Here is a 57,671-nt window from a genome sequence, read left to right on the forward strand (position 1 = left end):
GCATCGATTGCAGCTTTCACCGCCCCGGCCGGATGAAGCTGGCGGCCAAGCCGGCCCATTATGACAAGCTGGTCCGCGCGCATGACCTGCTGGCGGCGGAAGTGGACGAGAATGTCCGCCTGGTGCCGCCGGAGCGCATCAGCGAGGAAGTGGGATCGGACGCCTTTCACGGCGCCCTCATTCAAACCACCAGCGCGCAGGTGCATCCCGGCCGTTTCGGCGTAGGCCTGGCTCAAGCCGCAGCGCGGGCTGGCGCACAGATTTACGAAAATGCCGACGTCACCGATTTCCAGTGCGTGCCGCAGGGATGGCGCGTGACCTCTTCGCGCGGCACGGTGACGGCGAAGCAGTTGCTGGTCGCCACCGGCGGCGCGCCGGCGACCGGCCCCTTCGGCTTCTTTCGCCGCCGCATCGTGTCGGTGGGCAGCTTCATCATCGCGACCGAGCCGCTGGACGACCCGTTGATCGACCGGCTCCTGCCGGGACGGCGCAATTATGTCACCAGCAAGAATATCGGCAATTATTTCCGCCTGGCGCCCGACAATCGGCTGATCTTCGGCGGGCGCGCGCGCTTCGCCATCAGCGACCCGCGATCGGACCAGAAGAGCGGCCATATATTGGTACAGACCATGGGCGAGATGTTCCCGGCACTGAAGGGCGTGGGCATCGACCATGTGTGGGGCGGGATGGTGGACCTGACCGCAGACCGGCTGCCCCGCGCGGGCGAGCAGGACGGGCTCTATTATTCCATGGGCTATAGCGGCCATGGCGTACAGATGGCGACCCATATGGGACAACAGATGGCGCGGGTGATGAGCGGCGAGCCTGCCGCCAATCCTTGGGATGGGTTGGATTGGCCCAGCGTGCCCGGTCATTTCGGCAAGCCCTGGTTCCTGCCGCTCGTCGGGCTATGGTATAAATGGCAGGATGTGATCCATTGATGGACGATATGCCGCCCTTTTCCCGGCGTGATCTCATTGGCGCCGGGCTTGGCCTTGGCGCCGGGCTGATCCTGCCCGACGGCGCGCTGGCGGCGGCCAAGCCGCGCAAGGGCGGACGCATCCGCGTCGCCAGCCTGTCCAGCTCGACCGCCGACACGCTCGATCCAGCCAAGGGCGCGTTGTCGACCGACTATGTCCGCCATTATATGTTCTACAGCGGCCTCACGGAAATGGACCGCCATCTGATCCCCCGGCCGGCTCTGGCGGAACGGATCGAGAGCAGCGACCAGACGGTGTGGCATATCCGCCTGCGCAAGGGCGTGACCTTTCATGACGGCGCGGACCTGACCGCGCAGGACGTGGTCTGGTCGCTGCTGCGCCATAAAGACCCGGCGACCGGATCGAAAATGGCGCCGATCGCCGAGCAATTGGCGCAGGTGAAGGCGGTGGGTAGCCGCGATGTCGTCATCACCCTGATCGGTCCCAATGCCGATCTGCCCGCCATATTGGCGCAATCCCATTTCCTGATCCTGCGCGCCGGCACGAAGGATTTTCGCGTCGCCAACGGTACCGGCCCCTATATGTGCGCGCAGTTCAGCCCCGGCGTGCGCACGCTGGCGCGGCGCAACCCCAATTTCTGGAAAGCGGGGAAGCCCTATCTGGACGAGATCGAGCTGATCGGCATTCCCGATGAAGTCAGCCGCGTGAACGCCCTGCTGTCGGGCGACGTCCATCTGGTAATCGCAGTCAATCCGCGCTCCACCAAGCGGATCATGGCGTCGCGCGGCCATGCGCTGCTGGAAACCCAGTCGGGCCTCTACACCAACCTCATCATGCAGCAGCGGCAATTGCCGACCGGCAATCCGCATTTCGTCGCCGCGATGAAATATCTGATCGACCGTCCTCTCATCAAACGGGCGCTCTATCGCGGCTATGCGACCATCGCCAACGACCAGCCGATCCCGCCCTTCCATCCTTATTATCGCGCCGACCTGCCGCAGCGCAGCCTGGATCTGGACAAGGCGAAATGGCATTTGCAGCGTGCGGGCCTGACCGGTGTGCGCATGCCCGTCTATGCCGCGCCCGCCGCCGATGGGTCGGTCGACATGGCATCGATCCTGCAGGAATATGGATCGCGCGTGGGCCTGAAGCTGGCGGTCAACCGGGTGCCGGCGGACGGTTACTGGTCGACCCATTGGATGAAACACCCGCTGGGCTTCGGCAACACCAACCCCCGCCCGACCGCCGACCTGCTGTTCAGCCTCTTCTACAAATCCGACGCGGCATGGAACGAGAGCGGATGGAAGAATCCCCGTTTCGATAAGCTTCTATTGGAGGCACGGGGCGAGGCCGATCAGGCGCGGCGCAAACAGCTTTATGGCGAGATGCAGGGGCTGGTCCGCGATCATTGCGGCGTCGGCATTCCGGTCTTCATCAGCCTGATCGACGGCTATGATCGCCGGCTCAAGGGCCTCTATCCCGTGTCGCTGGGCGGCCTGATGGGCTATCAATTTTCCGAACATGTCTGGTGGGAAGGCTGATGGCGGGTGGCGCCTCCCAAAGCGGCATGAAGGCTGCGCTGACCCTGATCGGCAAACGCTTCGCGTCGTCGTTGCTGACCCTGTTGCTGGTGTCGGTGACGATCTTCATCATCGCGCAATTGTTGCCCGGCGACGCCGCGCAGGAAGCGCTAGGCCAGAGCGCCACCCCGCAGCAGGTCGCGGCGCTTCGCCATGAGATGGGCCTCGATCGCCCGGCCTATGTCCGGTACGCTAGCTGGCTGACCGGCATGGTCAGCGGCGATCCGGGCCAGTCGCTGGTCGCCAACATGCCGGTGTCCGACGTCATCAGCGAACGGTTGCCCAACAGCCTGTTGCTGGCGGCGCTGACGGCGCTGGTTGCGGTGCCGGTGGCGCTTGCGATCGGCATCGGGTCGGCGATGAACCGGGGCGGGCGGCTGGACCGCGCGCTCAATGTCGCGACCCTCTCCATGGTGGCGGTGCCCGAATTTCTGGTTGCGACCATTGCGGTGCTGATCTTCTCGGTCAAGCTGCGCTGGCTGCCCTCCATCGCTATGGCCTCGCAGGAAATGGGATGGGGCGATTATCTGCGCGGGGTCGCCATGCCGATCCTGACGCTGAGCGTGATCGTGATCGCCCAGATGGCGCGCATGACCCGCGCCGCGGTGATCGACCAGATGGATCGCCCCTATGTCGAAATGGCGGTGCTGAAGGGCGTCGCGCCGGTGCAGGTGGTGCTGAGGCATATCATGCCCAATGCCATCGCGCCGATCGTCAACGCCATGGCGCTTAGCCTCTCTTATCTGCTGGGCGGCGCGGTGATCGTGGAGACGATCTTCAACTATCCCGGCCTTGCCAGCCTGATGGTCAATGCCGTCACCAGCCGCGACATGCCGCTGCTTCAGGCCTGCGCGATGATCTTCTGCGCGGCCTATCTCCTCCTGATGCTGATCGCGGACGTGACCGCGATCCTCGCCAACCCCAGGCTGCGTGCGCAATGATCGCTCATATTCTTTCGCAGGCCAAGGCGCTTCCTTTGTCCGGCAAACTCGGGCTGGCGCTGGTTCTTTTCTGGCTGGCCGTAGCCCTCTTCGGCCCGATGCTCGCGCCTTATCCGGTCGGTGCTTTCGTCGCCTATGACGTGTTCGATGGCCAGTCCGCCGCGCACTGGCTGGGCAGCGACTATCTGGGTCGCGATGTGCTGAGCCGCCTGCTGTCGGGCGCGCGCTATACGGTGGGCCTCGCCGCCGCAGCCGCGATGCTGGCGAGCGCGACCGGCACGGCGCTGGCGCTGACGGCTGCGGTGGGTGGCGCGAAGGTCGACGAGCCGCTATCGCGCTTCATGGACATGCTGATTTCCATCCCGTCCAAGATCTTCTCGCTGGTGCTGGTCGCCGCCTTCGGCTCCTCGCTGCCGCTGTTGCTGCTGATTGCGGCGATCACCTATGTGCCGGGCAATTACCGCATCGCCCGCGCGCTGGCGGTGAACCTTGCCCAGATGGATTATGTGCAGGTCGCCCGTGCGCGCGGCGAGGGCCGTTTCCATATCGCCATCGCCGAAGTCCTGCCCAACATGATCCACCCGCTGCTTGCCGATTTCGGCCTGCGCTTCGTGTTCATCGTGCTGCTGCTGTCGGGCCTGTCCTTCCTGGGCCTTGGCGTGCAGCCGCCCGACGCGGATCTGGGGTCGCTGGTGCGCGAGAATATTTCGGGGCTTGGCGAAGGCGCATTGGCGATCATCGCGCCGGCCGTCGCCATCGCCACGCTGACCGTGGGCGTAAACCTGTTGATCGACGGATTGCCGGGCCGGGGGAAGCGCGCATGACCGATGCCATCCATGTCGCGGTGAAGGATCTGTGCGTCACCGCGCGCAATGCCAAGGGCGAGACGTTTCCGATCGTCAGCGGCATCGACTTCGCACTGAAGCGCGGTGAGGTGCTGGCGCTGATCGGCGAAAGCGGATCGGGCAAGACGACGATCGCGCTGACGCTGCTGGGCCATGCCCGGCCCGGCGCGACGATCGCGGGCGGCTCCATTCGCGTGGGTGATGCGGAGATCACGACGCTGGACCGGCCTGCGCTGGCGCAACTGCGCGGCAACCGCATCGCCTATATCGCGCAGAGCGCGGCGTCGGCCTTCAACCCGTCGCGCACGATCATGGATCAGGTGATCGAACCGGCGATGATCCATGGCCTGATGCCCCGCGCCACGGCAGAGGCGAAGGCGGTCGAGCTGTTCCGCGCGCTCGCCCTGCCCTTCCCCGACACGATCGGCGCGCGATACCCGCACCAGCTGTCGGGCGGGCAATTGCAGCGGCTGATGGCCGCGATGGCGCTCATCACCGATCCCGAACTGGTCATCTTGGACGAACCGACGACGGCGCTGGACGTCACCACCCAGATCGAAGTGCTGCGCGCGTTCAAGGCCGTGGTGCTGGAGCGCGGCGCGACTGCCATTTATGTCTCGCACGACCTGGCCGTGGTGGCGCAGATGGCCGACCAGATCGTCGTCCTCAATCAAGGTCGCATTCGCGAAGCCGGCGGAGCGGCGCAAATCCTGCATCGTCCGGCGGACGACTATACGAAAACGCTGATGGCCGCAGCCCGGCCCGCGATCCGCCCGACGCCGGTGAAGGCCGACATTCCCGCCGCGCCGCTGCTGGAAATCCGGGGCATGACGGCGGGCTATGGCAAGATCGGCAAGGATGGCCGGCCGCGCATACCGGTGCTGCGCGACATCAACCTGACGATCGAGCGTGGCGCGACGCTGGGCGTGATCGGCGAAAGCGGGTCGGGCAAGTCCACCATCGCGCGCGTCATCGCCGGCCTGCTGCCCCCGGCAAGCGGGCAGGTGCTGCTGGACGGCGAGCCGCTGCCGCCCGGATTGCAGGGGCGCAGCCGCGAACAGTTCCGCCGTATCCAGCTGGTGTTTCAGAATGCAGACACGGCGCTCAATCCCGCGCATAGCGTGGGGCAAATATTGCAGCGTCCGCTGGCCTTTTATCATGGTTTGAAGGGCAATGCCGTGCGGATGCGCGTGGCGGAATTGCTGGACCTCATCCGCTTACCGGTCGCGTTGATCGACCGGCCGATCGGTGGACTTTCCGGCGGGCAGAAGCAGCGCATCAACCTGGCGCGCGCGCTGGCGGCCGACCCGCAGCTCATATTGTGCGACGAGGTCACGTCGGCGCTGGACACGGTGGTCGGCGCGGCGATCCTGGACCTGATGGCGGATCTGCGCCGCGATCTGGGCATCGCGACCATGTTCATCAGCCATGATATTTCCACGGTGCGCGCCATTTGCGACGATATATTGGTGCTCTATGCCGGCACCATGGTCGAAACCGGGCCGCGCGCCGCCTTCCAGTCCAGCCCCTTCCACCCCTATACCGATCTGCTGATCGGATCGGTGCCGGAAATGCGCGCGGGTTGGCTGGAGGAAAGCCATGCCGGTGCCGCGCCCCCGCCGATCGGCCCGGCCGGCGACCATCCCGACCTCTGCCGCTTCCTGCCGCGCTGCGCCGCACGGGTGGAGGGTCTGTGCAACACCACCCCGCCGCCCCGCCATCCGCTGGCAAAGGGCAGCCGTATATTATGCCATCATGGAGATGAAAGATTGATCGCGTCATGAGCCGGTTCGTGCGCCTGGGCGAAACCGATCGCCCCTCCGTTGCCCTGCATGTCGACGGCGCGCCCATCGAGGCGCTGGAAGGCGACACGCTGATGGTCGCGCTGCTGAGCGCGGGCGACCGGCTGCGCCAGAGCGAGTTCGGGCCGGAAAAGCGCGCCGGCTTCTGCCTGATGGGCGCTTGTCAGGATTGCTGGGTGTGGACCGAAAGCGGCGATCGCCTGCGCGCCTGTTCCACGCTGGCAGCATCGGGCCAGCGCATATTGACCAGCCAGCCGGGGGCATCATGGCCAAACCACGTATAATTATCGTCGGCGCCGGGCCGTCGGGCACGCGCGCGGCGGAGGCCTGCGTAGCGGCCGGCATCCGCCCGATCGTCATCGACGAAGGCCGGCGCGACGGCGGACAGATTTATCGCCGCCAGCCGGACAATTTCACCCGCCCCTATGAGAAACTCTACGGCACCGAGGCCGGGCGAGCGAAGGCCCTGCACGAGACGTTCGACGGGCTGAAGGGCGCGATCGACTATCGGCCCGAAACGTTGGTGTGGAATATCGCCGCCGGACAGCTGTGGACCGCGAGCGGCACCGTGCAGGAGGCCATCCCGTTCGACGCGCTGTTGCTCTGCACCGGCGCGACCGATCGGCTGATGCCGGTCAAGGGCTGGAACCTTGCCGGCGCCTATAGTCTTGGTGGATCGCAGGTGGCCTTGAAAAGCCAGGCCGTGTCGATCGGGCACAAGGTCCTGTTCATGGGCTCCGGGCCTTTGCTCTATCTGGTCGCCAGCCAATATGTGGAGGCCGGGGCGGATGTCGCGGCGGTGCTGGATACGTCACCTTTCTCCGCGCGGCTGAAGGCGCTGCCGGACCTGCTGGCGATGCCGTCCGTGCTGTGGAACGGCGTGGCGCTGACCCGGACGCTCAAGCGCGCGGGCGTCACTGTGCAGCATGGCGTGACGCCGGTGGAGATCATGGGCGACGTGGAAAGCGGCGTCGACGGGGTGCGGTTCCGCACCGCCTCCGGTCGCGAAGAGACGATCGCCTGCGACGCGGTGGCGATGGGCTATCATCTGCGCCCCGAAACCCAGCTGGCCGATCTGGCGCGCTGCGCCTTCGCCTTCGATCCCGGCACGCGGCAATGGCTGCCCGAGCGCGATGGCGATGGGCGCGCGAGCGTCGCGGGCGTCTATCTGGCCGGCGACGGCGCAAAGATATTGGGGGCGCGATCGGCCGAGGCGAGCGGACGGCTGGCGGCCTTGGCGGCGCTGGTCGACCTTGGCCTTTCGGTGGACAAGGGCGAGATGGCGAGCCTGCGCGGCGACGTCGCCAATTATGCCAAATTCGCGCGCGGACTGGCCAAGGCCTTCCCATGGCCTGTCGAACAGGCGGCAAAGCTGCCCGATGACGCGATCCTATGCCGCTGCGAGGGCGTGACGGCGGGCGATCTGCGCGTGGTCATGCGCGAAACGGGGGCGAAGGAGGCGAACAGGGCCAAGGCGTTCAGCCGTGTCGGCATGGGCCGTTGTCAGGGTCGCTATTGCGGTCTAGCCGCCGCCGAACTGATCGCCGCCGAGGCTGGCGTGCCGGTCGAACAGGTCGGCCGCCTGCGCGGACAGGCGCCGGTCAAGCCGCTGACCATCGCGATCGGAGAAGAATGATGGGCCCGTCAATGAATGGGGCAAGCGACGTCATCATCGTGGGTGGCGGGCTGATGGGATCATCCGCCGCGCTGTTCCTGCGCGGCCATGGCCTGTCCGTCACGTTGCTGGAAACCGACCTGATCGGGCGGCAGGCCAGCGGCACCAATTTCGGCAATGTGCGGCGGCAGGGGCGCGGATTTCATCAGCTGCCGCTCGCCAATCGCGCCATCGCCATCTGGCGCAAGTCGCGCGAATTGCTGGGCGCGGATGTGGAATATCTTCAGTCCGGCCATATCCGCGTCTGCTATCGCGAGCGGCCCGAACTGGTTGGCGCGATGGAGGAGTATGCGGACAAGGCGCGGCTGGAGGGCCTCGACCTCGAACTGCTGAGCGGCAATGCGCTGCGCGACAAATTCCCCTTCTTCGGTCCCGATGTGCTGGCCGGTTCCTATTCGCCGACCGATGGCCATGCCAATCCGCGCCTTGCCGCCCCGGCTTTCGCCCGCGCAGCGCAGAAGTTGGGCGCGGTCGTGCATGAAAATACGAAGATTATCGACGCGCAGAAGCTGGGCGAAGATTTCATCGTCACGGCCGCCGACGGGCGCACCTTCCGCGCGCCGATCCTGCTGGTGACGGCCGGCGCCTGGGGCAACGCCCTGTCGTCGCAATTTGGTGAGCCGGTGCCGATCGTGCCGCGCGGACCGAATATGAGCGTGACCGAACCGGTGCCCTATGCGATCCATCCGGCCGTAGGCGTCATGACCCCGCTGGAGGAGGAGACGGTCTATTTCCGGCAGGTGGCGCGCGGCAATATCGTGCTGGGGGGCAGCACGCGTGGTCCCTCCTTCCCCGATCAATATCGCGCCTATGTCGAGCCGCAGAACACGCTGAGCCAGTTGAAGCATATCCGTCGGCTGGCCCCGCAACTGGGCAAGCTCAACATCATCCGCGTCTGGTCCGGCATCGAAGGCTATCTGCCCGACAGCCAGCCGGTCATGGGCCCGAGCGCGACGACCAGCGGGCTATATTACGCCTTCGGCTTTTCCGGTTCCGGCTTCCAGATCGGGCCGGGCGTGGGCGAAACGATGGCGGAAATCATCGCCAAGGGCGCGACCGACATCCCGATGGCGCCCTACGATATCGCCCGCTTCGCGCAGGCCTGACAGTTACGCCCTCTTCCGTTCGGGCGGCCACCAACAAATATTGGTATTAGCCCGAACGGAGTTTGCTTGAAACGACCCTCTCCCCCGTACGAAAAATGACGCCGGCTGCCTGATCAGGCAACCGGCGTCAGGTCGGCGTGCTTCGGGAAAGGGAGGGTTAGAAGCTGTAACGTACGCCGAAATTAAACTGGCGACCGCTGTGGGTCAGCACGTTGAGCCGGTTCGTCTCATCCACGAACTGGTCGTTCTTCGTGTCCGTGAGATTGATCGCCTCGATGCTGATCTTCATCTTCTCGGTCAGGTTATAGCTGGCCTGCGCATCGACGTTGAGCGTGCTGTTGGTGCCATTATAGGCATTGCCTTCCGTGCCCGGCACCGCGGTGAGATATTTGGAGCGATAGGCCACCGATCCGCGGATCTGGAACTTCTTGTCCTCATAATAAAGGGTGGCGTTGGCCGCCTGCTTGGACAGGCCGACCAAGGGCGCCGTCACCGATGTCGCCCCGCTGGCCGAGGTCAGATATTCGATATTCGACGTCACATAGGTATAGTTGGCCATCACACCGAAATTGGCGAACACACCCGGCAGGAAGCTGAAGGGCTGCTGCACATTGACTTCGAAGCCCTTGAGGATGCCGCCGTCCGAATTGACCGGCTGGCTGACGATGAAGATATCGCCCGGCGACGCCGTCGTGCCGTTGAGCAATGCGTCCGGTAGGCCGAGGCTGCTATAGGGCACGCCCACGCTCAGCGTCTGGGCGAAGCTGCCGATATCCTTGCGGAAGCCGGAAATGGCGTAGATCGCGCCCGGCATCGGATACCATTCGACCGAAACGTCCAGATTCTTCGACGATGTCGGCTTCAGGTCCGGGTTGCCCGAACTATAGGTGCGGTTGCCACCCGACACGTTCAAATTACCGCCCGGCGTCAGCGACGCGATGCCGGCACGGGCCAGCGTCTTGGCGGCGGCGAAGCGGACCTGCAACGTATCGGTGATGTTGCCGACCAGGTTCAATGAGGGCAACCAGCGCTTGTAGCTGCGATCGGCGGTGACCAGGTTGATCGCCGTACCCTGGCTGGCATAGCCGGTGGAGAACTGGTCGGTCTTCACATAGCGCAGGCCGATGTCGCCCCGGATCGGCACGCCGGCAATATCCTGCAAATTAAACTGGGTCATACCCCAGACGCCGACATCCTCCTCCTTCACATTGATGTAGGAACCGCGCGCGGTCGCATTCTCGATCCCGCCGGTGGCGTAGCGCGGGTCGGTGTAGATGCCGCCCTGCGCGATGAAGGCGTCGAGATTGGGCACGATCCAGGCGGTCGGCGTGCCGGCGGGTACGTTCAGCCCCTTGCCGAAGCCGGAAAAGAGCGTGGTCATGCCGGCCAGCTGCGCGGCGGTCAGCGGGGCGACTACGGTTTCGCCGGACAGGCGACGGCGCTCGGTCGATCCATATTCGAACCGGCGCCAGTCCAGCCCCGCCTTGAAGGTGATGCCGTCGATCGCTTCCCATTCCACATGCCCCTTGGCCGTGGTGAAGGCGTTGCTGACACTCTGGGGCCGGATGCGCACTTCCGACGTGCCGTTGATGAAGCTCCATGTCGCGGGATTGGCGACGTCCACGCCCGGCTGGATATTCGGGAAGCGGGTCGAGAAATCATATTGGAAATTGCCGGTGTTGATCGCGTCGATCGTCACCGTGGTCTGGATGGGATTGGTGAATTCCGAACTGGCATAGCCACCCATGGCGAAGAGTTTCAGCCGGTCGGTAAACTGGTGGTCGATAGACCCTGTAAACTGGTAGAATTCGGTCTTCAGCACGTCATAGCGCGCCTGGGAGCGTAGATCGACATTGTCGAACCGGCCGCTGACGATATTGTTGTTGTCGTCCACCACGCCGTCGCGAATGATCGTCTGCGGCTTGCCTGTGCCCGATCGGCTGAAGCTGATCGCCTGTAGCTGCGCTTCCTTGCGGGTGCCGTCCAGGCGCGAATAGAGGCCGTCGATCGAAATCAGCGTGCGGTCGGTCGGCTTGAACTGGACCGATCCCGCCGCGCCGAGGCGCTTCTGGGAAATGTCATAGCTGACCAGTCCCGGAATACGCGGGTGATACAGCGCGGTATCGGGATTATTATTGTTGATCTGCCCGATCGTATAGCCCGGCAGGGTCGAAGCGGCATTGAACCCGTTATTGAATCCGCCATAGCTCCAGCGGGTGATGTTGGCGCCTTCTTCCTTGATCCGCCGCTCTTCATAGGCGACCGACAGCAGTACGCCGAAACGCCCGTCGTCCGTCTGGGTAGCGACCAGACCGGACAGGCGCGGCGTCGTCTTCTGACGCAGATCATTATAGCTGGCGGCGGCGGAGAGGACCGCCGTGGGCTTGCGATAGTCGAGCGGGCGCGACGTCTGAAGATCGACCGTGCCGCCCAGCGACCCTTCCTCCACATCGGCCGTCGCGGTCTTGCGCACCGACAGGTTGCTGAACAGGTCGGACGAGAAGATGTTGAAGTCGAAGCCGCGACCCCGGTTCACGCCACCTGAATTGTCGGTGCCGCCGCTGGTGCCGATCGCTTCCATGCCGTTGATGCGGACGCGGGTATATTCGGGGCCAAGGCCGCGGACGGAGATGTTGCGCCCTTCCCCGTTGACGCGGCTGATCGCGACGCCGGGGATGCGCTGCAAGGATTCGGCCAGGTTTAGGTCGGGAAATTCGGCGATATCCTCCGCCTTGATCGCATCGACCGTGGCGGTTTCGTTGCGCTTGATCGCCAGCGCATTGTTCAGGCTGGCGCGAAAGCCGGTGACGACGATATCGGCGACCGGCGCATCGGCCTGCGGCGAAACCGGGTCGGCCTGCGCCAGTCCATGCGGCGCCAGAGCGATCGTCGCGATCGCGGTCGTCAGGCTCAAAATCGCCTTGCAGCGGTTGGTGGTGCCGTTCATGGCCTTTCTCACTCCCCTCATCCTAATTGTCCGGGCTATGGCACCGGATCGGTTCTGTCTGGATACTGCCGCGACAGCGGAAAATGCCAATCTCAATCCGGCATGGATCGATGCACAGCTTGCACCGATCCGCAATGGACACCGGTTGCATGGCCGCAATCATGCCAAGATATGGCTGGATCATGCCGCTTTTGGACTTGGACGATCGCCGTCCATCCGGCTAGCCTGCCTCTTCCCCATCCTCCGACCGCCCCGACAGATGGGCGGCGCCATCAGGAGAGCAGATTTGTCGCAGGCCGTTCCTATCGCCGCCCGTCCCACTTATGTGCGATACAGGATCATCGCGCTGATCTTCCTGATCACCTCGATCAACTATGCCGATCGCGCAACCTTCTCCATCGCGGGCAATGCGGCCAGCGGCGAACTGGGACTGTCGCCGGTGCAGACCGGCTTCATCCTGTCCGCCTTCGCCTGGGCCTATGTGCTGGCGCAGATACCGGGCGGCGCGCTGCTCGACCGGTTCGGGACCAAGAAAATCTACGCCGGGGCGATCGCCATCTGGTCGATCTTCACCGCCATACAGGGGACGGTGGGCCTGATCATGGGCCTGCCGGTGGTGGCCAGCCTGTTCGTGTTGCGCTTTCTGGTCGGCGCGGCCGAGGCCCCGTCCTTTCCCGGCAATGCCCGACTGGTCGCCGCCTGGTTCCCCGGCGCGGAACGCGGTACGGCCTCGGCCATCTTCAACAGCGCGCAATATTTCTCGCTGGTCGCCTTCGCCCCGCTGATGGGCTGGCTGGTCCATGATTTCGGCTGGCGATCGGTCTTCTGGGTGATGGGCGCGCTGGGGCTGGTGGCCACCGCCATGTTCCTGCGCTTCATCCACAGCCCGGCCCGCCATCCTGCCATCAACGCCGCCGAACTGGCGCATATCGAGGCGGGCGGCGGCCTTATCCATATGGAGGAAGCGGGCGGCGCCGCCGGCCGCTCGCCCACCTTCACCTGGGTCAATGTGCGCCAATTGCTGGCCAACCGGATGATGCTGGGCATTTATCTCGGCCAATATTGCATCAACGTGCTGACCTATTTCTTCGTCACCTGGTTTCCCATCTATCTGGTCAAGGAACGCGGCCTCAACATCATGGAAGCGGGCTTTGCCGCTGCGGCCCCGGCGCTGTGCGGCTTTGCCGGCGGGCTGGTGGGCGGTTTCGCGTCCGACCTCATCCTGCGACGCACCGGTTCACTGGACCTGGCAAGAAAAGGTCCGCTGGTCGTCGGCATGCTGCTGGCAACGCTCATCATCGCCTGCGTGTGGGCCGATGCGGAATGGCTGGTCGTGACGCTGATGGCGATCGCCTTCTTCGGCAAGGGGATCGCCTCGCTCGGCTGGGCGGTGATGGCCGACGTAGCGCCCAAGCAATTGGCCGGCCTTTCGGGCGGGGTGTTCAACATGTTCGGCAACATGGCCGGCATCGTGACGCCGATCGTCGTGGGCTATATCGTCGCGGCGACCGGCTCGTTCGATCTGGCGCTGGTATTCGTGGGCGCCCACTGCCTGCTCACCATATTCGCCTTCACCGTGATCGTGGGGCCGATCCGCCGGCTGGAGCTGGCCTGATGCGGGTCGACTTTATGCGGGTAGACAGGCGCGCCTTTCTGGGCGGTGCAGCAGCGCTCGCCCTCCCCGCGCAGGCAAAGGCCGCAAAAGCCAGCCTGTCGTTGGACAAGCCGATGGCCGCGCCCGATTGGGCGAGGATGCAGCGCCAGTTGCTGGACGCCAATGCGGTCGCCTGCGAAACATTCTATGCCGCCTATGTCGACCGGCGCGATCGACTCAAGGTGTTCGAGCGCTGGGGCGCCAATGACGGGCCGGATGACGCGGCGGAGGCGACCAACGACTGGTATCTGCTGCATGCGCTGGGCGGCAGCGACCGGATCAGGACGCTGGCCGCCCGTTTCTGGGAGGGGCATCTGCGCCAGTTCGCCGCCGCCCGCACGACCGATGTGCCGATCGCGCGTGCCGGCATGTATTTCCGCGAATTTCCCGTGCAGATGGATTGGCAGCATAATGCGGAGGGGCTGACCAGCTTCAACCTCATGGGGCTGTCCAGCCCGCGCGATCCGGCATTGCTGGCGCGCACGCGGCGCTATGCCGATTTCTACACCGGCCGTGATTCGACGGCGCCCAATTACGACCCGGATCGCCGCATCATCCGCAGCCTGCTGAACGGCAGTCGCGGGCCGATGCTGCGCCAGGCCACACCGCTCGACTGGGCCGGGGATCCGTTCGATCCCACGCCCTTCCACATGGAACATGGCGAGACGAGCTATCAACAGACGCTCGACCATTATGCCGAATATGGCGATGTGGTCGGCGACAATCCATTGAATTTGCAGGCGACCACGCTCGGCCTGAACGCCTATGCGCTGGGCGGTGGGGAGCGGTTCCGCACATGGGCGCTCGACTATCTGGCCGCCTGGGCGGAGCGGGCAGCGAAGAATGGTGGCCTACTGCCCAGCCGGGTGCGCTCCGACGGCAAGGTGGGCGACGATTGGTGGCAGGGCGTCTATGGCTGGGGCTTTTCACCCATCGTGCCGCAGACCGGCATGCGAGAGGATCGCAATCGCGTGCCCCGATCGATCACCGCTTTCATGGGCGCGCTGCTGATGAGCGGGGACATGGCCTATATCGACTTGTGGCGACGGCAGACGGCGCGGATCAACGATGCCGCGCGCACTATCGACGGCACCCTGTCCGCGCCCACCATGCATGATGCGCAGGGCTGGTATGGGTGGAAGCCCGGCCCCTATCGGACCAACGGCTTTGAAATCTGGTATATGTCGCAGCGCGCGGACGATCGCGCGGCAGCGGGCGACGATCCGTGGATCGCCTTTCTAGAGGGGCGCAATGGCGATTATCCCGTTCAGGCGCTGACCGCCGATCTGGCGCGGGTGGCGCAGCGGGTGACGGCGCGAGAGCAGGACGATACCACGCCGCAGACGCGACTGGCGGACTGGCCGATCGGCATCAACCCGGCCAGCGTCAAAAGCTTGGTGCAGTTGATGACGGGCGGGCTGCATATCGCCCGGCCGCCCTGGTCGAAAACATCCCCGCCGCAAGGGGGCGTACCGCTCCATTGCCGCCTTCGCTATTTCGATCCGGTCGCAAGGCGCGCCGGCGTGCCGGCCGATGTAGGCGCGCTGGTCCACCGGCTGGCGGATCGGGAAACGGAGGTTACGATGGTCAATCTGGGCCGCCAGGCGCGCACCGTGACGATACAGGGCGGCGCCTATGCCGAACATCGGATCGACGGCGTGATGGTGGATGGTCGCAACATGGCCGTGGGCGGGCGCGATATCACGCTTCGACTGGAGCCGGGTTGCGGCGCGCGGTTGGTTTTGGCGATGACCCGCTATGCCAACCGGCCGACCTTGGCATTCCCCTGGGACCGATAAGTCTCTGCCCTGCCCCGGCGCGCTGCCGGGGCAATGGCGGCGAGCCGATCAGCGCTGGGCCAACTGCAGCGACGCCTTGCGGCTGATGGTCAGGCCAGCCTGTGCCCAGTCCGCCTTGGTCCGGCACTGGACGGACGGCGTGCGCGACGCGATGCGGGTTTCGCGGAAGCAATAGCGGTCGGTTTTCGCCTGATAGGTCACCTTGGCATCGCCGAAACGGCCCTGCGGCTGCGCGAAAGCGGGGGTGGCGGCTGCCGAAACGGCGACGGTGGCGACGAGGATGGCGGCGGCAAATGCGATGGTCTTCATGATGATGGTCCTTCCCTGAAATCTCTCTGGCGATCCGTTGTGGATCATGCCGGGTACATTGCAGGGGCCGTGCCAATTCGCGAAAAGCGCGGAAAATCGGGCTTTTCAAAAATTGGATCGATAATGTCGAAAAATATTATTCCACTATTTGGTAAAAAATACCGCTTTTGCGGATAAATTCCACACCAAATGAAAAGGCGGCACCCACTGGCGCCGCCTCTCTACGATTTCACCTGTACAACTCGCTGTCTCAGTCTTCGATATTTCGGCGGAACGTCTCCGGCAGGAACAGCAGCCCGACCACCACGGTCAATGCGGCAACCACCACCGGATACCACAGGCCGTAATAGATATCTCCGGTCGCCGCGACCATGGCGAAGGCCGTGGTCGGCAGGAAGCCGCCGAACCAGCCATTGCCGATATGATAGGGCAGCGACATCGACGTGTAGCGGATGCGACTGGGGAAAAGTTCGACCAGCATCGCCGCGATCGGGCCGTAGACCATCGTCACCAGCATCGCGAGCGCCCACAATATGGCGACCACCGCCACCTTGTTGATCTGCGCCGTGTCCGCCTTGGCCGGATAGCCCGCCGTGGCAAGGCCCGCCTTCAGATCGTCCTGAAACGCGGTAATGGCCGCCTTCTTGTCATCGCCCGCCAGCGTGGCGGGATCGGGCGCGGTAAAGCTGACCGCACCGATCTTCACGATGGCGGCGCTGCCAGCCGGCGCTTCGACATTGTCATAGCTGGCGCTGGCCTTGGCCAGATAGGTCTTTGCGATGTCGCAGCTCGACGTGTCGAACTTGTTCTTGCCCACGGGGTCGAACTGGAACGAACATTCCTTGCTGTTGGCGACGACGGTGATGGGGGCGGACGCCTGCGCCGCCGCCAGCGCGGGATTGGCGGCATGGGTCAGCGCGCCGAACAGCGGGAAATAGGTGATCGCCGCCAGTGCGCAGCCGCCCAATATGATCGGCTTTCGCCCGATCTTGTCCGACAACCAGCCGAAGAAGACGAAGAAGGGCGTGGCCAGCGCCAGCGCGATGGCGATCAGGATATTGGCGGTCGCGCCATCGACCTTCAGCGTCTTTTCCAGGAAGAAGAGCGCGTAGAATTGCCCCGCATACCAGACCACCGCCTGCCCCGCGACAGCACCCAGTAGCGCGATGATGACCCAGCGCAGATTGCCCCATTGGCCGAACGCCTCGGTCAGCGGCGCCTTGGACGTCTTGCCCTCATCCTTCATCTTCTGAAAGACGGGGCTTTCGTTGAGTTGCAGGCGTATCCACATCGACACGCCCAGCAGCAGAATCGAAATCAGGAAGGGCAGGCGCCAGCCCCAAGCCGCGAACGCTTCCTCACCCAACGCGAAACGGAAACCGATCACCACCAGCAGCGCCGCGAACAGGCCGAAGGTCGCGGTGGTCTGAATCCAGCTGGTATAAAGGCCGCGTTTCCCCTCAGGCGCATGTTCGGCGACATAGGTGGCAGCCCCACCATATTCGCCGCCCAGCGCCAGCCCTTGCGCCAATCGCATGATCAGCAGGATGATGGGCGCCGCCACGCCGATGCTGGCGTAGCTGGGCAACAGGCCGACGGCAAAGGTCGACAGGCCCATGATTCCCATGGTGACGAGGAAAGTGTTCTTGCGCCCGACCAGATCGCCGATCCGCCCGAACACCAGCGCGCCGAAGGGCCGTACCGCAAAGCCCGCCGCGAATGCCGCCAGCGCGAAGATGAAGCCGGTCGTCTCGTTCACGCCCGAAAAGAACTGGGCGCTGATATAGGTGGCCAGCAGCCCGTAAAGATAGAAATCATACCATTCGAACACCGTCCCCAATGAGGACGCGGCGATGACGAGTTTCTCGTTCTGCGTCGCCGCATGCTGTTTCGGCTGGCCGTCGTCATAGGTCGTCGCCATAAGCCCCTCTCCTTTCAAGTGCGATTGCCAGTCGGGTGGAATCGCGTGAACCCAAGTCAGAATGTATATTTGGCCGCCATCTCAAGCCGGTCCATCTGGCCCTTGAGGCCACTGACGACGTTCCGTTGAGCATGACGATATTCGATGCCGAGGTCGAGATGTTCGACCGGGGACCAGAAGATGTTGCCCGCCAGACTATAGGCCGCCTTGTCCGCCAGCCCCGGCACGATGAAATCCGATGGATAATAAGCGCGGTGATAGCCCGCCATGAAGGTGGAGCGCAGGCTGTCGGTCCAGCCCAGCTTCACCGCGGCATAGCCCGACAGATTGCTGACCAGCCCCAGCCGCTGCGCCCGAGCCGGATCGTCCACGACGTCGGCCACCGCGCCCAGCCCCAGATAGCGGCCGATGCCGCGACCATAGGTGGCGAGCAGGCGCACATCATGCCGCCCCTGCGGCCCGAAGGCGACGCGCGCGCCGCCGCTGACGCCCCAGCCCATGGCCGTATCGCCCTGCGCGCCGCCCTGTTCCTCACGATTCACCGAAAGCATTCGCATCAGCCCGGCGACATGCCATTCCAGCGCCTTGCTCTTATACGCCAGCTTGGCCACCAGATCGGGCATCCGGTCATTGTCACGGTCGACCAGCGCCGCAGCAGCCGGCGTCACCGTCTCCGTCTGTGGGTTTTCCGCCGCCAGATAGAGCGACAGATTGTCGCCCAATGGCTGACGATATTGCGCGATCAACTGGCGCACGAAAACGGTGCCCTCCATCGGTCCGACAAAATCGGTGGTTTCGGGCAGCAGGCTGGGACTCTGGAACGTCGTCCATTCCTGCCCCAGCAGCCAGTTGCCATAGGTGAAATAGGCACGGCGCAGCGTCGGCGTATAGGGATTGGTCGCGCGCTGCGCCCCGGCCGGGGCGGTCGCCAGCCCGAAGTCGAACTCGATATGGCTTTTGAGCGTCTTGGCGCCCACCGGCGTTTCCGTCTCGAAAGACAGTCGGCTCTGCCGGGCATGGCCGATCACGTCGTGGCTGCTGCGGCCACCGACCGGAATCTGCTGCGGCAGGTAGAATTCCTTGCCCAGCGCGCCGCCCGGCATTTCGCCATCATCATAGCGGGTCGCACTGCCCACCATCTTGACGAATCCACCGATCTTGAAGCTGGTGCCGCCAATCTGGAAGCCTTCCGCCGCTGGCTTGTTTTCCAGCGCGGCAACGCGATCGTCGGCCTTTCGGGCAATCTGCGCCGACGCCTGCCGGTCGGCCTGCTGGTCTGTGCGGGCCGCCTGCAACTCGCCCTTGAGCGCCGTCACCGCCGCTTCCAACTGGTTGAGGCGCGCTTCGAGTTCCGCCTCGCGCGGAGTCTGGGCGCGGACGGCCGGCCCGGCAAAAATGGCCGCCGTCAGAGCGCCTATCGCGGCGCTATTTCGCCAGTTTCGATAAGTCGGCCAACTTGCCGACGTCGCTAATGTCATCATGCCTCTCCGTGCCGGACGATCCCGTCTGTGCGGGGTTGGTGGCAAGTCCGGCCTGTGTCGCCATCATGCGGAGGAAGCGGGGGTGGAGAGAAGGCGGACCATGGTGCCAAAGACCCTCGACTTTGGTCGAGGATGGCGGGCGCCGGGCGCTGCGTTAGGCTGAGGCAAAGAGCTGGAGAGGTTCTCGATATATGAGCGAAGCGCTATACCCCGTTCCTGCCGCCCTGGCTGCCGACGCCCGCATCACCGCCACCACCGCCGCCGACATGCACGCGATGGCCGCGTCCGACCCCGATGCCTTCTGGCGCGAGCAGGCCCAGCGGCTGGACTGGATTACCCCTTTCACCAAGGTCAATGAAAGCAGCTTCGATGAGGCCGATTTCGGCATCAGCTGGTTTGCCGACGGACAGCTGAACGTCAGCGCCAACTGCATCGACCGCCATCTGGCCGGGCGTGGCGAACAGCCCGCGATCATCTGGGAAGGGGACGATCCTTCCGAAAGCCGCATCATCACCTACGCGCAGCTGCATGAGGAAGTCTGCCGCTTCGCCAATGTGCTCAAAAGTCAGGGCGTGCAACGCGGCGATCGCGTCACGCTCTATCTGCCGATGATTCCGGAGGCCGCCTTCGCCATGCTGGCCTGTACCCGGATCGGCGCGGTTCATTCGATCGTCTTTGCCGGCTTCTCGCCCGACAGTCTGGCCAGCCGCATCCGCGATTGCGACTCCCGCATCGTCATCACCGCCGACGAAGGGCTGCGCGGCGGGAAGAAGGTCGCGCTCAAGGCCAATGTCGATGCCGCCATCGCCCATTGTACCTCGGTAGAAAAGGTCATCGTCGTCCAGCGCACCGGCGCGAACGTACCGATGCAAGACGGCCGCGACCTGTTCTACGGCCCCGCCCGCGATGCCGCTGCCACCGACTATGCGCCCGAGGCGATGGGCGCAGAAGACCCGCTCTTCATCCTCTACACCTCCGGCTCCACCGGCACGCCCAAGGGCGTGCTGCATTCGACCGGCGGCTATCTGCTCTGGGCGTCGATGACGCATGAGCATGTGTTCGATTACCGCCCCGGCGAGGTCTATTGGTGTACCGCCGACATCGGCTGGGTCACGGGCCACAGCTATGTCGTCTATGGCCCGCTGGCCAATGGCGCGACCAGCTTGATGTTCGAAGGCGTCCCCAACTATCCCGACCATAGCCGCTTCTGGCAGATATGCGACAAGTGGCAGGTGTCGATCTTCTACACCGCGCCCACGGCGCTGCGCGCGCTGATGCGCGAAGGCGACGCCTATGTGCAGGCCGCCAGCCGCACGTCGCTGCGCATATTGGGCAGCGTGGGCGAACCGATCAATCCCGAAGCCTGGGAATGGTATCACCGCATCGTGGGCGAAGGGCGTTGCCCGATCGTAGACACATGGTGGCAGACGGAAACCGGCGGGATATTGATCGCCCCCCTGCCCGGCGCCACCGACCTGAAACCCGGCTCCGCCACAAAGCCGCTGTTCGGCGTTCATCCCCTGCTGGTCGATGCGGAGGGCAAGGCGCTGGACGGCGCGACCGAGGGCAATTTGTGCATCGCCAAAAGCTGGCCGGGGCAGATGCGCACCGTCTATGGCGACCATGAGCGCTTCTTCCAGACCTATTTCACGACCTATCCCGGCCGCTATTTCACCGGCGACGGCGCCCGCCGCGACGAGGATGGCTATTATTGGATCACCGGGCGCGTGGACGACGTCATCAACGTGTCCGGGCACCGCATGGGCACGGCGGAAATCGAAAGTGCGCTGGTCGCCCATGCCAAGGTCGCCGAAGCCGCCGTCGTCGGCATGCCCCATGCGATCAAGGGTCAGGGCATCTATGCCTATGTGACGCTGAACGCGAACGAAGAGCCGTCGGACGCGTTGCGCAAGCTGCTCGTCGCCTGGGTGCGCAACGAAATCGGGCCGATCGCGACGCCCGACATCATCCAGTTCGCGCCCGGCCTGCCCAAGACCCGGTCGGGCAAGATCATGCGCCGCATCCTGCGCAAGATCGCGGAGGGCGAAACCGGCGCATTGGGCGATATTTCGACGCTAGCTGATCCGTCGGTGGTCGAAAGACTGATCGCCGACAGCCAGTTGGCGCACGCCTGACAGACCGTTTGAGCAACGGAAAATAACCATAAAGGGCTTGCCCCCTGTCGGGGCAAGTCCCTATCCCGGACCGGTGAAAGACCGGCCGTATCGGCCCCGGAGAGGAAAGCGACGCTGACGACGACGCCTGCGACATTGGGCACCATATTGGTGGCGGACGATCATCCGCTGTTTCGTCAGGCGCTGGTCATGGCGGTGGAGGCGGTCGCCCCGCAGGCGCGTGTCGCAGAAGCATCGACCCTCGATCGCGCCGTGGAGATCGCCAACGCGACCAGCGATCTTCTCCTCATCCTGCTGGACCTCAAAATGCCCGGATCGGCTGGCTTTTCGGGCGTCGCCCTGCTCCATGCCGAGCGCCCCTCCGTCCCCATCCTCGTCATTTCCAGTGCGGAGGCGCAGGTCGCTTCCCCCGAAGCCCGCCGCTATGGCGCGGTCGGCTTCATCGGCAAGGATCAGGATCTGTCCGTGATCGAACAGGCGATCGCCGCTGCGCTGGAGGGCAACAGCCCTGCCCCGGTGGCCGTGCCCGCCGGCGATATCGATGATATGGCGCATAAGGTCGCATCGCTCACACCCACGCAGTTGCGCGTTCTGCTGGGCGTGCTGGATGGTCAGTTGAACAAGCAGATCGCCTATGAATTGGGCGTGGCGGAATCGACCATCAAGTCGCACATGACGACTGTGCTGGCGAAGCTGGGCGTACAGAACCGCACGCAGGCAGCACTGGCCGCGCGCGCGCTCGGGCTGGGCGCGGATCGGTGACAACTTGAACCTATATGGTTCATTTTCAGCGATCAACGATCCATATTGACTATCCATTGCTCCAATATCGGGCCGCTTAGCGGCTTGGCCAATATCGCGACATTTCGCTTCTTCGTCCGCTCCAGCATCGACACGCCACGTTCCGCCGTCACCAATGCCACAGGCAGGCCGGGCCAACGTGCATGCAACGCGTCGATCAAGTCGATGCCGTCCCGCTCAGCCCCCAGCGCGAAATCGACCAAAGCCCCGTCGAACGGCCCGTCGGCAGCCAGCGCTTCCCTTTCGCTCGCCGCCACGACGCAGTCATTGCCCAACGCCTCCAGCACCGCCCGCATCGCCGCGCGGTTGGCGCCGTCATCATCGACCACCAGCAGCCGCAAGCCGGGCGCCGCCAATGCGAGGCTACCCGCATGCGTAGCCTCGCCCGGATCGGCGGGCACACAGGGCAGGTTGATGGCAAAGCAACTTCCCCGCCCCTGCTGCGACCATACATCCACCTTCGCGCCGATCAGCGCGGCGGAGCGTTCCACGATCGCCAGCCCCAGGCCGATACCATTTTCGCTCCCCTGCCCGAGCCGTTCAAATTCTCGGAAAATGATATCCAGCTTATCGGGGGCGATGCCGATGCCGCTGTCGCGCACCTCGATCCGCAGTCCCTGTCCGCGCCGCCGGGCTGCCACGATGATCCCGCCGCGCTCGGTATAACGGATCGCATTGGACAGGAAATTCTGAACGATCGACCGTAACAGCGACCGGTCCGTCTCGACCCAGCCATCCCCTGCCCCGACGCGCAGCGACAACCCCTTCTCCGCTGCCAACGGCGCCAGGCTCTCGGTCAGATCGACCAGCATCGCCCTCGCCGCAAAACGGCTCGGCTGCGGTGTCACCCCGCCGGCATCCAGCCGGGATATGTCGAGCAGCGCGCCGAGCAGATCATTGGCCCCCTCGATCGAGCGGTCCAGCCGCGCCAGCATCGCCCGCTCCGGCTCCTCCAGCCGCCTGCGTAGCGCAGCAGAAAAGAGCATGGCCGCGTGGAGCGGTTGCAACAGATCATGGCTGGCCGCCGCCAGGAAGCGCGTCTTGTCCGCCATCGCCGCGGCCAGCTTCGCATTGACCTGCGACAATTCCGCCGTGCGTTGCGCCACCGCCTGCTCCAGGTCGCGCCGGGCGGTTTCGGTCGCGGCGCGCGCCTGCGCCTCGATCGTGATGTCGGTAAAGCTCATCACATAACCGCCATCGGGCATCGCCCCGCCCACCGTCTTGATAACACGTCCGTCGGGCCGATAGCGTTCGAAACTATGCGGCTTGCGGCTGCGCATATGGCCCAGGCGCCGGGCGACATGGTCGTCCACTTCGCCAGGGCCACAATCGCCACGCTCGGCATTGAAGCGGATCAAATCGGCGATCGGCACGCCCACCCGGACCAGACCGGGCGGATAGCGGAACAGGTCGAGATAGCGGCTGTTCCAGGCGATCAGCCGCAGGTCGCGGTCGATCACGCTGACGCCGACATCGATATTCTCCAACGTCGCTGCCAACAGCCCCTGGGAGAAATGGAGCGACTGGCCCGACGCATCCAGCATCTGCGCGACCTCGGCAAAGCCCATGCCCTGCCCGGAAATGGCAGACGCCATGATCGCGCGCGCGGAGGATGCGCCCACCACGCTGCCGATCAGCCGTTCGGCCGTGCGGGCGCTGCCCTGGTCGATCGGCCGGTCCGAAGGCTCTTCCGCGCCGAAGGCCTCTGCCGCGGCATCTACGCCGACGAAGCGGGTGACCAGATCGCCCAGCGCCGCCATCGTACCGATCGGGGCGATCCCGCGCTGACGCACCAGTCCGGCCGTGCCGACCACGCGGACCGACACCAGCAGGGTTGCGAGCATATTGCCGCCCAGGCTGGCGATCGTGCCCAGCGTCACCACATTGCCGTCCGTCCAGCGCGCGATCCAATCGGGCAGCAGATCTACCGAAGGCAGGAATAGCGCCAGCATCCAGATGGCAAAGCCGGTGAGCAGCCCCGCCCCGCCCGCGACCGGATCATTATGCGGCCGATATACCGCGCAGATCAGTGCCGGCGCGCATTGGGCAATGGCGACGAAGGCGATCAGGCCGACCGAGGCCAGCCCGGTCGTCAGCGGCGTAGCCATCGCATAGACGGTGGCCGCCGCGATCAGGCCGATGATGGCGATGCGCCGCACCCACAGCAGCCGTTCGCCCATATGGCTGCCGGCATCGGATCGACGCAGCAATATGGGTGCAAACAGATCGTTGGAGATCATGCTGGAGATGGCGACGATTTCCGTCACCACCATCGCCATCGCCGCCGACAAGCCACCGAAAAAGACGAGTAGCGCCAGCGCATCGAAGCCGAAATGCTGTGGCAGGCTGAGGACGAACAGGTCGGGCGCCGCTCCCTCCCCCAACAGGGCCAGCCCTGCAGCCGCGATTGGCGGCACCGCCAGCACGGTCACCAGCAGATAGGCGATGAAGCCCCATCGTGCGCGCATGATGTCATCCGGCCCACGCGCTTCCATGACGCTGACGAAGAAATGACGCGGCAAGCAAAGGATGGTCAGCATCGACAGGAGCGTGGTGACCAGGAAGTCGCCACCCAGCCTCGCCGGTGCGAAGGCGCTGCGGAAAGCCGCCACCCCCTCCGCGATCTGCGCCGTGGGCATGGTCCAGAGCAGCCAGCCGGCCAGCCCCGCCACGGGCAGCAACGCCGCAAGCTTCAGCACGGATTCGCCGGCCACCGCGAACAGGATCGCTTCATTCTGGCCGGCTACCTGATAACGGCGCGCGCCGAACAGCAGGGCGAACAGCGCCAGCGCGGCCGATGCGCCGATCAACGGCATCGTGCTTTCGGGCGTGCGCGACACCAGCGCGAAGCTGAAGGCGACCGACCGCAGTTGCAACGCGACATAGGGGATGGTGCCGAACAGCAGGATGATCGTCACCAGCGCGGCCATCACCCGGCTCTTGCCGAAGCGGGAGCCGATAAAGTCGGATATGGAGGTCGCGCCGTCGCGATGTACCTCGACATGCAGGCGGCGCAGGAAGCCCCCGCCCAGCGCCATCAGCAGCGCTGGCCCCAGATAGATGGGCAGATAGTCCCACCCGCCCGTCGCAGCGCTGCCGACCGCACCGAAATAGGTCCAGCTGGTACAGTAGACCGCGAGGGCCAGCCCATAGGCATGAATGCGCCAGCGTGAGCCGCTGAGCCGTGTGCGATAGCGATGGACAAAAGCTGCGCCGCCGAACAACAGCGCGGCATAGAGGATGGCCAGGAGGATGGTGATGGACATGGCCTAGGCATAATCGCCTCTGTGACCCTCGCCAATCCGCACGAAAGAGGGAGGGATTGGCGGTCGTTGAAATTCGCTGTACAAGATGACTATCTAAAACGCATTTATCGTTGAATATCAGTGATGATATTATTGATAAATAGCGATATTTCTCAGGACTTGAATTGTTCGATCTCAACGAAAATCCGTCGGATATCGAACGTGGTATGAATGATAACACGTTGCTGGTCGCCTATGCCGACGCCCAATCCCTGCTTGCGCGTATCGAGGAACGGCAAAGGCTCAGCCCGGTACGTCGTCCCTGGGGGATACGACGCTTCATCACCGAACGCCAGTCCCTTGCATGGATCGATGCCACCGCGATCGACGCGGACGCCTTTACGGTCGACGGGCGCGGGCATGTAAGCGGGGCGGATTTCGACCTCACCCATTGGCGCAGAGCGATCGGGGCGCCTGTGACACTGGATATGATAAGAAGCGACAGCGCAGGCTTGCTCGACTGGCTGGGGGTGGAGGATGCCACCGTTGCAGCTACGCCTTGGGCGGCCCCTGCCCTGCCGCTGTCCGACATCCGGATACGGGTGGAAGCGTGGCAGAAGGCCGTGGCAACGCTGCCCCCCTCCCCGCCCCTGCTCTATGGTGCACGTCTCGCCCAATCCTGGTGGTCGCGTACGCCGATCGGTCGCGGTGATGCAGTTGCCAGTTTTCTGATCGGTGACCGTTTCGGACCGGGCCGGTTCGATGTTTCGTCAGGCGGACTCGTGGCCCTGGGTTTCCAGTTGAACGGCACGGCTTGGAAAATTGCCGATCCTGATCGGTACGATCGGCTATGGCTGCGAGCGATTGCGGATGGCGCGCGGCACCTGCTCGATCAGGAACTGCGACTGCGCAGCTATGCCCATCGCACCGCCGCGCACATTGCCAACCGTCGTCGTCCGGGCCGACTGAAAGAAGTCGTGATGCTGGCCATGGCGCATCCTCATATCGGCAGCCGGCTCGTTGCCGATCGACTTGACATCACCTCTGCCGGCGCGATCAAATTGCTGACCATCGCGACCGAAGCCGGGCTGCTTGTGGAGCGCTCTGGCCAAGCCAGCTACCGCACCTACAGCATCCCGGTAAGCAACCTGCCGTCTACATCGAGCATCTCAGATCCGCTTACCGATCCCCAAATGCATGATTTTTGGTCGGAGGCATGAAAAAATCGGCCTCGCCAGAAGCTCGCTGAGCGCCTTTTCGAGGCTCAGATAGGCCGTATGATCTGGAAGGCCCTTCGGTGTCCTACGGGCCCCTCAGGCCGCCTCATGGCATTTCCCACTTTTGTTCTATTCCGCACGTCGGATTCAGTTCGCGACCGCCGCATATTTTGAGCCTTTGCCAAAAAGACGACGCATGCGCTAATGGGACGCGGTTTTCCCGCTTGCGTCAGCTGGGAATAGGGGGAGGGGGGCCGCACCGGCCGTCACTTCACTTCGGGACTCCCTCCCATCCAACATGTTTCGAAGTTGCGTAACAGAGGGCAACACCGTTTCTTGCGATCTGTTCGAAAACACGTTCAGCGGCCGCTTGCTGTAACCGGGCCTGAGCAGGCGGAGCGTGTCAATGCGATGAATGTCCGGAAACAGCAGCTATCTGACTCGGCCTTGCGTGCGGAGGAGGCTCAGCGACGTGTCAGGTTGCTAAGCATCGTGTTTTCAGAATCACCTCATTCAGACCGCAACATCGCCGCGGTTACAGATCGGCAGGTGACGACCTCATCGGTCGAGGGGCTGAGAAGGACGGATTTGCGTCGCTATCCATTGATGTCGTGATATTGCGCAGGGCTCATCCGCGACCGCTGCCATCGTCGGGCGTCAATGATGACGTGATTCTAAAAACACGTCGAATGAAGAATTCAGGGCCGCAACTTATATTTGTTGCGGCGGTGATGTTCCTTCACGAAGCCATAGAAGCGCTTGGAATAGTTGCGCGGCAACTCATGCGGATTGGCGCCCAGAAAGGCATCGAACCTACGCATCAGTTCATCATAGTCCCAGCCGGGAAAGTCGCTGCGGATCGCGTCATGAACGTGGGCGTCCAATATATCGCGCGCCCGCCCGCCAGATAGGGGGACCGGTTTGGCCTTGCTTCTGTCCGCACCCGGGCTTCGCAACCCGCCGGCCGCTTGCGCGATCAGCGTCATGGCCTGCCGCGGATCGATCATCGCCTGCTCGTCATCCTCTGCTGGCGTGACAGAGGAGGGGAGGGGGTTCGCCCGGACAGATCGCGCGCGTTCGGCCATGTGCCGACGCATGACCATCCGCATCTTGGGCTTCGTGCTATCGGGATTGACGACCTCAAGGCTGATGTCCGGCAATTCATTCGCCTTGGCAAGGTCGAGCAGTTTGCGCTTGAATACCGGATAGCTGCTCTCGCTACCGCTCTTCTGATGGAGCGTTTCGAAGCCGATGACGAAGCCTTCCGCGCCGTTGCCGCCCGCATGTTTGCGCGAGGCGCGGTACAGCCATTTGCCAAGGCCGCTGGTAATCTCGAAATAGAGCGGTGAAATGGCCAGCACATTGCGCTTGTCCATAACCCCGTCGAAGAACCATTTGGAGAGGGTGATTTCCATGCCGAGCGAACGCTGGGTCCGCTCATCCACCAGATGGGTGTAGCTGTCGATCCAGGAGAAGGTCGTTTCCCGGCTCTTGGCGCTGGCGCGAATATTGGTCTTGATCGTCGTCGCCTGCAGCCGGTCGAGCGCGCTGACCAGCCGCTCATAGGCCCGCCCGCTGGTGCCCCAGCAAATGCGCTTGAGCAGATCGCCTGGCTGAAGGCGAATAACGGGCGAGAGATCGTTGAGGCCACGCTCGCGCAGCTCGTTAAGATGTGACGCCAGATAGATCATGATATCCGCGTCCCAGATCGTCGCCATTCCATAGGTAGGATTGGGCGAAACATGGACGGTGACCGCCTTGTCCGGACTGACATAATCGATCGGCTTGACGCGCTTGCGCTTCGACAGGCTGAAGAACGGCCGCTGCATCGTCTCCTGATAATCGCGCAGGGAGATGTCGCTGAAATCCGGCAGGGTGAAGAACATTTCGAACTGGACCTTGCGCTCCTTCAGCGCCGTCTTGAGTTCGCCCTCATTCGCCACCCTGCATCATCCCATTTGCTGTCCCCCCGGGGGGAAATCGATATAACAAACTGAAATATAAGGTTTATTCCTCTATTTTCAGCTTTTCGTTCCTGCAAAGCGCCTGTTTATCGCCGCTTTGCGGTGCGAATACGCGCCGCGTCGATCACCGGGCGCAACGCTTCCAATATGGCATCGGTCGACAGGTCCGACGGGGTGAGCGTGAGCGTCAGAACCTTCTGCTGATCCTTCAGCACCTCGCCGATCGGCTTGCCATTGCTGCCCGCAATCGCCGCCTTTTGCACGCGCCCCTTGGCCGTCATCGCCTTGAGCAGACGGCTCATCACCTCCGCGCCCGCAATGGGCTGTTCGTCACCCGAACGACGGAAACTCTGCTCCGATGCGATCTGGTCAGCTGCCGCCTCCAGCTTCGTCCGGCTTGCCGGATCGCGCAACAGCGGCAGCAGCTTCTCACCATATTTGGCCTGCAGATCCATGGGCGAATGGAAGGCGCTGACGAGGAAGGGGGGGATGTCGGTCAACGCAATATAACGCGACAATTGCGACTTGGAGATTTTCAGCCGCTCGGCCATGCGCAACTGCACACCGCCATAGAAGCGATCGACCGCAGCCTTGTAATTTAAGCCACGCTCCAGATCGGAAATATCCTCCCGCTCGCGATTTTCGATATCGGCCAGACGGAAGGCCGCCTCATCGTCCAGATCCTCGATGATCGCGATCAGATCGATGTCGGGATAATGGTTGCCGTTAAGCCAGCTGATCGCCCAGTGACGCCGGGTTCCCGTGACCAGTTCATAGGGCAGGGGGCCGTTGGGCGTACGCCGCACAACCGCAGGAATACGATTGCCGCCTTCGGCCAGGATGGAATCGATCAGGCTGCGCAGCCGATGTTCGTCCAGCAGCGAATAGTCACGCGCATTGCCGGGCCAGATCGAACATTCCGCCGGCTTCAACCGGATGGTCGGCCGTTTCACGATCCGCGCGGCTTCGCCAAAAGCTTCCAACCGCTTGTTGGTGAAATTGACGCGGCCGGGCGCCGCGGTTTCGCCCGTAACCGGATCAGGCGCCACGACGGGTTCGGCGGGAACGGAGGCAAGCGCCTCGCTGATCAGCGAGCGCCGGCTCATGCCGCGACACTCACGCCAGCGTCAGCAGCGCCGGTCAGGCTGGTCGATGCCCATTGCTGCCTGATCTGTTGTTCGACCTCGCCGAACACGGCATCGAGATTGTCGCGACACCGCATATAGGTCTGATGCGACGCCGACGGTTTGGATTCATAGATGGAGCGGAAGGCCTGTGTGGCATTCTTGATTTCTTCGGAAGCCAGGATCGGTTGGCCCAGCAACAGGCCCGCATAGGTCGCCTGCATGATCCGCCACATATCATTTTCACCCGGCTTGCTGGGCGAAAAGGTGGAACAGACGACGCGGATGAAGCCATAATTGACCGGCGTGCCATTTTGTTCGAGGATTTCGATATTGTCCGCGATCGTGTCCATGAAATGGATGGTGGACAGATAATCGAGCTGGCGCGCGGGTACGGGGATGAGCAGGCCGGTCGCGGCCGCCATCACATTGAGACCCAGAAAGCCCATGGCTGGCGGGGGATCGAGCAGGATCACGTCGAAATCCTTGGCCACGCTGGATATGCCGATACGCAGTGCCTGAAGACTTTCGCGCACCGCCTGCCCGCCTTCGCGCAGGGTAGAGGTCAGATCCCATTCCGCGTCCTGAAGGCCAAGGCTGGACGGGACGATCTTGATCGTGGGCCAGGGCGTGTCGCGGATCGTCTGGGCGAAATCGCTGAAGGTGCTGCGCGGCGACAGGAATGTGCCCAGCGTCTGATCATCGTCGATCAGCGTTTCGGGCTGGATATCGAACATGGTGGTGGTCGATGCCTGGGGATCGCAGTCGATCACCAGCACGCGATAGCCATGCAGCGCCAGATAGTCGGCCAGATGCTTGGTAATGGTGCTCTTGCCCACGCCGCCCTTGAAATTCTGAACCGCCAGGACGACCGCATCCTCGTCCGGCTGCTTGCCGACATGGATGCCCAAAGCCTCGCGGATCTGGGTCAGGTCTTCCAGCGTGTAATAGCGGCGGCCATTGGGCTGCTGCTTGGGCTGGGGCAGGCGCCCCTTGGATTCCGCTTTGGCCAATGCTTCGGGCGTGCGGCCGATCAGTTCGGCGGCAACCGTCGGTCCGAAGGTGATATCGAGCGTCTTGCGCGTGTCAGGGCGGAACACGATCGTCTTGATATGATCGCGCATTTGCTGGCACGCAGTGGTGACGTTACGCAGCGTGTTGACGGTAAACGACATAGCGCCCCTCATTGCCGAATCATGGCGGTAAAATGGTTAGCGTTTAATGCGCTCATTTAGCCATGAAAGTCAAACCTGACGGAAGGGTGGGCAGGAATTGCTTCCTTGCTGCACTGCGTCACCGCGAAGCACAACCGTTGATCGATGAACTGAGGGAAAGGATGGGCGCCAGCTGATAGCCCTTGGATCTCTAACCATGACGCAATTCTGGCGGCAAACGCGCATTAGAGATTTTTATGAGGAGATTATACTGATTACCATCCCATCGAGACAGCGATTCATGGCGGGAATCCTGCGATTCGCAAGCGACGTCCGAAAACTGATCGCACGACGGATCGGAACCGATAACACGGTGTGATGATTCCGAAAGTACGTCGTGCGAGTCTTGATAACACGCTGAATTTTCAGCCGATCAACGGTCGGGAACGATGGCTGCGCTGCCCTGTGTCCCGATGTCCATCAGCGTCGATGTTGCAGGCGCATAGGCTTTCCAGGCGGGCAGGCCTTTCCCATTAGGGTCGCCGCTTTTTACGAAATTGACCAGATAGCCGCTGGCCAAGCGGCCCAGTGCACGGTCGCCAGCCGTGGTCGCATCGCCATATTTGATCCCGACGGTGTCGAAGAAATAGGGGATTTCGCTCGCATGGCCTGCACCCCTGGTGTCGGCGGTGCGCAACGACTGCGCGACATAGGAGAAGCGATAATAATAGGTCGGCAGGTTTTGGCTGGCGAACAACTGCGCCATGGACCGCGCACCGGTCACCATCGTGCCGGTCGGACCGCCAATATCGTTACTGGTCGCGCCGATCATCACGGGCACCCGTGCAAACTTGCCGGCCTGATAGGCGGCAAGCGCGTCGACCGCGATCCGCCCGTCGGCGATCGGGCTGCTATAGGTGCGCGGTCCCGGCGCGGACAAGGTGGCCAGGTTCAGCCCATCGATCATCGTGTCCGCTGGCAGGGCGCGCAGCCTGGCCAGCGCATCGGGTGCGCCGGAGGCGACCCCCTTCTTCTCGGCAAAGGCTGCGCCCACCTGTTCTGCCGATGCCATCGTCGCTTCCTCCATCAGGCGCGGGCCGCCTGACTGGATCACGGCCCGGTGGAACAGCCCCTGCGCCATGGGCGATGTCAGCAGTGCATGGACCGACATGCCGCCCGCGCTTTCGCCCACGATGGTGACATTGGCCGGATCGCCGCCAAAAGCCGCGATGTTCGATTGCACCCAGCGTAGTGCCGCGATCTGGTCCATATAGCCATAATTGGCGAGCAGCCCCTTGTCCGCATCGGCCTTCGTCAATGCGGGATGAGCGAAGGTGCCGAACCGACCGATCCGATAGTTGAAGCTGACCATCATGATCCCCTGCCGCGCCAGCGCCGCGCCGGCATAGGTGGGTGGGGACGATCCGCCATTGACGAAGCCGCCGCCATAGATCCACACCATCACCGGCAACTTGGCCTTGGCCGCTGCCGGCTTCCACACATTCATATAGAGGCAGTCTTCGGACGGCGGCGTGCCGAGTGGCGCGGCATCGCTGGGGAAGGGGAGCTGCATGCAGTCATGGCCATAGCGGCTCGCATCGCGCACGCCCTGCCAACGCGCCACGGCTTGCGGCGCGCGCCAGCGCAGATCGCCGACCGGGGGCGCAGCGAAGGGGATGCCGCGAAAGGCGATGACGCCATCCTCCTCCACCCCGCGCAGCGCGCCGTCTGCTATGGTCACCACCGGCGCCGCGGAATTGGTCCGGGCGTCAGCGATCGGGGCGGTAAGGGCAGCGGCCATCAGCACGGTACGCAGGGTCAGGCTCATCTCTCATCCTCCATATTTTTTATAGGTCAGTTCAGGGCAGCGACACCACTCGATCCTGTCGCGCCGACAAGAGCGCGACTTCGACAATCTCCTGCACCGCTACCGCTTCATCAAGCGGAATCGGCAGGGCGGTGCCGGCCAGAAGGGCCGCGCCCAATTCGGCATAATAAAGCTGCTGGCACCCCATCGCAGCCGGGCGCAGCGTCACGCCGCCGGCACCGTCATGAATTTCCAGCGGATCGGGATCGACGCCCCAACCCAGCTCACCTGGACGCAGGCCAGCGATTAACTGCGCCTCCTGCGGATCGAGCTGCCGCTTGATGAGCGATCCCCCGCTGCCATGCACGGCAAAGCGCGGACTGCCACCAATATCGCCACCCGGCGCGTTCAGGCTGGCGTGCAGCACCGCGCGCATCCCCGGATAGCGCAGCACGACATGCGCCCAATCGTCCGCGGCCGATCCGGAGCGCAGCGCGGCAATATCCGCGCTGACCGCCAGCGGCCGGCCGAACAGCGCCAGCGCCTGATCGACCAGATGTGGGCCGAGGTCGAACCAGACACCCGATCCCGCCGATCCATCCTCACGCCAGCGGTCTCGCACTTCCGGGCGGAAGCGGTCGAAATGGGATTCGAAATGCGTCACCCGCCCGATCGTGCCTTCCTCTATCGCCGCGCGGATGCTGAGGAAGTCGCTGTCGAACCGTCGATTGTGGAAGACCGTCAGCTGCCGCCCATGGGTGTGCGCCAGTTTTACCAGATCGCGCGCCTCGGCCAGCGACAGGGCGAAAGGCTTGTCCACGACCACATGTTTGCCCGCTCGCAGGGCATCTGCGGCCAGCGCTGCATGTGTCGCACTCGGTGTCGCAACCACCACCAACGCGATCGCCGGATCGGCCAGCAGGGCGGCCGCTTCCATGCAGGCGATGGTGGGATCGAGCGCGGCCACCTCATCGGCCCTGCTGGTCGCGATCGCCACCAGATCCAGCGTCTTTGCGGCGCGGATCAGCGGCGCATGAAATACCCGCCCGGCCATACCATAGCCGATCAGGCCGACCTTGATCCGTGCCGTCATGGCTTGAGCGCCTCGGCCACCACAGGCGCCAGCTTGCCGACGATCACCGTCACGCCCTTGTCATTGGGGTGTATGCCATCGGGCAGTTGCAGCGTCCGATCGCCGATCACCCCGTCCAGCATGAAGGGATAGAGGCCGGCTTTATATTTCTGCGCCAGTTCGGGATAGATGGGGTTGAAGGCGGCGGCATAGTCCGGCCCCATATTGGGTGACGCCAGCATGCCGGTCAGCAGCACCGGGATGCCGCGTTTCTGCAACTGCGCCAATATCGCGTCCAGATTGGTGCGCGTCTCCGCTGGAGACAGGCCTCGCAGCATGTCGTTGCCGCCCAGCCCCACCAGCATCAGGTCGGGCTTACGGGGCAAGCCGTCCAGCGTGAAGGCGAGCCGCGTCAGCCCCGCCGCCGTGGTGTCGCCCGACACGCCGGCATTGACGACCCGCGCCTTCATGCCGTGCGCCGTCAGCGCCTTTTCCAGCACCGGCGCCAGCCCCTTGTCCTGATCCAGATTATAGCCGGCATAAAGGCTGTCGCCAAAGGCGACCACCAGCGGTTCGTCCGCCGCCGGCACCGCCGGCTGTGCCTGATTTGCCACCTGCGCTTCATGACCGGCGGGCGGCGAAGTGGGTGTTTTATCCGAACAGGCCACCGCCAGTTGGACAATCAGCGCCAACGCCCCATATTGCATCCACTTGTGGCCCAAGGAGCGCTCCTTCTTCATGCATCTGCCCATCGATCCCACCACTATCGCGATCCGCGCGCAGGATGTCACCCTTTCGCTTGGAACGCGCGAAGCGCCGGTGGCGATCCTCAAGGGGGTGGATCTTACCATCTTGCGCGGGGAGAGCATCGCCATCCTCGGCGCATCGGGATCGGGCAAAAGCTCGCTGATGGCCGTGTTGTCGGGCCTTGAACAGGCGAGCGGCGGCAGCGTCAGCGTGGGCGGCGTCGATTTCGGCGCGCTGGATGAGGACGCATTGGCGCAGGCCCGCCGCGGCCGCATCGGCATCATCCTGCAAAGCTTCCACCTGCTGCCGACCATGACCGCGCATGAAAATGTCGCCGTGCCGCTGGAACTGGCCGGCCATGCCGATGCCTTCGATCGGGCGGCGGCGGAATTGCGCGCCGTGGGCCTTGGCCATCGGCTCGACCATTATCCAGCCCAGCTTTCGGGTGGCGAGCAGCAGCGCGTGGCCATCGCCCGCGCCGTCGCGCCGCGCCCGACTTTGCTCTTTGCCGATGAGCCGACCGGCAATCTGGATGTCACCACCGGCGCCACCATCATGGACCTGCTGTTCGAACGGCAGGCGGCGGCGGGCGCGACCCTGGTCATCATCACCCATGATTCGGTGCTGGCGCAGCGCTGCGGCCGGATCGTGGAAATGCGCGACGGCCACATCATATCGGACCGCGCGGCGTGAACGCGCTGAATTGGCGCGCCAGCTGGCGCATCGCCCGGCGCGACCTGCATCTGGGCTTTCGCGGCCTGCGCCTTCTCTTCCTCTGCCTGTTCCTGGGCGTGGCGACATTGGCCGCGATCGGCAGTCTGACCGCCGCGATCACGCAGGAGCTGAGCGATCGCGGCCGCAATCTGCTGGGCGGCGACATCGAAATCGCCATGACGCAGCGGGAGGCACGGCTGGGCGACAAGGAAGCCTTCCGCCAACTCGGCACACTGAGCGAAACCATCCGCCTGCGCGCCATGGCGCAGCGTGTGGGGCAGGGGGCCAAAGATGCGCCGCCGGCGATCCTCACCGAGTTGAAGGGGGTCGATGCCGTCTATCCGCTTTATGGTACCCTTACGCTGAAAAGCGGCACATATAGTCCACTCGATCCCGATCATATGCTGATCGGCCAAGCGCTGGCGGAGCGGCTGGAGATTCGTCCCGGCGACCGGCTGCGCTATGGTACCGCCGATTTCACCATCGGCGGCATCATCGCCGACGAGCCGGACAGGCTGGGCGAAGGCTTCACCCTGGGCCCGGTCGCGATCGTCTCGATCGATGGGCTGCGCCGTACCGGCCTGATCCAGCCGGGTAGCCTCTATACCGCCAAATATCGTATCCGCCTGAACCCCGGTTTTGATCCTGCCACGGTGCGCAAGGACATGGAAAAGGCGCATGAAACCGACGGCTGGACGCTGAAGGACCGCGATCGTGCAGCGCCGGGCGCCAATCGCTTCATCGAACGCATGGGGCAGTTTCTGTCGCTGATCGGGCTGGCCGCCCTCGTCATCGCCGGCATCGGAGTCAGCAACGGCGTCGCCTCCTATCTCGCCGGCAAGCGCGGCGGCATCGCGACATTGAAAGTGCTGGGCGCGACCTCCACCGATATCGGCCGCATATATAGGATGCAGGTCGGCGTGGTCGCGCTGCTCGGCATCGCCGCCGGTCTTGTCGTGGGCGCGCTGTTGCCGCCATTGATCGTCGCGCTGGCGGGTGATGTGCTGCCGGTCAGCCCCGGCTTCCGGCTCCATCCGCTGCCGCTTGTCACCAGCGCCGCTTACGGCCTGCTCATCGCCTTCCTTTTCACCTTCCCGCCGCTCGGTCGCGCCCGCACCCAGCCGGCCGCCGCCATCTTTCGTGGTGCGGTGGAAACGCGGGGCGGCATCGACCGGCGCAGCCTGATCGCCATGGGCGGGGCAGGGGGCCTGCTCGTCGCGCTGGCTTTGCTGACCGCGCGCGAACCGCTCTTTTCTGCCGCCGTCCTCGGCGCGACGGCGGCGGTTCTGCTGTTGCTCCTCGGCCTGGGTTGGGCAGTCCGCCGCCTCGCCCTGATCGCGCCGCGCCCGCGCCGTCCGCTGCTGCGCCTTGCGCTGGCCAATCTTCACCGCCCCGGCGCGCAAACGGCCGCGCTGATCGTGGCACTGGGCCTTGCGCTCACTTTGTTCGTGACGCTGGCCGGCATCCAGACCAGCCTCGATCGCGAAATCCGCAACGTCGTGCCGGAAAAGGTGCCCAATCAGTTCGTCCTCGACATCCCCTCGGTGCAAGTCGACCGCTTCCGCGCAATCGCCCGCAAGCAGGCACCCGAAGCGCAACTCAACATCGTGCCGTCCCTGCGCGGCACGATCGTCGCCTATGGCGCGCAACGCGTCGCGGATCTGAAGGAACTGCCCGAAGGTGCCTGGTTCCTGCGCGGCGAGCGCGGTGTCACCTATAGCGCTGCCCTGCCGCAGGGCAGCGACCTGACCGCTGGTCAGTGGTGGCCGCGCGCCTATGCCGGCCCGCCGCTCGTCTCGCTGGACGAAGAAGCGGCGAAGGTCATGGGGATCGGCATCGGCGACAATCTGACCGTCAGCATCCTCGGCCGGGAAATCACTGCGCGCATCGCCTCCCTGCGGAAGGTCAACTGGGACACGATGGGCTTCAACTATATCCTCGTCTTCTCCCCCAACACATTGGCCGCCGCGCCGCACAGCATGACCGCGACCATCACCATGGATGCCCGCCACGACGCGGCCATGACCCGCGCGCTGCTCGCCGCCTTCCCCGGCGTGTCGGTGATCGGCGTGGGCGATGTGATCGATCAGGTCGGTACCATCATGACGCAGATGTCGCGCGCCATCGTCGCTGCCGCCTCGGTCGCGATCCTGGCGGGCATCGCCGTGCTGGTCGGCGCCATCGCCGCCTCCCGCGCGGCGCGCAGTTATGACAGCGTGATATTGAAGACGCTGGGCGCGACCCGCTGGCAGATATTGGGCGGGCAGGCGATCGAATATGGGTTGCTTGCGTCCATGCTGGCGCTGGTTGCGCTAGGGCTCGGGCTGACGGCGGCCTGGTTCGTCATCGTGCGGATCTTCGAATTTACCTGGGCGCCCGACTGGTGGGTGGTGCTGGCGACATTGGGCGGCGGCGCATTGCTGACGCTGGGCATCGGCCTTGCCGGTGCGATTCCGCTGATGTCGATCCGCCCGGCCCGCGCCCTGCGGCAGTTGTAACGGCCGCTGCCGCCGCAAACGGCACCGATCGCGGCATATCCTGCCGCGATCGGTGCCTCCTGCTGCGCCGCCGCTTTTATCCTGCCGCCTTCGTCCAGCACAGGAAAAGGCCGGCATGACCAGCACCGCTTCGCAAATCCGCTCCTTCATCGACCTGCGTCAATGGGCCGCAGGCGTCACCGTCGCCCCGGCAATCGGCGACGCTTTCCTGGGCGCTCGCGCAGCCCTGCCACTCGCCGACGGGCCGATCAGCGCCGGCCTTATCCTCCTGCCGCAGGGCAACGGCACCGTTTCCGCCTTGCCCGGCGAAGAGTTCATCATCGTGGAAGCCGGCGCCGTCCGCATCGAACAGGCGGGCAAGCGCTTCACGCTGACCGAAGGCCAAAGCCTGCTGCTACGCGACGGCGCGACCTTCGATTGGTCGGCCGATGCCGACGTTCGCCTTGTCTTCATGCGCCGCAGCGGCGGCCCGGCCGGCGATGGCGCGATCATCCCGGTCGATACCGGTGCGCCGCTCGAACCATCGGGTGCCCCGCTTGCCGAATTGCTGGTCGGCCCGACGCCGCAGTGCCGCAACCATGGCGATTATAAATCGGACGACGGCGAATATATGGTCGGTACCTGGGATTCGACGCCCTATTATCGCCGCGCCATGGCCTATCGCCATTTCGAACTCATGTACCTGCTCGAAGGCAGCGTCACCTTCGTCGACGAAGCCGGCGAAGAAGGGACTTTCCACAAGGGCGACATCTTTCTGGTGGAACAGGGCGCACAATGTAGCTGGGACAGCCAGGTCCATGTGAAGAAAGTCTACTGCATCTACCGACCGGCCTGACACGGAAGGCTGGTCAGGCCATCGGATCGAGCGTCCCCAGCCATGCCACCAGCCCTATGATGGCGATGGCGGCGCTCGTTTCGATGGCCAGCGACAGGCGCAGATGGGCAATGGCCCGCTGCGCCTCGCCCCGCTCCAGCAAGGGCGTCAGCCGCCAGCGGTTCACCGCCGCCAGCCCCAGCATCAGTGCGAAGAGTGCCAGCTTGGCGCCAAGCAACATACCATAGCGGCTGCCCACCAGCGCCGGCGCGTCCGCCAACCCCACGATCGTCACCAGATTGATCGCGCCGCTGATGATGAGGGTCGCCACGATCAGCGTCCCCATCAGGGCAAAGCCGCCCAGCATCGCGGCCACCCGCTGCACATCATGACGCAGCGTCACCACCGCATGCAGCAGCACCGCGAGTGCCCCGATCCATCCAGCCGCCGCCCATATATGGGCGACATCGGCAGCCCGGTGCAGCGTACCCGCCATATCTTCCGTCGCGCCGGCATGACCGGTCCAGGCCAGCGTTGCAGCCGCGACCGCCGCAGGGATCAGTGCGACCCGAAGGCCCTGCGGCAGGAGAAGGCAAGCCAGCGTCAACAGCAGTGCGCCACTGCGCACCGCCAGCACCGGGCCGATCGGTGTCATCGTCAGCAATATCTGCGCGCTGGCCCAGTCGGGGCTGCTGATCGGCGTGCCAGTCATGGCGGCGGCGCTGGCCAGCAACCACAGCGCAGACAGCGCCATGCCGCCCAGCGCCAAAATGACCAGCAGGCTCTTTCTCCCCGCCATGCCCATGGCCCACCAGAATAGCGGCAGGCCCATGAGCAGGGCGAGGTCGATCATCAGTGCAAAGCGCGCGCCGATCAGTGCCCCCTCGGTCATCGGCTCTTACTTGACCTTGAAGCTGTAACCGCCTTCCATCTTGTGCTGGTCGGCGCCGACGATATGCCATTTCAGGTCATAGCTGCCGGCGGGCAGAGCGCGGGGGAAGGTCAGGGTCATGGTCTTGCCGTTGACGTCGGTCTTGAATCCCTTGATCGGCATCGGTTCATGATTGGCCATGCCCGGCATCCCGGTCATCACCAGCTCCGCGCTGCTCATGGGGGCCAGGAAGGTTTCGGAGAAGGTCAGGCTCAGCTTGGTCGGCTTGGCGACGGTCGCGTTGGCGGCCGGGGTGGACGACACCAGCTTGCTGTGCGCGCTCGCTACGCCGGGCAGAGCCAGCGCAAGGGCGGCAGCAGCGGTCAGGAAATAACGGGTCATGGGATAGTCTCCATCGGGGTGGCCAGATAGGGTGGTCAGGGGATGATACGCATGGACTTGCCGTACCCCTCGACCCATGGGCATATTTTTTCGTCCGTACAGATGAGGGATAGCCGTCGCTCGCGCGTATGCGTGGGGAAGGATGGAGATTAGATGATGAGCGATCTGGATCAGTTGCTGGGGGCGGTGCGGGCAATGCCGACCGACGCGCGCCTGGCGGATATGGACGCGGCGGTGATGGGTGGCCTCGCCCGACGGCGCGACCGGGCGATGGCCCGGCGCAGCCTGATGCTGGCCGGCCTTCTGGCGATCGGCATCGGCTGGGCCGGCAGCATCGTGCCCGGTGCGCCTGCACAAGCGGCGCCCCTGCCGATCGGCATGTCCGACTATGCGCCGTCCCGCCTGCTCGGCCAATGAACGGCCGGCGTTATATATGGGTGGCGCTGGTGGCCTTCGCTGCGGCGCTTGCCGCCGTGCTGGTCGCGCGCATCTGGCTGGCGCCGCCACCCCGCGTCGAAAGCGAGGTCCACGCCCTCCTCCATCAGCGGCTGACGCTCGACGCCGCGCAGGAACGGCGCATCCACGCACTGGAGGCCACCTTCGCCAAGCGCCGCGAAGCGCTGGAGGCGGAAATGCGTGCCGACAATGAGCGGCTGGCCACCGCGATCGAGGTTGAACATGGCTATGGTCCCAAAGTGGCCGAAGCCGTCGATCGATCGCATCATGTGATGGGTCAGCTGCAAAAGGAAACGCTCCAGCATATCTTCGCGATGCGCGGTGTATTGCGCCCCGATCAGGCGGCGCAGTTCGATGCCGCGATCGTCAAGGCGCTGACCCAGCCGGCCCGGTGACGACAGCCGATCCTGATGATCGCGCCTTGGCCACTCGCGCGCTGGCCGGGGATCAGGCCGCCTATGGGGCGCTGATGCGGCGGCATCGCGACGCCATGTTTCGGCTGGCGCGCGGGGCCATCGGCGATCCTGACGAAGCGCTCGACATCACGCAGGAAAGTTTCGTCGCCGCCTTCGCCGCGCTCGCCCGCTATGACGGATCGCGCCCGTTCCGCATCTGGATCGCGCGCATCACCCTCAACAAATGCCGCGACTGGGGGCGTCGCCGTGCCGTCCGTCGTTTCTTCGCCTTTGCCAACCCCATCGACGATGCGCTCGACATTGCGGACGCCGGTGCGACACCGGAGGAAGCGGCGCGATCCGCGCAGGAGGTCGCCCGCATCAACGCTGTCATCGCTACGCTGCCGGCCAATCTGAAGAATGTCCTGCTGCTCCGCACGATCGAGCAGATGAGCCAGGCCGAAGCCGCGCAGGTGCTGGGCATTACAGAGAAGGCGGTCGAAACCCGCCTCTACCGCGCTCGCGCAAAACTCGCTGAAATTTTGAGGGATTGAAGCCCCGCCCGCGTATGAAGGGGCATGACCGATCTGTCCCTTGACCGCCGCACCCTCTTCAAAGGCGCCGCCGCACTGACTCTGGCCGGCGCCGTCCCCGCCTGGGCACGCAGCGGCACTGCTGGCCTGCATCCCGCGCCGGGAGTCCTGTCGGGCGATCGCATCGCGCTCACCGTGGGCGACAGTCATTTCGGCACCGGCGGCCGGTCGGCCCATGCGATCACCATCAACGGCACCGTGCCCGCGCCGCTCATCCGTCTGAAGGAAGGGCAAAGGGTTCAGCTCGCCGTCACCAATAATCTGAAAGAAGACACGTCGATCCACTGGCACGGCCTGATCGTCCCCTTCCAGATGGATGGCGTGCCCGGCGTCAGCTTCCCTGGTATCCGGCCGGGCGAAACTTTCACCTATGATTTCCCGATCCGTCAGTCGGGCACCTATTGGTATCACAGCCATTCGGGCATGCAGGAGGCGATGGGCCATTATGGCCCGATCGTCATCGATCCCGCCGGCGTCGATCCGGTGCAGTCGGACCGGGAACATGTCATCGTGCTGGCCGACTGGTCGCTGGTCCATCCGCATGTGCTGCTCAAGCGGCTGAAACAGATGGGCGGCTATCATAATTTCCAGCGTCAGACGTTGGCGGGGCTGCTGGCCGGTAAGGATCAGGGCCTCAAGGACCGGATGGACTGGGGCAAGATGCGCATGGACCCCACTGACATTTCCGATGTCACCGGCTCGACCTATAGCTTCCTCATCAACGGCCATGGCACGCCGGAAAACTGGACCGGGCTCTTTGCGCCGGGCGAGCGGGTGCGCCTGCGCATCGTGAATGCTTCGGCCATGACCAATTTCAACATCCGCCTGCCCGGCCTGCCGATGACCGTGGTCCAGTGCGACGGCCAGCATGTTCAGCCGGTCGAGACGGACGAGTTCCAGATCGGCATCGCCGAAAGCTACGACGTCATCGTGCAGCCGACCGAAGCGAAAGCCTATGGTCTGATTGCCGAAGCCATCGACCGTTCGGGGCAGGTCCGTGCCACACTTGCGCCGCAGATCGGCATGGTGGCGCCCATCCCCGACCTGCGCGCGCGTCCGCTCCTCACCATGAAGGATATGGGGATGGACATGTCCGGCATGGACATGGGGCAGGGCGGCGTGATCGACCTCAGCCAGCCAGCGAACGACAGCATGTCCGGCCATGCCATGAAGATGCTCGATCCATCGGTGGCGCCCGACGTGCCGATGGGACCGGGAGTCGCGACCCTATCCTCCATGCCGGCCGATCGTACCGCCGACCGGCCGACAGGGTTGGAGGATGTCGACCATCGCGTCCTCACTTACGCCGATCTGCGGTCGCTGGAACCCAACGCAGATATCCGCACGCCGACCCGTTCCCTCGACATTCACCTGACCGCCAACATGGAACGCTATATGTGGTCCTTCGATGGGGTAAAGCTGTCGGACGGTGCGGACCCGATCGCCTTCCGTCATATGGAGCGCGTGCGCATCACGCTCATCAACGACACGATGATGCCGCATCCCATCCATATCCATGGCCATTTCTTCCAGTTGCTGACCGGCGACGATCCGACCCATAATCCGCGCAAGCATACGGTGAATGTCCTGCCCGGCGGCAAGATCAGCTTTGACCTCACCGCCGATGCGCTGGGCGACTGGGCGTTTCACTGTCACATGCTGATGCACATGCACGCCGGGATGATGCGCGTCGTCACGGTGCGTCATGAGGAGGACGCGGCATGAAGCGCCTGATCACCTCCGCCGTACTGCTGCTGGCCGGCACCGCCATGCCTGCTTTGGCACAGGACCACAGCCAGATGGACCATAGCGCGCACCAGATGCCGCCAGGGCAGGAGGATGCGGCGTCGGATCAACCCGCCGATCCCCATGCCGGTCACGCCATGCCCGCATCGGATGATGGCGTGCCCAGGGGCGTCGCCCCGCCAGTCCCCACCGATCATGCCGCCGAAGCTCTTTACGACCCTGCCGTCATGGCCCGCGCCCGCGCCGCCATGCTCAAGGAAAGCGGCGGCATGACCTTTTCGCAGCTCATGATCGACCGGCTGGAATATCGCGCGCAAAAGGGCGGCGACGGCTATCATTGGGAGGGCGAAGGCTGGATCGGCGGCGACATCAATCGCCTCGCCATCAAGTCGGAAGGGGAGGGCGACGTGCGCGGCGCGCTCGAAAACGCGGAACTCCAGGCGCTCTACAGCCGCGCGATCGATCCCTGGTGGAACATCGTCGGCGGCGTGCGGCATGATTTCCGGCCGCAGCCCCAGCGCACCTATGCCACCGTCGGCATAGAGGGCCTCGCCCCCTATTGGTTCGAGGTGGAGGCGCAAGCCTTCCTGTCGAACAAGGGTGACGTTCATGTCCGCGCCGAGGGTAGCTATGACCAGCGCATCACGCAGCGCCTGGTGCTGCAACCCGCCGCCGAAGTGAATATCGCGGCGCAGGACGTGCCGGAGCTGGGCATCGGATCGGGTCTGTCCAACATCGAACTGGGTTTGCGCTTGCGTTATGAATTCGCCCGCGAATTTGCACCCTATATTGGCGTAAACTGGGAACGTAGCTTCGGCGGCACCGCGCGCTACGCCCGCGCGGCGGGAGAGCGGGCATCGGCCACAAGCCTGGTGATGGGCATCCGCTTCTGGTTCTGATGTTTTCCGCACGGCCGGATTAGGACGGATCAGACTCATCCCGTGCCTGATAAATGTTCCCCGGCACAGGCCGGGGTCCAGTCCCATGTTCCGAACTGGACCCCGGCCTGCGCCGGGGACATCGTGGTCAGCCCAGATGTCGCTCCGCCAGTGCGACGTGCAGCTTGATGCCGAGCGCCAGCACATCGTCGTTGAAGTCATAATGCGGGTTATGCAGCGGCACCGACCCTTCCGGCTTCGCCTGCCCCAGCCAGATATAGGCGCCCTTGCAGGCTTGCAGCATGAAGGCGAAATCTTCCGACGTGAAGGCCGGGTCGGGCGCCAGTTGTGCTTCGCCCACAGTCGCGGCGGCATCCAGCGCTTCCTGCGCCGCTTCCGCATCGTTGATCGTCGCGGGATAATAGCGCGTATAATCGACGCGCGCGGTCAACTCTCCGGCCAGCGCCACGCCTGCCGCAATCTGCCGGATCGACTCCTCGATCCGGTCCTGCACCTTGGGATCGAAGGTGCGCACCGTGCCCGAAATCGTCACCAGTTCCGGGATCACATTATGCGTATGTCCGCCATGAATCTGGGTTATGGACAGCACGGCCGACGATGTCGGCGCGATCCGGCGCGACACGATGGCGTTCAATTGCTGCACCAATGATGCTGCAGCAACTATGGCGTCGGGCGTATCCTGCGGGATCGCGGCATGTCCCCCGCGGCCCTCTAATTTGATCTCGAACTTGTCGGCCGCGCCCATGATCGGGCCGGGGCGCGTCGCGATCGTGCCGGCGGGCAGATCGGGCCAATTGTGCAGCCCGAACACACGGTCGCAGGGAAAACGCTCGAACAGGCCTTCCTTCACCATTTCCCGCGCGCCGCCCTGGCCTTCTTCGGCGGGCTGGAAGAAGAAGTTGATCGTCCCGTCGAAATTGCGGCTGCGCGTCAAATGCTGCGCAGCACCGAGAAGCATCGCGACATGGCCATCATGGCCGCAGCCATGGAAAGTGCCGGGCGTCGTGCTGGCATAAGGCAGGTTGGTCTGCTCATGGATGGGCAGCGCGTCCATGTCGGCGCGCAGCCCGATGCTGCGCGAAGATGTGCCGTTGCGCAGCACGCCGACCACGCCGGTCCTGCCGATCCCCTCATGCACCTCCAGCCCCAGCGCGCGTAGTTGCTCGGCGATCCTTCCTGCGGTGCGATGCTCGCAAAAGCCGAGTTCGGGATGGGCATGGATGTCGCGGCGGAACGCGACGAGCGGTTCGATCAGGTCGGATATGTCGGTCATGATGTAAAGCTAGCCCCAATCGGTTGATGCTGTCTCACCAAAATCTGTTTCCCCGGCGAAGGCCGGGGTCCAGTCCGACCGTATCAACTGGACCCCGGCCTTCGCCGGGGAACGCATCATTTAGATGCCAGCCAAACCTTATCTCTGTTCCCCGAACAGATGCTGGATCGGGTAATGATGCTTGATGAAGGGCGATTTGATCACGACATAGCTGAAATATTTCTCGATGCCGTAGTCGCTCTCCAGCATGCCTTCGATGATCGACTGATAATGGGCCACGCCGCGCGTTACGAATTTCAGCAGATAGTCGTAGCCACCACTGACAAGGTGACATTCAACGATCTCGTCCAGCTTGCGGATGCGCGTCTCGAACCGGGAAAAGTCGCCGGCGCGATGTTCGGTCAGCGTCACTTCGGTAAAGACGGTCAGATATTCGCCCAGCTTGTGCAGGTTGATGTGCGCACCATAGCCGGTGATGTAGCCAGCCTTTTCCAGCCGCTTCACCCGCGTCAGGCAGGGGCTGGGCGACAGGCCGACCGCGTCGGCCAATTCGACATTGGTGATGCGGCCTGATTGCTGAAGTTGCGTCAGGATCTTGAGGTCGATCCTGTCCAGTCTGGGTCCGCCCAACATCTGCCTTGCTCCCCGTCTCTTATCTCACCGCCGCACGAATATCGGCTTCTTCGAGCAGATCGTCCAGCGTCTTGGCGATGCGCGCGAATATCTCGTCCATCTCCGCGTCCGACGCGCACAGCGCCGGGGCCAGGCCGATGATATTGTCGGCAAAGGCGCGGAAAATGACGCCATTATCATAGGCTTTGGCGAACAACCGATCGGCCAGTTTCAGGGCGGGATCGAACCGCGCCTTGCTGCCCTTGTCCGTGACCAGCTCGATCGCGCCCAGCAAGCCGCGCCCGCGCGTGTCGCCAACCATGGGATGATCCATCAGGCCCGCCATGCCGGCGTCGAAGCGCGCGGCGACCTTTTGCCCGTTTGCCAATATCCCGCCCTCGGTATAGAGGCGCAGCACTTCCAGCCCCACGGCTGCGCTGACCGGATGGCCCGAATAGGTCGCGCCATGGCCGATCACCACTTCGGGCGCCGCGCCGTTGGCGATTCCCTGATAGATATGGTCTGACATCAGCACCGCGCCCATCGGCACATAGCCCGCAGTCAGGCCCTTGGCGACGGTCATCAGGTCGGGCGTCACATCCTCCGCTTCGCAAGCGAACATGGGACCGGTACGACCAAAGGCGGTGATGACCTCATCGGCGACCAGCAAGATGTCCAGTTCGTCGCAGGCCTGGCGCATCGCCTTCAGCCAGCCGACCGGCGGCACGATCACGCCGCCCGATCCCTGGATCGGCTCGCAGAAGAAGGCGGCGACATTGTCTGCGCCCAGCTCCGCCACCTTGTCCTTCAATTGCTGCACCGACCGGGCGATGATCGCTGCGTCGTCGCCCTCCAGATCGCTGCGATAGGGATAAGGCGACGCTATGTGATGCTGCCAGCGCAGCGGAAGGTCGAAACCGCGATGGAAATTCGCGAGCGCCGTCAGACCCGCACCGGTCGTGCTCGACCCGTGATAGCCGCGCTCCAATGCGATGCACTGCTTCTTTTCCGGTTTGCCGATCGCGTTGAAATAATGAGTGATGTAGCGGATGGCGCTGTCCACCGCGTCCGATCCGCCCAGCGTGAAATAGACATGATCAAGCCCTTCAGGGCTCAGGTCGACCAGCTTTTGCGCCAGCCGCACTGCCGGCTCGCTGCCGAAATGAAAATAGCCGGTGGCATAGGGCAGGCGGCGCATCTGCTCGGCCGCGACCTCGGCGATGCTGTCCTGGCCATAGCCGACATTGACGCACCACAGGCCGGCAAAGGCGTCCAGCAGTTCCTTGCCGTCCATGTCCTTCAGCCACATGCCCTTGCCGCTTTCCAGCAGCAGCGCGCCATGCGCCTCATGCCCGCGGAAGGAAGTGACGGGGTGGATCAGGTGGTCGCGGTCGATGTCCAGCAGGGAACGGTTGGATTGCAGCGTCATCAGGGGGCTCGCCATTGTGGTTCTGAACGCCAGCCTATCTGCATGCCGCAGTTGCAAAGCCTGATATGCGGCGATTGGCGACCCTGTCATTACATAATGGCGAAGGCGGACGGCATAATATGCCGCTGTCCTACTAAGAGACTTTTTGGTAGATGAAGAGAGGGCCGCCCTCATGGGACGGCCCTCCAATAGGCTTTTCGATAGGATCGGGCTAACGCAACATTATGTCCGATCCAGCGGGAAATGTGCGAAGTTAAGCGCGGTATTTCCTACTTCACGCCAGCGCGTCGGCAATCGCCTTGCCGCATTGTTCGGTATTGGCCTTGCCTTTGAGGTCGCCGGTGCGCAGCCCCGGCTGCGCCAGCACCGTTTCGACCGCGCGCATGATCGCAGCCGCGGCATCTGCTTCGCCCAGATGCTCCAGCATCATCGCTGCCGACCAGATCTGGCCGACCGGATTGGCGATACCCTTGCCCGCAATATCGGGCGCCGACCCATGGACCGGCTCGAACAGCGAGGGCGCGGTACGGTCCGGGTTGATGTTGCCCGACGGCGCGACACCGATCGTGCCGGTGCAGGCTGGGCCAAGGTCGGACAGGATATCGCCGAACAGGTTGGACGCGACCACCACGTCGAACCGATCGGGGTTCAGCACGAATTGGGCCGTCAAAATATCGATATGATATTTGTCATGGGTGACGGTCGGATAATTCTTCGCCATTTCCTCCACCCGCTCGTCCCACCAGGGCATGGTGATGGCGATCCCGTTGGACTTGGTTGCCGACGTGACATGCTTGCGATCCCGCGTTGCGGCCAACTCGAACGCATAGCGCAGCACGCGGTCGGTGCCGTGACGGGTCATCACCGTTTCCTGGATCACCACCTCGCGCGGCGTGCCGGGGAACATCTTGCCGCCGACCGAGCTATATTCGCCCTCGGTATTCTCGCGCACCACCCAGAAATCGATATCCCCCGGCTCGCGCCCGACCAGCGGGCAAGGCACGCCCGGCATCAGGCGGACGGGACGCAGATTGACATATTGATCATATTCTCGGCGGAACTGGAGCAGCGAACCCCAGAGCGAGATATGATCCGGCACCGTATCGGGCCAGCCGACCGCGCCGAAGAAAATGGCATCGGGATTGCCGATCTGCGCTTTCCAGTCATCCGGCATCATCTGGCCATGTTTGGCATAATAGTCGCAGCAGGCGAAATCCTGCCACGTCTGCTCGATGGTGAAGCCATAGAGGCTCGCCGCGCGCTCCAGCACGCGAATGCCTTCGGGCATGACCTCCTTGCCGATCCCGTCGCCGGGTATGACGGAGATGGCATAATTACGGTTGGTGGCGGACATAATCACTCCGTTCGCCCTCCCCTGTCGAAGGGCGCTTTTGTCTGAAGAAAAAGGGGCGGGACTTAGAGTTTCAGCCCCGCAATATGGAACGCCTTGGTTTCCAGATATTCCTCTATTCCGGCGTGGGCGCCTTCGCGGCCCAGGCCCGACATCTTGACCCCGCCGAAGGGTGCGACCTCCATGGCGATCGCGCCGCTGTTGAGCGCGACCATGCCGGCTTCCAGCCGCTCGGCCACGCGGAAGGCGCGGTGCAGATTTTCGGTGTAGAAATAGGCGGCCAGACCATAGCTGGTGGCGTTGGCCAACTCGATCCCTTCTTCCTCATGCGTAAAGCGGAACAGCGGCGCCACCGGGCCGAACGTCTCTTCCTCGGCCAGCCGCATGTTCCGCGTCGCCCCGGTCAGTATCACGGGCGTGGCGAACCGATCGCCTGCCGCTTCATTGGGCGCCTGCGCGAACAGGGTGGCGCCATGGGACAGCGCATCCTCGACATGCGCCTTCACCTTGTCGGCAGCGGCCGCATTGATCAGCGGTCCGATCGTGCTGCCCGGCACATCGCCCGGCGCGACCTTGAGCGCGCTGACGGCCTTGGCCAGCTTTTCGGCGAACTGGTCGTAGACGCCGTCCTGCACCAATATGCGGTTGGCGCAGACGCAGGTCTGGCCCGCGTTGCGGAACTTGCTGACCATGGCGCTGGCGACGGCAATGTCGACATCAGCGTCATCGAACACGATCAGCGGCGCATTGCCGCCCAGCTCGAAACTCACCCGCTTGATGGTATCTGCGCACTGCCGCATCAGGAGCGCACCGACGCGGGTCGACCCGGTGAAGGACAGCTTGCGCACCACGGGACTGGCCGTCAGAGCGCCGCCGATCGCAGTCGGCATGCCCGTAACGACATTGAACACGCCCGCCGGCACGCCCGCTTCCTCCGCCAGCTTCGCCAGCGCCAGCGCGCTAAAGGGCGTCATGTCGGAAGGCTTTACGACGACCGGACATCCTGCTGCCAAAGCAGGCGCGCATTTGCGCGTGATCATCGCCGCCGGGAAATTCCATGGCGTGATCGCGGCCGACACGCCGACCGGCTCCTTCATCACCAATATGCGGCGATTGGCTTCCGGCGCGGGGATGATGCCGCCATCGACGCGGCGGGCCTCTTCGGCAAACCATTTGACGAAGCTGGCAGCGTAGCGAATTTCGCCTTCGGCCTCCGCGATCGGTTTGCCCTGCTCCGCAGTCATGATCCGGCCAAGGTCGGCGACATTGTCCAGGATCAGCGCGTGCCAGCGCTCCAGCACGGCGGCGCGGTCGGCTGCCGTACGCGCCTTCCACGCCGGGAAAGCCGCTTCGGCCGCAGCAATGGCTGCCAGCGTGTCCGCCTCGCCACAATCGGGCACGGTGCCAATGATCGCGCCGGTCGCGGGATTGTCGACCGGCAGGGTCGCGCCCGACGTCGCGCCGACCCAGGCGCCGCCGATGAAGGCGCGTTCGATGAAGAGGGCGGAGTATTTGAGGCTGATGGTCATCCGAGCGCCTGTGTGGTCAGAGAGAAAGTAGTGATCGACGGATCGCTGGCGGGCGCGGGGCCGCGCACCATGCGCATCACCCGGCCGACGCAGGGCAGGCCAAGCTCGTCCAGCCAGGCGCCAAGGCCGCTTTCCTCCGGTATGTCCAGGCGGCAGAACATGCCGCTATTGGACCCCAGCCAGTGGGATATCAGCGCCCGTGCCCCGCCCGTATCCGGCGCGATGGTCGGGCCCACGACATAGCCCCGGCCGAAACGGCGGAATAAGGCGAAGCCCACCGGCTCGTTGCCACGGGTCAGCACCACACCCTGCGCGCCCGGAACCAGCGCGTCGAGCAGCGCGTCCCGATCCATGCCGGTGGCGCGGCGGGCGAGCGCATGCAGCGTCGGCATGTCCTTCGCACCCAGCGGCCGGACCCGCTCTTCCGGTATCAGTTCCGCCATCGGCACGGCGAAGGCTGCGCCCTGATGCTGGAATACGGGGCCGACGGGCTCGAACCCCAGCTTGCGGTAGAGCGGTACGCCCTCGTCCGTAGCGTTGAGCAGCACGGTGCGGTCGCCCAGCTCGGTCAGCACCGCTTCCATCAACTGGCGGCCAAGGCCCATGCCCTGCGCGCTGGGCGATACGATGACCATGCCCAGCGTCGCGGCATTGTCACCATAGAGCCAGGCCATGGCGGTACCGACCACCGCACCATCGCGTTCCACGACATAGCCAAAGCCAAGGCCGAACAGCATTTCCCAATCTTCGATCCGATGGGGCCATTTCTGTTCGCTCGATAGTATATGGGCGGCGGCCAGATCGTCGACGGTCATCCGTCGCAAGTCCACCATCGCCTCTATGCCTGTCGCCATGCGCTTGCTCCTTGGCGGGAAAGGAACGCCCGCCTGCCTTACTTTGGGAATCAGTGGTCGGACATTAGGAGGCCGCTCCAAGCATTGGCTGCTGCCTTCGCGCCGATTTTGGAAGATTATCGCGCACATTTTCCCGTGCAATTGCAACAAATGCCGCTGCGCACGCCTATTTTATCGGAATGCCCGTATGAAGGAGATTATGCCGTGACCGGTTTCAACCCCGATCAGATCAGCCTGCCCCATGCCAATAATTTCATCGGTGGGCGACGGGTCGCGGGTCGCGGTCCGGCCATCGTCGTGCGGCGGCCTTCCGACGGTCGGGTGCAGGCGGAACTGGACAGCGTCGATTCCGACCAGCTGACCGAAGCGGTCGAAAGCGCGCAGCGCGCCTACAGGACCAGCGGCTGGGCACAGAGCGATCCGCGCGCCCGGATGAAAGTGATGCGCCGCTGGGCCGACCTGATCGAAGCGGACGCGGCGACGCTCGCCCCGCTGGAGGCATTGGGTTCGACCCGCATGCTCAAGGAAATCAACGCCTGGGATTTGAGCTATACCGCCGAAACCATCCGCTTCTTCGCCGAATGGGCGGACAAGGTCGGTGGCGAAGTGGCCGCCACGACGCCCGACAAGCTGGGCCTGACCATCACCGAACCCTATGGCGTGGTCGCAGCGATTGCGCCGTGGAACCTGCCGCTGGTCATGGCCGGGTGGAAGATCGCGCCCGCCATCGCAGCGGGCAACAGCATCGTCCTCAAACCCTCCGAAATGACGCCGTTCAGCATCGTGCGCCTGGCCGAACTGGCGATCGAGGCAGGGTTGCCGGCCGGCATCTTCAACGTGGTGCAGGGCGACGGGCGCAGCGTCGGCGATCCGCTGGTCCGTCGTCCCGAAGTGGCCAAGGTCACCTTCACCGGATCGACCCGCACGGGCGCTGCCATCATGGCGGCCTGCGCGGAAACCGGGCCGAAGCCGGTGACGCTGGAACTGGGCGGGAAAAGCCCACAGATCATCTTTTCCGACGCCACGCTCGACAAGGCATCGGCCATCGTCGCGCGCGCCATCACGCTCAACGCCGGGCAGGTGTGCGTCGCGGGATCTCGGCTGCTGGTACAGGACAAGGTGGCCGATGAGGTGATCGATCGCATCACGGCTGCCTTCAATGCGCACAAGGCGGGGCCGACCTGGGCGGAGGATACGACGCTGGGGCCGATCATCTCCGATGGGCAGCTTGACCGGATGGACGGCATCGTCGGCCGCGCCATCGCGGCTGGCGCTGAAGTGCTGGCCGGTGGCGGCCGCGCCACCGCGCCGCAGGAGGGCAGCTATTTCGCGCCCACCCTGCTCGCCAATGTGGATCAGAAGAGCGAGGTCGTGCAGGGTGAAATCTTCGGCCCGGTGCTGACCATCCAGACTTTCGCCGATGAGGAGGAGGCCTACGCCCTCGCCAATGACAGCGACTATGGCTTGGCGGCCGGCGTCCATACCGGTGATGTAAGCCGCGCGTTGCGCGCCACCCGGTCGCTGGAGGCCGGCACCATCTGGGTCAATCGCTATGGTCGCAGCAACGACTTCATCCTGCCGACCGGCGGCTACAAACAGTCCGGTATCGGCAAAGATCTGGGCCGCGAAGCCTATATGGCGAACCTCAAGACCAAGGTGGCGCTGATCGAATTCTGATCGGGACGGTGCACGGCGCAGGCGATCATGCCAAGCCGTGCATCAATCATGCGCATCTTTGAGTTGGACCATATGCCCGGCTCCTTCCTATTCAGCATCTCGAACATCGGCAGGGACAGACAGTGCCGACGAGAGGAGATGCAAGGATATGAGCCATTTTAGCCCCGAAGATATGGCGCGCCAGCTCGGCCAGGGGCTGCTGTCCTTTCCGGTCACGCACTTCGATGCAGAGGGCGCATTTCAGGAAGGCCCCTATCGCGATCATTGCGGGTGGATGCTGGAACATGCGCTGACAGGCCTGTTCGCGGCCGGTGGCACCGGGGAGTTCTTCTCCCTGTCTCCTGACGAAGTGGCGCAGGTGGTCGGCGCGGCGGTGCGGGAAACCAATGGTCGCATCCCCGTCATTTCCGGCTGTGGTTATGGCACGGCGATCGCTACCGGCATCGCCCGCGATGCGGAAAAGGCAGGCGCAGACGGTCTGCTGCTGCTGCCACCCTATCTGATGCACGCCAAGCAGGAGGGGTTGGCCGCCCATATCGAGGCGGTCTGCCGCGCGACCGGCCTTGGCGTCATCGTCTATAATCGCGACAATGCGATCGTGAATGACGAGACGCTGGCACGCCTGTGCGACCGCAACCCCAATCTTATCGGCTTCAAGGACGGCGTGGGCGATATCGAATTGATGACCCGCATCTATGCGCGGATGGGCGATCGCCTGACCTATATCGGGGGTCTGCCCACGGCCGAAACCTTCGCCACCCCTTACCTCACCATGGGGGTCACGACCTACAGTTCCGCCATCTTCAACTTCATGCCGGACTGGGCGCTGCGCTTTTATGCCGCCGTCCGGGCGGGCGATCAGGCCTTTGTGATGGAGCAACTGCGCAATTTCGTGCTGCCCTATATCGCGTTGCGCGATCAGGGGCGCGGCTATGCCGTGTCCATCGTGAAGGCCGGCATGCGGATCATCGGCCGCGATGCCGGCCCGGTGCGCTCCCCGCTCACCGATCTGTCGGCTGAAGAAGAAGCGCAACTGCGTGTCCTGATCGAACGCGCAACTGCGTGACTAAGGCGACGGGCGCGGATAGTCTGGCATGATGTTCGAACTCAGCCAGCTCCGTTGCTTCGTCGCTGCCGCCGAAGAACTGCATTTCGGCCGGGCGGCCCAGCGGCTCAACATGACCCAGTCGCCGCTCAGCCGGCAGATCCAATTGCTGGAACGGATATTGGACGTGCAGCTGCTGGAGCGCACCAGTCGTCAGGTCAGCCTGACTCCGGCCGGCAGCGTCTTCCTGATCGAGGCGCGGCGGATCGTCCGGCTGGCCGACAGTGCGGCTCTGTCCGCCCGACGCGTGGCGAAGGGCGACGCGGGGCGCGTTGCCATCGGCTTCACGGCGGTATCGGGCTATAATATCGTGCCGCGCGTCGTGGCGCAGGCCGGTGCGGTACTGCCCAATATAGAGCTGGAATTGCGGGAAATGGTGTCGGGCGATCAGGTCGACGCGCTGCTCACCGGTCTGGTGGATATCGGTTTCGTCCGCCCGCCGGTGAACCGTCATGAATTTGACAGCGCCTGCGTGCTGCACGAACCCTTGTTCGTCGCGCTGCCGCCCGGCGATCCGCGCAAGGCGATGGCGGCGCTGACGCCGGCCGATTTCGATGGCCAGCCGCTCATCATGTATTCGCGGCAGGGCGCGGCCTATTTCCACAATATGCTGGAGCATCTGTTCAATGAGGTTGCGGCGGCGCCCCTCTATGTGCAGCATGTCACTCAGATCCATTCGATGCTGGGCCTCGTCCATGCCGGCGTCGCGCCGGCTATCGTGCCCGAAAGCGCCACCGGTCTGCATATGAGCGACGTGCATTTCCGGCGATTGATGACGCCGCAGGAAAAGCCGGTGGAACTGCACATGGCCTGGCGCCGCGACAATGCCAATCCGGCGCTGCCCGCCATGCGGCAGCTCTGCACGGAAATGACGGCGTGATCGACATGGGCCGCCGCACCCTGCTGGCCGGGATGGCGGCGGCCCCGATCGCCGCGTCAGCCCGAACCCGCTCCAGCCCAATCGCGACGACCCATTATGGAAAGGTCCAGGGCACGATCGAAAAGGACGTGCTCGTCTTTCGCGCAATCCGCTATGGCGCAGATACGGCCACGACCCGCTTCCGTCGCGCCGATCCGCCCAGGCCATGGACGGGGATAGCCAACGCGACCGGCTATGGCTCAGCCGCGCCCCAGACCAAAGCGACCGAGGCGACGTCCGAAGACTGCCTGTTCCTCAATGTCTGGACGCCGGCGCTGGATGCCGGGCGCCGGCCGGTGATGGTCTATCTCCATGGCGGCGCCCACGCCCATGGGTCGGGCAGCGATCCGCTTTATGACGGCGGCAATCTGGTCCGACGCGGCGATGTGGTGGTGGTGACGCTGAACCACCGGCTGGCGGCCATGGGCTATGCCTATCTGGCGGGGCTTGGTGGGCCGGCGGAATCGGGCAATGTCGGCAATCTGGACATCATCTTGGCGCTGACATGGGTGCGCGACAATATCGCCCGGTTCGGCGGCAACCCGGACCGCGTGATGATATTCGGCCAGTCGGGCGGCGGCGCGAAAGTGGTGACGCTGATGGCGATGGCGGAGGCGCGTCCGCTCTTCCATGCTGCAGCTACGATGAGTGGCCAGCATGTCACCGCCGCCGGACCGATGCACGCTACCCGCCGGGCGAAGGCGTGGATGGAAAAGGCTGGCGCACCCGATATTGCGACGTTGATGCGGCTGCCGATCGAACGGCTGGTCGAGGCGATGGCGATGACCGATCCGTTGGAAGGCAAGGGTGAAATCAGCTTCACTTCCACGCTGGATCATGGCGTGCTCGCCCGTCATCCCTTCTTCCCCGACGCCCCGCGGGAAGCAGCGCATATCCCTTTGATCGTCGGCAACACCCATGACGAAACCGCGCTGTGGATCGAAAAGATGCTGCGCGCGGGTGACACGACATGGGATAATCTGCCTGACCGGCTGGCGCGCGAAACGGTCAAGGATCTGGCACCCGATCATGTCATCCGCCGCTATCGCCAACTCTATCCCGATCGCAGTCCAGGGCAGATATTATTGGCGGCGACGACGGCGGGCCGATCCTGGCCGGGGCATCTGATCCAGGCGGAGGAGCGCGCGCGCATCGATGCCCCGACCTGGATGTATCAGCTCGACTTTCCCTGTCCCGAAGCGGGCGGGATATTGGGGGCGTTCCACACGCTGGATATCCCGCTGGTGTTCGACAATGTCGATGCGGCGGGATCGCGTACCGGTACCAGCCCCGATGCGCGGCGGCTGGCGGGGCAGATGGCGGACAGTTTCATCGCATTCGCGCGGACCGGCAACCCGAACCATCGCGCCATTGCCGACTGGCCACAATTTGATCTCGATACGCGGCCGACGATGATCTTCGACCGTCAGGTCGCCATCGAAAACGACCCGCGTCGCGAAGAGCGGCTGCTCTTCGCGACGGTGCCTTATATCAAGCCAGGCGGTTAGATTTCCTCGGGCCAATAAAGGCGCATCGGATTGTCGATCAGCAGCTTGCGTTGCAATTCGACGGTGGGCGCAATGCGCGGGATGATATCGACCAGATGGCCGTCGTCCGGGATATTGTCCTGCATGTTCGGGTGCGGCCAGTCGGTGCCCCACAGGACGCGATCCTGATAGTCTGCGACGAGTGGCGCGACCGCATCGGCAAAGGCGTTCCAGGGATCACCCGTTGGGTCGAGGCGGTCGGGGCAGGTCGCCTTGAACCAGATGTCATCGCGGCTTTCCAAGAAGGCGCGGAAGGCCTTCATGTCGGCGCCGTCCGGCCCCTGGGTCACATCGGGGCGGCCCATATGGTCGATCACCAGAGGGACGGGGATCGCATCCAAGAAGGGACGCAATTCTTCCAATATGTCGGCCTCGAAATAGATGACGACATGCCAGCCGGCGGGCAGGCGCTTGGCGACATCCAGAAACTTGTCCTTGGGCGCGTCGTCGACCAGGCGTTTCAGAAAATTGAAGCGAATGCCGCGAATGCCGCCATCATGCAGGGCGGCAAGATCGGAGTCCGAAATGGCAGGATCGACCACGGCGACGCCGCGCGCCTTGCCATTCGACCTGGCGATGGCGTCCAATGTCGCGGCATTGTCCGTGCCGTGGCAGCTGGCCTGCACGATCACATTGCGAGCGAAACCCAGATGATCGCGCAGGGCGAACAGCTTGTCCGGACCGGCATCCTCCGGCAGATATTTCGCCTTCGCGCTGAAGGGGAAATCCGCCATCGGCCCGAACACATGGCAATGGGCGTCGATCGCGCCGGCGGGTGGCGTATAGAGCGGTTTGGACGGATTGCCGTGCCAAGACGTGATACGAGACATATCCCAAAACTCCGTTCGGGCTGAGCCTGTCGAAGCCCGGCCCTTTTTTTCAGAAGAACGGCCCTTCGACAAGCTCGGGGCGAACGGTTCTCAATGGCTGGATCAGGAAAAGACCACGCCATCCATCAACTTGCGGGCGGTGCGCAGCATGGCCGCGCTGATGACCGTGCCGCTATCATCCAGTTCCATGACGCAGGTCGTTTCGCCGGTCGGATGTTCGACCGAGAGCGTCTTTCGGTTGCCATCGGGGATCGACGCGACTTCGGCCGCCGGCGATCCTTCGATCAGACAGGCCGTCGCCACGCTGACCGCGCCCAGCACGCCGATCGACGCATGGGCACGATGGGGGATGAAACTGCGCACCGTGACCGCGCCGCCGTCGCGCGGCGGGGCGACCAGCATCATCTTGGGCACGGACTTGTCCGTGACGTCGCCCAGATCCATCCGCTCGCCGACGGCCAGACGGATGGCTTCGATCCGGGCCTTCAACGCCGTGTCATTGTCCAGCGTCTCGCGATCTTCATAGCCGGTGACGCCGACATCCTGCGCCTTCATCACGACGCAGGGCATGCCATTGTCGATCAGGGTGACGCGCACGCCCTCCACCTCGTCAAAGGCATTGCCGGTAGGGAGTAGTGCGCCGCAGGAGGAGCCGGCCGTATCGCGAAACTCCAACGGGATGGGCGCAGCGCTGCCGGGGACGCCGTCGATTTTGGCGTCGCCGTCATAGCGGACCGTGCCGTTGGGCGTCCGTACCGTGGCGATTGCGATCTGCCCGGTATTTTCCATGAAGATGGCGACCGAAGTCTCACCGTCCTGCGCGGCGACAAGGCCGCGCTCGATGGCGAAGGGACCGATGCCGGCCAGGATATTGCCGCAATTCTGCGCGT

46 protein-coding genes (2 of these 46 running past the window's edge) are annotated in these 57,671 nt (G+C 64.1%); 25 read left to right on the top strand and 21 right to left on the bottom strand.

Features of this window, described 5'->3' with window-relative positions; translation table 11 throughout:
* The 8 genes in view from F4U94_RS14335 to F4U94_RS14370 are tightly spaced (at most 11 nt apart) and all read left to right on the top strand, a layout consistent with a single transcriptional unit that may run on beyond the window.
* Positions 1-941, top strand: the 3' portion of a protein-coding gene (locus tag F4U94_RS14335) for an NAD(P)/FAD-dependent oxidoreductase (protein ID WP_150411940.1). The gene continues 343 nt to the left of window position 1, outside the view; only the last 941 of its 1,284 coding nucleotides appear in the window; the start codon falls outside the window, past its left edge; its stop codon occupies positions 939-941.
* Between the two features lie 8 nt (positions 942-949).
* Positions 950-2,482, top strand: coding sequence for an ABC transporter substrate-binding protein (locus F4U94_RS14340; RefSeq protein WP_249042050.1), 1,533 nt, complete (start codon positions 950-952; stop codon positions 2,480-2,482).
* Positions 2,482-3,462, top strand: coding sequence for an ABC transporter permease (locus F4U94_RS14345; protein WP_197716472.1), 981 nt, complete (start codon positions 2,482-2,484; stop codon positions 3,460-3,462). Before F4U94_RS14340 ends, F4U94_RS14345 begins: the two co-directional genes overlap by 1 nt.
* Positions 3,459-4,286 carry an ABC transporter permease gene (locus tag F4U94_RS14350; RefSeq protein ID WP_120252337.1) on the top strand — a complete coding sequence of 276 codons (828 nt, stop codon included), beginning with the start codon at positions 3,459-3,461 and terminating at the stop codon, positions 4,284-4,286. The genes F4U94_RS14345 and F4U94_RS14350 overlap by 4 nt, the downstream gene beginning before the upstream one ends.
* Entirely contained in the window at positions 4,283-6,091 is a 1,809-nt protein-coding gene (locus F4U94_RS14355) for an ABC transporter ATP-binding protein (protein ID WP_120252336.1), read from the top strand. The genes F4U94_RS14350 and F4U94_RS14355 overlap by 4 nt, the downstream gene beginning before the upstream one ends.
* Positions 6,088-6,393, top strand: a complete 306-nt coding sequence (locus F4U94_RS14360; protein ID WP_150411941.1) for a (2Fe-2S)-binding protein — start codon at positions 6,088-6,090, stop codon at positions 6,391-6,393. Before F4U94_RS14355 ends, F4U94_RS14360 begins: the two co-directional genes overlap by 4 nt.
* Complete coding sequence (locus F4U94_RS14365; protein ID WP_150411942.1) at positions 6,375-7,745, top strand: FAD/NAD(P)-dependent oxidoreductase; 1,371 nt, start codon at positions 6,375-6,377, stop codon at positions 7,743-7,745. Before F4U94_RS14360 ends, F4U94_RS14365 begins: the two co-directional genes overlap by 19 nt.
* Positions 7,746-7,756: 11 nt before the next feature.
* Positions 7,757-8,890: an NAD(P)/FAD-dependent oxidoreductase gene (locus F4U94_RS14370; RefSeq protein WP_120252334.1), complete on the top strand. Its 1,134-nt coding sequence runs from the start codon at positions 7,757-7,759 to the stop codon at positions 8,888-8,890.
* Between the two features lie 157 nt (positions 8,891-9,047).
* Here F4U94_RS14370 and F4U94_RS14375 read toward each other — a convergent pair whose 3' ends face one another.
* The gene (locus F4U94_RS14375; protein WP_120252333.1) at positions 9,048-11,837 is read right to left on the bottom strand and encodes a TonB-dependent receptor; all 2,790 of its coding nucleotides are present in this window, start codon (positions 11,835-11,837) and stop codon (positions 9,048-9,050) included.
* Positions 11,838-12,123: 286 nt separating this feature from the next.
* Here F4U94_RS14375 and F4U94_RS14380 point away from each other — a divergent pair, with 286 nt between their 5' ends.
* Together F4U94_RS14380 and F4U94_RS14385 are read left to right on the top strand one after the other, a co-directional pair.
* The gene (locus F4U94_RS14380; RefSeq protein ID WP_232016396.1) at positions 12,124-13,452 is read left to right on the top strand and encodes an MFS transporter; all 1,329 of its coding nucleotides are present in this window, start codon (positions 12,124-12,126) and stop codon (positions 13,450-13,452) included.
* Positions 13,452-15,290, top strand: a complete 1,839-nt coding sequence (locus F4U94_RS14385; RefSeq protein WP_232016394.1) for a DUF8034 domain-containing protein — start codon at positions 13,452-13,454, stop codon at positions 15,288-15,290. The genes F4U94_RS14380 and F4U94_RS14385 overlap by 1 nt, the downstream gene beginning before the upstream one ends.
* A 48-nt stretch (positions 15,291-15,338) precedes the next feature.
* On the opposite strand, the gene F4U94_RS14390 is transcribed toward F4U94_RS14385, so the two are convergent.
* The 3 genes from F4U94_RS14390 to F4U94_RS14400 form a co-directional block, all read right to left on the bottom strand.
* On the bottom strand, positions 15,339-15,599 hold the full coding sequence (locus tag F4U94_RS14390; RefSeq protein ID WP_120252332.1) for a hypothetical protein: 261 nt from the start codon (positions 15,597-15,599) through the stop codon (positions 15,339-15,341).
* Positions 15,600-15,849: 250 nt separating this feature from the next.
* On the bottom strand, positions 15,850-17,520 hold the full coding sequence (locus tag F4U94_RS14395; RefSeq protein WP_120252331.1) for an MFS transporter: 1,671 nt from the start codon (positions 17,518-17,520) through the stop codon (positions 15,850-15,852).
* Between the two features lie 56 nt (positions 17,521-17,576).
* The gene (locus tag F4U94_RS14400) at positions 17,577-19,001 is read right to left on the bottom strand and encodes a DcaP family trimeric outer membrane transporter (protein ID WP_232016392.1); all 1,425 of its coding nucleotides are present in this window, start codon (positions 18,999-19,001) and stop codon (positions 17,577-17,579) included.
* A 191-nt stretch (positions 19,002-19,192) separates the two neighbouring features.
* On the opposite strand from F4U94_RS14400, the gene acs reads away from it, so the two are divergent.
* The gene (acs, locus tag F4U94_RS14405) at positions 19,193-21,136 is read left to right on the top strand and encodes an acetate--CoA ligase (RefSeq protein ID WP_120252330.1); all 1,944 of its coding nucleotides are present in this window, start codon (positions 19,193-19,195) and stop codon (positions 21,134-21,136) included.
* A 135-nt stretch (positions 21,137-21,271) separates the two neighbouring features.
* Positions 21,272-21,898, top strand: coding sequence for a response regulator transcription factor (locus tag F4U94_RS14410; protein ID WP_120252329.1), 627 nt, complete (start codon positions 21,272-21,274; stop codon positions 21,896-21,898).
* 32 nt (positions 21,899-21,930) lie between these two features.
* Here the strand turns inward: F4U94_RS14410 and F4U94_RS14415 are convergent, their stop codons facing one another.
* A complete protein-coding gene (locus tag F4U94_RS14415) occupies positions 21,931-25,203 on the bottom strand; it encodes a hybrid sensor histidine kinase/response regulator (RefSeq protein ID WP_120252328.1) in 3,273 nt (1,090 codons plus the stop codon).
* 164 nt (positions 25,204-25,367) lie between these two features.
* Here F4U94_RS14415 and F4U94_RS14420 point away from each other — a divergent pair, with 164 nt between their 5' ends.
* Positions 25,368-26,402: a hypothetical protein gene (locus F4U94_RS14420; RefSeq protein WP_249042051.1), complete on the top strand. Its 1,035-nt coding sequence runs from the start codon at positions 25,368-25,370 to the stop codon at positions 26,400-26,402.
* Positions 26,403-27,097: 695 nt separating this feature from the next.
* Here F4U94_RS14420 and F4U94_RS14425 read toward each other — a convergent pair.
* The 6 genes from F4U94_RS14425 to F4U94_RS14450 form a co-directional block, all read right to left on the bottom strand.
* A complete protein-coding gene (locus tag F4U94_RS14425; protein WP_120253625.1) occupies positions 27,098-28,285 on the bottom strand; it encodes a replication initiator protein A in 1,188 nt (395 codons plus the stop codon).
* 164 nt (positions 28,286-28,449) lie between these two features.
* On the bottom strand, positions 28,450-29,469 hold the full coding sequence (locus F4U94_RS14430; RefSeq protein WP_120253426.1) for a ParB/RepB/Spo0J family partition protein: 1,020 nt from the start codon (positions 29,467-29,469) through the stop codon (positions 28,450-28,452).
* Positions 29,466-30,662, bottom strand: a complete 1,197-nt coding sequence (locus F4U94_RS14435; RefSeq protein ID WP_120253425.1) for an AAA family ATPase — start codon at positions 30,660-30,662, stop codon at positions 29,466-29,468. The genes F4U94_RS14430 and F4U94_RS14435 overlap by 4 nt, the downstream gene beginning before the upstream one ends.
* 412 nt (positions 30,663-31,074) lie before the next feature.
* Positions 31,075-32,469 (bottom strand): carboxylesterase/lipase family protein, encoded by a 1,395-nt coding sequence (locus tag F4U94_RS14440; protein ID WP_232016379.1) that lies wholly within the window; start codon positions 32,467-32,469, stop codon positions 31,075-31,077.
* 31 nt (positions 32,470-32,500) lie between these two features.
* Positions 32,501-33,541, bottom strand: coding sequence for an oxidoreductase (locus F4U94_RS14445; protein WP_120253424.1), 1,041 nt, complete (start codon positions 33,539-33,541; stop codon positions 32,501-32,503).
* Entirely contained in the window at positions 33,538-34,260 is a 723-nt protein-coding gene (locus F4U94_RS14450) for an arylesterase (protein ID WP_120253423.1), read from the bottom strand. The genes F4U94_RS14445 and F4U94_RS14450 overlap by 4 nt, the downstream gene beginning before the upstream one ends.
* On the opposite strand from F4U94_RS14450, the gene F4U94_RS14455 reads away from it, so the two are divergent.
* The 3 genes from F4U94_RS14455 (at position 34,259) to F4U94_RS14465 (ending at position 38,314) form a co-directional block, all read left to right on the top strand.
* Complete coding sequence (locus tag F4U94_RS14455) at positions 34,259-34,960, top strand: ABC transporter ATP-binding protein (protein ID WP_120253422.1); 702 nt, start codon at positions 34,259-34,261, stop codon at positions 34,958-34,960. The genes F4U94_RS14450 and F4U94_RS14455 overlap by 2 nt on opposite strands.
* Complete coding sequence (locus tag F4U94_RS14460) at positions 34,957-37,479, top strand: ABC transporter permease (RefSeq protein ID WP_120253421.1); 2,523 nt, start codon at positions 34,957-34,959, stop codon at positions 37,477-37,479. Before F4U94_RS14455 ends, F4U94_RS14460 begins: the two co-directional genes overlap by 4 nt.
* A 115-nt stretch (positions 37,480-37,594) precedes the next feature.
* A complete protein-coding gene (locus F4U94_RS14465; protein ID WP_120253420.1) occupies positions 37,595-38,314 on the top strand; it encodes a cupin domain-containing protein in 720 nt (239 codons plus the stop codon).
* Between the two features lie 13 nt (positions 38,315-38,327).
* On the opposite strand, the gene copD is transcribed toward F4U94_RS14465, so the two are convergent.
* Entirely contained in the window at positions 38,328-39,185 is an 858-nt protein-coding gene (copD, locus tag F4U94_RS14470; protein ID WP_120253419.1) for a copper homeostasis membrane protein CopD, read from the bottom strand.
* 6 nt (positions 39,186-39,191) lie between these two features.
* Positions 39,192-39,566: a copper homeostasis periplasmic binding protein CopC gene (copC, locus tag F4U94_RS14475; RefSeq protein ID WP_120253418.1), complete on the bottom strand. Its 375-nt coding sequence runs from the start codon at positions 39,564-39,566 to the stop codon at positions 39,192-39,194.
* 153 nt (positions 39,567-39,719) lie between these two features.
* Between copC and F4U94_RS14480 the strand changes: the two genes are divergently transcribed.
* The 5 genes from F4U94_RS14480 to F4U94_RS14500 are packed head-to-tail and all read left to right on the top strand — an operon-like array spanning position 39,720 to position 43,655.
* Entirely contained in the window at positions 39,720-39,983 is a 264-nt protein-coding gene (locus F4U94_RS14480) for a hypothetical protein (RefSeq protein ID WP_232016377.1), read from the top strand.
* Positions 39,980-40,417, top strand: coding sequence for a periplasmic heavy metal sensor (locus F4U94_RS14485; RefSeq protein ID WP_120253417.1), 438 nt, complete (start codon positions 39,980-39,982; stop codon positions 40,415-40,417). The genes F4U94_RS14480 and F4U94_RS14485 overlap by 4 nt, the downstream gene beginning before the upstream one ends.
* Positions 40,414-40,971: an RNA polymerase sigma factor gene (locus F4U94_RS14490; RefSeq protein ID WP_120253416.1), complete on the top strand. Its 558-nt coding sequence runs from the start codon at positions 40,414-40,416 to the stop codon at positions 40,969-40,971. The genes F4U94_RS14485 and F4U94_RS14490 overlap by 4 nt, the downstream gene beginning before the upstream one ends.
* 24 nt (positions 40,972-40,995) lie before the next feature.
* A complete protein-coding gene (locus F4U94_RS14495) occupies positions 40,996-42,735 on the top strand; it encodes a copper resistance system multicopper oxidase (RefSeq protein ID WP_120253415.1) in 1,740 nt (579 codons plus the stop codon).
* Positions 42,732-43,655 carry a copper resistance protein B gene (locus F4U94_RS14500; protein ID WP_120253414.1) on the top strand — a complete coding sequence of 308 codons (924 nt, stop codon included), beginning with the start codon at positions 42,732-42,734 and terminating at the stop codon, positions 43,653-43,655. The genes F4U94_RS14495 and F4U94_RS14500 overlap by 4 nt, the downstream gene beginning before the upstream one ends.
* A gap of 127 nt (positions 43,656-43,782) precedes the next feature.
* Here the strand turns inward: F4U94_RS14500 and F4U94_RS14505 are convergent, their stop codons facing one another.
* The 6 genes from F4U94_RS14505 to F4U94_RS14530 all read right to left on the bottom strand — a co-directional run bounded on the left by F4U94_RS14505 (position 43,783) and on the right by F4U94_RS14530 (position 50,703).
* Positions 43,783-44,928: a M20 aminoacylase family protein gene (locus tag F4U94_RS14505; protein WP_120253413.1), complete on the bottom strand. Its 1,146-nt coding sequence runs from the start codon at positions 44,926-44,928 to the stop codon at positions 43,783-43,785.
* 138 nt (positions 44,929-45,066) lie between these two features.
* Positions 45,067-45,561 carry an Lrp/AsnC family transcriptional regulator gene (locus F4U94_RS14510; protein WP_066855158.1) on the bottom strand — a complete coding sequence of 165 codons (495 nt, stop codon included), beginning with the start codon at positions 45,559-45,561 and terminating at the stop codon, positions 45,067-45,069.
* Between the two features lie 19 nt (positions 45,562-45,580).
* Positions 45,581-46,984, bottom strand: a complete 1,404-nt coding sequence (locus F4U94_RS14515; RefSeq protein WP_246171634.1) for an aspartate aminotransferase family protein — start codon at positions 46,982-46,984, stop codon at positions 45,581-45,583.
* A 259-nt stretch (positions 46,985-47,243) separates the two neighbouring features.
* A complete protein-coding gene (locus tag F4U94_RS14520) occupies positions 47,244-48,323 on the bottom strand; it encodes a tartrate dehydrogenase (RefSeq protein WP_120253412.1) in 1,080 nt (359 codons plus the stop codon).
* A gap of 62 nt (positions 48,324-48,385) precedes the next feature.
* The gene (locus F4U94_RS14525; RefSeq protein WP_120253411.1) at positions 48,386-49,849 is read right to left on the bottom strand and encodes an NAD-dependent succinate-semialdehyde dehydrogenase; all 1,464 of its coding nucleotides are present in this window, start codon (positions 49,847-49,849) and stop codon (positions 48,386-48,388) included.
* A complete protein-coding gene (locus tag F4U94_RS14530) occupies positions 49,846-50,703 on the bottom strand; it encodes a GNAT family N-acetyltransferase (RefSeq protein ID WP_120253410.1) in 858 nt (285 codons plus the stop codon). The genes F4U94_RS14525 and F4U94_RS14530 overlap by 4 nt, the downstream gene beginning before the upstream one ends.
* Positions 50,704-50,907: 204 nt before the next feature.
* Between F4U94_RS14530 and F4U94_RS14535 the strand changes: the two genes are divergently transcribed.
* From F4U94_RS14535 to F4U94_RS14550, 4 genes are all read left to right on the top strand, one after another.
* Positions 50,908-52,380, top strand: a complete 1,473-nt coding sequence (locus F4U94_RS14535) for an aldehyde dehydrogenase family protein (RefSeq protein ID WP_172598888.1) — start codon at positions 50,908-50,910, stop codon at positions 52,378-52,380.
* Positions 52,381-52,528: 148 nt separating this feature from the next.
* Complete coding sequence (kdgD, locus tag F4U94_RS14540; protein ID WP_120253409.1) at positions 52,529-53,446, top strand: 5-dehydro-4-deoxyglucarate dehydratase; 918 nt, start codon at positions 52,529-52,531, stop codon at positions 53,444-53,446.
* 28 nt (positions 53,447-53,474) lie between these two features.
* The gene (locus tag F4U94_RS14545; protein ID WP_120253408.1) at positions 53,475-54,365 is read left to right on the top strand and encodes a LysR family transcriptional regulator; all 891 of its coding nucleotides are present in this window, start codon (positions 53,475-53,477) and stop codon (positions 54,363-54,365) included.
* Positions 54,366-54,370: 5 nt separating this feature from the next.
* Positions 54,371-55,912: a carboxylesterase/lipase family protein gene (locus F4U94_RS14550; RefSeq protein WP_170267503.1), complete on the top strand. Its 1,542-nt coding sequence runs from the start codon at positions 54,371-54,373 to the stop codon at positions 55,910-55,912.
* Here F4U94_RS14550 and F4U94_RS14555 read toward each other — a convergent pair.
* Positions 55,909-56,781, bottom strand: a complete 873-nt coding sequence (locus F4U94_RS14555) for an amidohydrolase family protein (protein ID WP_120253406.1) — start codon at positions 56,779-56,781, stop codon at positions 55,909-55,911. The genes F4U94_RS14550 and F4U94_RS14555 overlap by 4 nt on opposite strands.
* Positions 56,782-56,883: 102 nt before the next feature.
* Positions 56,884-57,671: the 3' portion of a 4-oxalomesaconate tautomerase gene (locus F4U94_RS14560; protein WP_120253405.1), read on the bottom strand. Its footprint extends 277 nt past the window's final position; the window shows 788 of its 1,065 coding nt (coding positions 278-1,065); the start codon falls outside the window, past its right edge; the stop codon is at positions 56,884-56,886.

Source organism: Sphingobium limneticum, assembly GCF_008710155.1.
Taxonomy (GTDB): Bacteria; Pseudomonadota; Alphaproteobacteria; order Sphingomonadales; family Sphingomonadaceae; genus Sphingobium; species Sphingobium limneticum.

Bases quoted from the DNA above. Each gene is read 5' to 3' on its own strand.
- F4U94_RS14340 (WP_249042050.1), top strand. From the start codon at position 950: ATGCCGCCCTTTTCCCGGCGTGATCTCATTGGCGCCGGGCTTGGCCTT.
- F4U94_RS14345 (WP_197716472.1), top strand. From the start codon at position 2,482: ATGGCGGGTGGCGCCTCCCAAAGCGGCATGAAGGCTGCGCTGACCCTG.
- F4U94_RS14350 (WP_120252337.1), top strand. From the start codon at position 3,459: ATGATCGCTCATATTCTTTCGCAGGCCAAGGCGCTTCCTTTGTCCGGC.
- F4U94_RS14355 (WP_120252336.1), top strand. From the start codon at position 4,283: ATGACCGATGCCATCCATGTCGCGGTGAAGGATCTGTGCGTCACCGCG.
- F4U94_RS14360 (WP_150411941.1), top strand. From the start codon at position 6,088: ATGAGCCGGTTCGTGCGCCTGGGCGAAACCGATCGCCCCTCCGTTGCC.
- F4U94_RS14365 (WP_150411942.1), top strand. From the start codon at position 6,375: ATGGCCAAACCACGTATAATTATCGTCGGCGCCGGGCCGTCGGGCACG.
- F4U94_RS14370 (WP_120252334.1), top strand. From the start codon at position 7,757: ATGAATGGGGCAAGCGACGTCATCATCGTGGGTGGCGGGCTGATGGGA.
- F4U94_RS14375 (WP_120252333.1), bottom strand. From the start codon at position 11,837: ATGAACGGCACCACCAACCGCTGCAAGGCGATTTTGAGCCTGACGACC.
- F4U94_RS14385 (WP_232016394.1), top strand. From the start codon at position 13,452: ATGCGGGTCGACTTTATGCGGGTAGACAGGCGCGCCTTTCTGGGCGGT.
- F4U94_RS14390 (WP_120252332.1), bottom strand. From the start codon at position 15,599: ATGAAGACCATCGCATTTGCCGCCGCCATCCTCGTCGCCACCGTCGCC.
- F4U94_RS14395 (WP_120252331.1), bottom strand. From the start codon at position 17,520: ATGGCGACGACCTATGACGACGGCCAGCCGAAACAGCATGCGGCGACG.
- F4U94_RS14400 (WP_232016392.1), bottom strand. From the start codon at position 19,001: ATGATGACATTAGCGACGTCGGCAAGTTGGCCGACTTATCGAAACTGG.
- acs (WP_120252330.1), top strand. From the start codon at position 19,193: ATGAGCGAAGCGCTATACCCCGTTCCTGCCGCCCTGGCTGCCGACGCC.
- F4U94_RS14415 (WP_120252328.1), bottom strand. From the start codon at position 25,203: ATGTCCATCACCATCCTCCTGGCCATCCTCTATGCCGCGCTGTTGTTC.
- F4U94_RS14425 (WP_120253625.1), bottom strand. From the start codon at position 28,285: ATGTTCTTCACCCTGCCGGATTTCAGCGACATCTCCCTGCGCGATTAT.
- F4U94_RS14430 (WP_120253426.1), bottom strand. From the start codon at position 29,469: ATGAGCCGGCGCTCGCTGATCAGCGAGGCGCTTGCCTCCGTTCCCGCC.
- F4U94_RS14435 (WP_120253425.1), bottom strand. From the start codon at position 30,662: ATGTCGTTTACCGTCAACACGCTGCGTAACGTCACCACTGCGTGCCAG.
- F4U94_RS14440 (WP_232016379.1), bottom strand. From the start codon at position 32,469: ATGAGCCTGACCCTGCGTACCGTGCTGATGGCCGCTGCCCTTACCGCC.
- F4U94_RS14445 (WP_120253424.1), bottom strand. From the start codon at position 33,541: ATGACGGCACGGATCAAGGTCGGCCTGATCGGCTATGGTATGGCCGGG.
- F4U94_RS14455 (WP_120253422.1), top strand. From the start codon at position 34,259: ATGCATCTGCCCATCGATCCCACCACTATCGCGATCCGCGCGCAGGAT.
- F4U94_RS14450 (WP_120253423.1), bottom strand. From the start codon at position 34,260: ATGAAGAAGGAGCGCTCCTTGGGCCACAAGTGGATGCAATATGGGGCG.
- F4U94_RS14465 (WP_120253420.1), top strand. From the start codon at position 37,595: ATGACCAGCACCGCTTCGCAAATCCGCTCCTTCATCGACCTGCGTCAA.
- copD (WP_120253419.1), bottom strand. From the start codon at position 39,185: ATGACCGAGGGGGCACTGATCGGCGCGCGCTTTGCACTGATGATCGAC.
- copC (WP_120253418.1), bottom strand. From the start codon at position 39,566: ATGACCCGTTATTTCCTGACCGCTGCTGCCGCCCTTGCGCTGGCTCTG.
- F4U94_RS14480 (WP_232016377.1), top strand. From the start codon at position 39,720: ATGATGAGCGATCTGGATCAGTTGCTGGGGGCGGTGCGGGCAATGCCG.
- F4U94_RS14485 (WP_120253417.1), top strand. From the start codon at position 39,980: ATGAACGGCCGGCGTTATATATGGGTGGCGCTGGTGGCCTTCGCTGCG.
- F4U94_RS14495 (WP_120253415.1), top strand. From the start codon at position 40,996: ATGACCGATCTGTCCCTTGACCGCCGCACCCTCTTCAAAGGCGCCGCC.
- F4U94_RS14500 (WP_120253414.1), top strand. From the start codon at position 42,732: ATGAAGCGCCTGATCACCTCCGCCGTACTGCTGCTGGCCGGCACCGCC.
- F4U94_RS14505 (WP_120253413.1), bottom strand. From the start codon at position 44,928: ATGACCGACATATCCGACCTGATCGAACCGCTCGTCGCGTTCCGCCGC.
- F4U94_RS14510 (WP_066855158.1), bottom strand. From the start codon at position 45,561: ATGTTGGGCGGACCCAGACTGGACAGGATCGACCTCAAGATCCTGACG.
- F4U94_RS14515 (WP_246171634.1), bottom strand. From the start codon at position 46,984: ATGGCGAGCCCCCTGATGACGCTGCAATCCAACCGTTCCCTGCTGGAC.
- F4U94_RS14520 (WP_120253412.1), bottom strand. From the start codon at position 48,323: ATGTCCGCCACCAACCGTAATTATGCCATCTCCGTCATACCCGGCGAC.
- F4U94_RS14525 (WP_120253411.1), bottom strand. From the start codon at position 49,849: ATGACCATCAGCCTCAAATACTCCGCCCTCTTCATCGAACGCGCCTTC.
- F4U94_RS14530 (WP_120253410.1), bottom strand. From the start codon at position 50,703: ATGGCGACAGGCATAGAGGCGATGGTGGACTTGCGACGGATGACCGTC.
- kdgD (WP_120253409.1), top strand. From the start codon at position 52,529: ATGAGCCATTTTAGCCCCGAAGATATGGCGCGCCAGCTCGGCCAGGGG.
- F4U94_RS14545 (WP_120253408.1), top strand. From the start codon at position 53,475: ATGATGTTCGAACTCAGCCAGCTCCGTTGCTTCGTCGCTGCCGCCGAA.
- F4U94_RS14550 (WP_170267503.1), top strand. From the start codon at position 54,371: ATGGGCCGCCGCACCCTGCTGGCCGGGATGGCGGCGGCCCCGATCGCC.
- F4U94_RS14555 (WP_120253406.1), bottom strand. From the start codon at position 56,781: ATGTCTCGTATCACGTCTTGGCACGGCAATCCGTCCAAACCGCTCTAT.